This is a genomic window from Nostoc sp. JL23, from assembly GCF_017115065.1.
GTDB classification, from domain to species: domain Bacteria; phylum Cyanobacteriota; class Cyanobacteriia; order Cyanobacteriales; family Nostocaceae; genus Nostoc; species Nostoc punctiforme_A.
Genome location: NZ_JABXKN010000107.1, coordinates 1 through 47,786 on the forward strand (window position 1 = coordinate 1; position 47,786 = coordinate 47,786).

Annotated in this window: 34 protein-coding genes and 1 pseudogene; 15 read left to right on the forward strand and 20 right to left on the reverse strand. The window is 39.6% G+C overall.

Translation table 11 applies throughout. The features are described 5' to 3' along the window. Nucleotides 1-64: 64 nt before the first annotated feature. Nucleotides 65-331 (forward strand): annotated as a pseudogene (locus HWQ42_RS21415) (sensor histidine kinase); the annotation flags it as partial. A 150-nt stretch (nucleotides 332-481) separates the two neighbouring features. On the opposite strand, the gene HWQ42_RS21420 reads toward HWQ42_RS21415, so the two are convergent. Then, nucleotides 482-2,656, reverse strand: a complete 2,175-nt coding sequence (locus HWQ42_RS21420; RefSeq protein ID WP_292815939.1) for a DEAD/DEAH box helicase — start codon at nucleotides 2,654-2,656, stop codon at nucleotides 482-484. Nucleotides 2,657-2,845: 189 nt separating this feature from the next. Between HWQ42_RS21420 and HWQ42_RS21425 the strand changes: the two genes are divergently transcribed. From HWQ42_RS21425 to HWQ42_RS21445, 5 genes are all read left to right on the forward strand, one after another. After that, nucleotides 2,846-3,202 (forward strand): Spx/MgsR family RNA polymerase-binding regulatory protein, encoded by a 357-nt coding sequence (locus HWQ42_RS21425; RefSeq protein WP_292815941.1) that lies wholly within the window; start codon nucleotides 2,846-2,848, stop codon nucleotides 3,200-3,202. A gap of 308 nt (nucleotides 3,203-3,510) precedes the next feature. Then, nucleotides 3,511-3,942 carry a DoxX family protein gene (locus HWQ42_RS21430; protein ID WP_292815943.1) on the forward strand — a complete coding sequence of 144 codons (432 nt, stop codon included), beginning with the start codon at nucleotides 3,511-3,513 and terminating at the stop codon, nucleotides 3,940-3,942. 28 nt (nucleotides 3,943-3,970) lie between these two features. Beyond that, nucleotides 3,971-4,537: a DUF2808 domain-containing protein gene (locus HWQ42_RS21435; protein WP_292815945.1), complete on the forward strand. Its 567-nt coding sequence runs from the start codon at nucleotides 3,971-3,973 to the stop codon at nucleotides 4,535-4,537. Between the two features lie 412 nt (nucleotides 4,538-4,949). Beyond that, nucleotides 4,950-6,269, forward strand: coding sequence for an acetyl ornithine aminotransferase family protein (locus HWQ42_RS21440; RefSeq protein WP_292815947.1), 1,320 nt, complete (start codon nucleotides 4,950-4,952; stop codon nucleotides 6,267-6,269). Between the two features lie 94 nt (nucleotides 6,270-6,363). Continuing rightward, nucleotides 6,364-7,278, forward strand: coding sequence for a DUF1338 domain-containing protein (locus HWQ42_RS21445; protein ID WP_292815992.1), 915 nt, complete (start codon nucleotides 6,364-6,366; stop codon nucleotides 7,276-7,278). Nucleotides 7,279-7,339: 61 nt separating this feature from the next. On the opposite strand, the gene HWQ42_RS21450 is transcribed toward HWQ42_RS21445, so the two are convergent. The 3 genes from HWQ42_RS21450 to nifJ form a co-directional block, all read right to left on the reverse strand. Further along, on the reverse strand, nucleotides 7,340-10,243 hold the full coding sequence (locus tag HWQ42_RS21450; protein ID WP_292815949.1) for a hypothetical protein: 2,904 nt from the start codon (nucleotides 10,241-10,243) through the stop codon (nucleotides 7,340-7,342). A gap of 284 nt (nucleotides 10,244-10,527) precedes the next feature. Further along, nucleotides 10,528-10,662, reverse strand: coding sequence for a hypothetical protein (locus HWQ42_RS21455; RefSeq protein ID WP_292815951.1), 135 nt, complete (start codon nucleotides 10,660-10,662; stop codon nucleotides 10,528-10,530). 442 nt (nucleotides 10,663-11,104) lie between these two features. Continuing rightward, nucleotides 11,105-14,734, reverse strand: coding sequence for a pyruvate:ferredoxin (flavodoxin) oxidoreductase (gene nifJ / locus HWQ42_RS21460; RefSeq protein ID WP_292815953.1), 3,630 nt, complete (start codon nucleotides 14,732-14,734; stop codon nucleotides 11,105-11,107). Nucleotides 14,735-15,388: 654 nt separating this feature from the next. On the opposite strand from nifJ, the gene HWQ42_RS21465 reads away from it, so the two are divergent. Beyond that, nucleotides 15,389-16,540 carry an endo-1,4-beta-xylanase gene (locus HWQ42_RS21465; protein WP_292815955.1) on the forward strand — a complete coding sequence of 384 codons (1,152 nt, stop codon included), beginning with the start codon at nucleotides 15,389-15,391 and terminating at the stop codon, nucleotides 16,538-16,540. A gap of 284 nt (nucleotides 16,541-16,824) precedes the next feature. Here HWQ42_RS21465 and HWQ42_RS21470 read toward each other — a convergent pair whose 3' ends face one another. From HWQ42_RS21470 to HWQ42_RS21515, 10 genes are all read right to left on the reverse strand, one after another. Next, nucleotides 16,825-17,649 carry a WecB/TagA/CpsF family glycosyltransferase gene (locus HWQ42_RS21470; RefSeq protein WP_292815957.1) on the reverse strand — a complete coding sequence of 275 codons (825 nt, stop codon included), beginning with the start codon at nucleotides 17,647-17,649 and terminating at the stop codon, nucleotides 16,825-16,827. Nucleotides 17,650-17,778: 129 nt separating this feature from the next. Continuing rightward, a complete protein-coding gene (locus tag HWQ42_RS21475) occupies nucleotides 17,779-18,930 on the reverse strand; it encodes a glycosyltransferase family 4 protein (RefSeq protein ID WP_292815959.1) in 1,152 nt (383 codons plus the stop codon). A gap of 108 nt (nucleotides 18,931-19,038) precedes the next feature. After that, a complete protein-coding gene (locus HWQ42_RS21480) occupies nucleotides 19,039-19,932 on the reverse strand; it encodes a glycosyltransferase family 2 protein (RefSeq protein ID WP_292815961.1) in 894 nt (297 codons plus the stop codon). Between the two features lie 128 nt (nucleotides 19,933-20,060). Further along, nucleotides 20,061-21,077 (reverse strand): hypothetical protein, encoded by a 1,017-nt coding sequence (locus HWQ42_RS21485; RefSeq protein WP_292815963.1) that lies wholly within the window; start codon nucleotides 21,075-21,077, stop codon nucleotides 20,061-20,063. 24 nt (nucleotides 21,078-21,101) lie between these two features. Further along, the gene (locus HWQ42_RS21490) at nucleotides 21,102-22,373 is read right to left on the reverse strand and encodes a glycosyltransferase family 4 protein (protein WP_292733338.1); all 1,272 of its coding nucleotides are present in this window, start codon (nucleotides 22,371-22,373) and stop codon (nucleotides 21,102-21,104) included. A 48-nt stretch (nucleotides 22,374-22,421) separates the two neighbouring features. After that, on the reverse strand, nucleotides 22,422-23,651 hold the full coding sequence (locus tag HWQ42_RS21495; protein WP_292815965.1) for an O-antigen ligase: 1,230 nt from the start codon (nucleotides 23,649-23,651) through the stop codon (nucleotides 22,422-22,424). An 18-nt stretch (nucleotides 23,652-23,669) separates the two neighbouring features. Continuing rightward, complete coding sequence (locus tag HWQ42_RS21500) at nucleotides 23,670-24,596, reverse strand: glycosyltransferase family 2 protein (RefSeq protein ID WP_292815994.1); 927 nt, start codon at nucleotides 24,594-24,596, stop codon at nucleotides 23,670-23,672. A 24-nt stretch (nucleotides 24,597-24,620) separates the two neighbouring features. Then, the gene (locus HWQ42_RS21505) at nucleotides 24,621-25,943 is read right to left on the reverse strand and encodes a flippase (protein WP_292815967.1); all 1,323 of its coding nucleotides are present in this window, start codon (nucleotides 25,941-25,943) and stop codon (nucleotides 24,621-24,623) included. Between the two features lie 121 nt (nucleotides 25,944-26,064). Further along, entirely contained in the window at nucleotides 26,065-27,018 is a 954-nt protein-coding gene (locus HWQ42_RS21510; protein WP_292815969.1) for a glycosyltransferase family 2 protein, read from the reverse strand. 70 nt (nucleotides 27,019-27,088) lie between these two features. Continuing rightward, the gene (locus HWQ42_RS21515) at nucleotides 27,089-29,296 is read right to left on the reverse strand and encodes a polysaccharide biosynthesis tyrosine autokinase (RefSeq protein WP_292815970.1); all 2,208 of its coding nucleotides are present in this window, start codon (nucleotides 29,294-29,296) and stop codon (nucleotides 27,089-27,091) included. A gap of 1,145 nt (nucleotides 29,297-30,441) precedes the next feature. On the opposite strand from HWQ42_RS21515, the gene HWQ42_RS21520 reads away from it, so the two are divergent. The 6 genes from HWQ42_RS21520 (at nucleotide 30,442) to HWQ42_RS21545 (ending at nucleotide 35,147) form a co-directional block, all read left to right on the forward strand. Then, nucleotides 30,442-30,825 carry a hypothetical protein gene (locus HWQ42_RS21520; protein WP_292815972.1) on the forward strand — a complete coding sequence of 128 codons (384 nt, stop codon included), beginning with the start codon at nucleotides 30,442-30,444 and terminating at the stop codon, nucleotides 30,823-30,825. A gap of 72 nt (nucleotides 30,826-30,897) precedes the next feature. Beyond that, nucleotides 30,898-31,326, forward strand: a complete 429-nt coding sequence (locus tag HWQ42_RS21525) for a deaminase (protein WP_292815973.1) — start codon at nucleotides 30,898-30,900, stop codon at nucleotides 31,324-31,326. Between the two features lie 1,325 nt (nucleotides 31,327-32,651). Beyond that, nucleotides 32,652-33,671, forward strand: coding sequence for an RpoD/SigA family RNA polymerase sigma factor (locus HWQ42_RS21530; RefSeq protein WP_292815975.1), 1,020 nt, complete (start codon nucleotides 32,652-32,654; stop codon nucleotides 33,669-33,671). 115 nt (nucleotides 33,672-33,786) lie between these two features. Continuing rightward, the gene (locus HWQ42_RS21535; protein WP_292815977.1) at nucleotides 33,787-34,281 is read left to right on the forward strand and encodes an ureidoglycolate lyase; all 495 of its coding nucleotides are present in this window, start codon (nucleotides 33,787-33,789) and stop codon (nucleotides 34,279-34,281) included. 216 nt (nucleotides 34,282-34,497) lie between these two features. After that, entirely contained in the window at nucleotides 34,498-34,845 is a 348-nt protein-coding gene (locus tag HWQ42_RS21540; protein WP_292815979.1) for a translation initiation factor, read from the forward strand. Between the two features lie 143 nt (nucleotides 34,846-34,988). Next, nucleotides 34,989-35,147 (forward strand): YqaE/Pmp3 family membrane protein, encoded by a 159-nt coding sequence (locus HWQ42_RS21545; protein ID WP_292733303.1) that lies wholly within the window; start codon nucleotides 34,989-34,991, stop codon nucleotides 35,145-35,147. Nucleotides 35,148-35,418: 271 nt separating this feature from the next. On the opposite strand, the gene HWQ42_RS21550 is transcribed toward HWQ42_RS21545, so the two are convergent. From HWQ42_RS21550 to lpdA, 4 genes are all read right to left on the reverse strand, one after another. Next, complete coding sequence (locus HWQ42_RS21550) at nucleotides 35,419-36,081, reverse strand: carbonic anhydrase (RefSeq protein ID WP_292815980.1); 663 nt, start codon at nucleotides 36,079-36,081, stop codon at nucleotides 35,419-35,421. 586 nt (nucleotides 36,082-36,667) lie between these two features. Further along, on the reverse strand, nucleotides 36,668-36,919 hold the full coding sequence (locus HWQ42_RS21555; RefSeq protein ID WP_069072137.1) for a DUF5340 domain-containing protein: 252 nt from the start codon (nucleotides 36,917-36,919) through the stop codon (nucleotides 36,668-36,670). A 243-nt stretch (nucleotides 36,920-37,162) separates the two neighbouring features. Next, nucleotides 37,163-38,053, reverse strand: a complete 891-nt coding sequence (trpC, locus tag HWQ42_RS21560) for an indole-3-glycerol phosphate synthase TrpC (RefSeq protein WP_292815982.1) — start codon at nucleotides 38,051-38,053, stop codon at nucleotides 37,163-37,165. Nucleotides 38,054-38,150: 97 nt separating this feature from the next. Next, nucleotides 38,151-39,575, reverse strand: coding sequence for a dihydrolipoyl dehydrogenase (lpdA, locus tag HWQ42_RS21565; protein WP_292815984.1), 1,425 nt, complete (start codon nucleotides 39,573-39,575; stop codon nucleotides 38,151-38,153). Nucleotides 39,576-40,004: 429 nt separating this feature from the next. On the opposite strand from lpdA, the gene HWQ42_RS21570 reads away from it, so the two are divergent. Together HWQ42_RS21570 and HWQ42_RS21575 are read left to right on the forward strand one after the other, a co-directional pair. After that, a complete protein-coding gene (locus HWQ42_RS21570) occupies nucleotides 40,005-41,780 on the forward strand; it encodes an SWIM zinc finger domain-containing protein (RefSeq protein ID WP_292815996.1) in 1,776 nt (591 codons plus the stop codon). Between the two features lie 425 nt (nucleotides 41,781-42,205). Continuing rightward, nucleotides 42,206-43,999 (forward strand): ShlB/FhaC/HecB family hemolysin secretion/activation protein, encoded by a 1,794-nt coding sequence (locus tag HWQ42_RS21575; protein WP_292815986.1) that lies wholly within the window; start codon nucleotides 42,206-42,208, stop codon nucleotides 43,997-43,999. A gap of 433 nt (nucleotides 44,000-44,432) precedes the next feature. Here HWQ42_RS21575 and HWQ42_RS21580 read toward each other — a convergent pair whose 3' ends face one another. Next, nucleotides 44,433-45,557: a hybrid sensor histidine kinase/response regulator gene (locus HWQ42_RS21580; RefSeq protein ID WP_292815988.1), complete on the reverse strand. Its 1,125-nt coding sequence runs from the start codon at nucleotides 45,555-45,557 to the stop codon at nucleotides 44,433-44,435. 44 nt (nucleotides 45,558-45,601) lie between these two features. Beyond that, nucleotides 45,602-46,921, reverse strand: a complete 1,320-nt coding sequence (locus tag HWQ42_RS21585; protein WP_292815990.1) for an ATP-binding protein — start codon at nucleotides 46,919-46,921, stop codon at nucleotides 45,602-45,604. Nucleotides 46,922-47,786 lie beyond the last annotated feature (865 nt).

Here is a 47,786-nt window from a genome sequence, read left to right on the forward strand (position 1 = left end):
TTTTACTAAACTGGCATTTCTGTTGTTAATTTAACATATTTAGTCTGGGAGAGCCATAAAAACAAATTATAAACCGCAAATTATAATTCATACTGAAATTTTAGAGATTAAATTTGTTGTCATCCGAATTGCTGACAACGGATTAGGAATGGTAGAAGAGATTCAAAAGCGGTTATTTGATCCATTTTTCACGACAAAAGAGGTAGGAAAGGGAACAGGTCTAGGACTGTCAATTAGCTACCAAATTGTAGTAGAAAAACATGGTGGGATTTTGAATTGTCTATCAGAACCAGGAAAAGGCACAGAATTCTGGATTCAAATTCCAATTTAAAATATTCTACGTTTAAAAACACCACTATTTTACGCAAAGCTGTAATTTGACATTTCTTTAATAAAAAATATGTAAATAGCCCACTGATTTGCAAGAGTCAAAAGTCTAGAAAAATTATTGACTAAAAACTATGCAAAATTTAAGACCTTTTTATTCTTTCCACAATGCCACTTGCTCTTTCAGTTCCGTCATATCCAAATAATCGTGAGCAAAAGCTTTCCATAAAAGTGGATGAGGAATAAAATTATCATATTTTTGAATTTCTGGTGCTTCTGAGGTACTTACTAAATCTTCTGAGGTAATTCTTTGTTCACACAAAGAAGCAATTTCACGATAAAGATATTTAAATTTATCCTTGCCTAATTTAATTGTCAAATAATAGGGATTTACTCCACCAATACTTGTAATTTCCAAAGATTCCCGACAGTAGGAGTTGAGTAATTTTTCTAAGGTACGATAAGCAACCGTACCCATCCAAGGAAAAATGCAGCATTTACCTTTTTCTAATTGCAAAATATTGTACTTATCTAATCCAGCTTGCTGCGCTAATTGGCGAACTTGATGTAAACGTTGTAAAGCATTTGGTTGTAAATAACTGTACTCAATATTCTCAAATAAGACTTGCTGCATTCGTTGCAAAACTTTGCTATGTATAGTACCACCACCACCACGCCAATAAATACTAGCTTTACCCTCAGCTTGTTTAACAAAAATAGCCTTCTTTTTAAAGTCAACTTCTACGACTTCCCAAGTTCTGCCAGCTAAAGCAAATTGATTGCCAACAGGAAGCGGTGTGACAATACTGCCAATTTCTGTTGCACCTTGCTTAACAATATATTCTTGCTGTTCAGCAAATACAGCATAAAACTGAAATTTTCTCACCACCTTTTCTCCTGACAAACCCAGGATTAATTTACCTTGTTCAGTCTGCTGAATATGACCAATATCAATTAAATAGCGTAGTAATAGTTGTAAATCTTCTTTGTAAATCGCAGCAAAGGGTGGCAGACTAAAAATTTGTTTAGCTAGAGCATTAGCTGAAATTTCCCCTGTTGCTGTTAAAATACTCATTATTTGGTGATAAAGCAAACTCAAAGGATATTTAATTGGTCTAATTGGTTCAATCCATTGTTCCTCTAAATAAAGTTGAATTATCGCAATACACTGTAAAAGTTGCCAGGGGATTTGTTCTGGCAGAGAAGCTTCTGATAATAGCTTCTCTTCAGCGCAGACAAAACGCATATCAGCAGCTTCACCTCTTCTACCACTGCGTCCTAAACGCTGTAAAAAGCTAGCTACAGACAAGGGTGATTCTAACTGAATCACTCGCTCTAAATGACCGATATCTATGCCTAATTCTAGAGTCAGAGTGGCGGCAGTAACAGCTGGATTGTTAGGTTCACGCATCGCATCTTCAGCAGCTTGCCGTAAACTAGCAGATATACTCCCATGATGCACATGATATATATCTGGTAATCCTTGTTCTGTGGCAATTTGTCGCAAAGATGCAATTATAGATTCGGTACGTGTGCGATTATTAGCAAATATCAGGCATTTGCGAAACTTGCTGAGGTTGAAAATATATTGTTCATCAGCTGTTGCCTCTGATTCATCTACTTCATCAGTAATATAAAAATGTTCTACAGCTAGTTTTATCTGGCGTTTTATACTATCAATTTTTGGTGTAATTACTGGCTTATCTGTTCCCGATCGCAGCCAATTTTCTGCTATTGAGTAATCACCAAGAGTTGCCGACAAACCAATACGACGCGGTTGTTTTTGCATCAACTTTGCTAAACGTTGTAATTGGCAAATAATTTGACAACCGCGTTCTGAACCCATAAAGGCGTGAATTTCATCAATGATGACAAACCTTAAATCACCAAATAAGTGAGGTAGGTCTTTATTTTTGTTAATTAGCAAACTTTCTAGAGATTCTGGGGTAATTTGGAGAATGCCTTGAGGATTTTTTAAAAGCTTGTTTTTTCGAGTTTGCGAAACATCACCGTGCCAGTGCCAAACTGGAATATCTGCTTCTTTGAGTAAGTCGTTGAGACGCTCAAATTGATCGTTAATTAAAGCTTTGATTGGACTAATATATAATGCGCCAATTGTGGCAGCAGGGTTTTCATGTAATAGAGTCAAAACTGGTAAAAAAGCTGCTTCTGTTTTACCCGCAGCAGTTGCAGCTGTAACTAGTAAGTGAGCATCAGTATCAAATATAACTTGACAAGCAGCAATTTGAACTGGTCGTAATTCAGTCCACTGGTGATGATAAATATATTCTTGGATGAAGGGTGCAAGTCGGTTAAAGGCATCGCTCATATTTTTTATGGATAAAATTTTTAGTAAAACTACTCCCTGGTATTTCATAGAGTTCCATGCTTGGAATTACCGATCGCTAAAAGCGATCGCTACTCTTAAATTTCTGCCATAGAGATTCTAGTCCAAAAGCATTGGTAGCAGAAGTTCCACCTACTATGTCATATATAGAGATTGTTGCTTAATTATTTTATGTCTATTCAAGTCTACGGAATTCCCAATTGCAACACTTGCAAAAAAGCCATGATGTGGCTCCAACACAACAACATTGACCATGAATTTATCAACACCAAAGATACTCCGCCGACTCGTGAGATGATTCAAAACTGGGTAAAGTTTTTGGGTTTTGCTCCTATGCGAAACACCTCCGGTCAATCCTACCGTGCTTTAGGAGATGAAAAGAAGACTTGGGCTGATGAACAGTGGGTTGATGCATTCACTCACGACGCGATGCTGCTCAAACGTCCACTTTTTGTCAAAGATGGAACAGCTGTGTTGGTTGGCTTTAGAGATGAGGGAATAGTTCGAGAAAAATTAAATTCAGCTTAAAGAGTTCTAAGCGTTGAGTTTCCCGATAGTTAAAACTAGGGAAACTATATTAATTGGCAATTATGATAGCGCAATACAGTTCAGTTAAGGCTAAAACTCTTTGCCAAAGTTAATTTTTTTAACGAACCGCAAAGGAGACGCATTCGCGCAGCGTCTCGTAAGAGTTGGACGCAAAGATAAGAAAGAAGTCCTTAACTGAACGTACTTTGAAAAATTTTGTCGATTTTTACTCCTATTGACTCAATGCAGATTAACATTCGTCAGTCAAACTGAAGTAATAAGCGCAAGTATATAATCAGGCAAAAACCATGAAGAAGTATAAGGAAATATTACGTGTCATCCTTGCTATATCCATCATTGTGGTTGGAGTAACACACTTTGTTGTTCCACAAGAATATGTCAAAATTGTTCCGCCGCAACTACCTTACCCTTTAGGATTAGTTTATCTCAGTGGCTTTTATGAAATTTTGGGTGGTATCGGGTTATTAGTTCCGCCTGTAAGTCAAGCTGCTGCTTGGGGACTTCTTGCACTTTTTATTGCTGTTTACCCAGCGAATATTTACATGGCGGCTAATCTAATTAAGATTGAACATATACCAAACTCACCTTGGGTACACGTAGTTAGGCTTCCCTTTCAAGCCGTTTTAATTGCTTGGGCTTGGTGGTACACAAAATCTTCCTTTGGGGAAAAACAAGCTTCTATTATTCCTAAGTCATTAATTCCCAAGGAACTAGAATGAGAATAAGTGCGTTTTTTATATCTGAATCATGCGCCTTACAACTTTGTTTGGAATAACACTCTCGTTAGCAATAGGCATTGGAGAAGTTACGCTGCCGGTGACTCAAGCTGTGCAGCTTAGAGATGGACTAGTCTATTTCGTCCAACCGCCAACACTTGTTGAAGCGACAACTACTTACAAAGAGGTGGATGTTTTAAGCGCAACTTACTATTTCACTATCAATGTGCCGGAAAATGCTGGAGAATCTCTCCAGAAGGTAACGATCGCCCAAAAAGAGGGGTCGGAAAACATCCCCTACCGTCTTGATGATACCCGTGCATTTATCGGAACACGCGATCGCAAAGAAACGCAACTGAAACTAGGCCCAGTCACAAACGAGCGCGACACACGCACGGTTTCTGTAAACTTTGACCCACCTGTGACTCCAGGACAGACAATTACCATCGCCCTCCGCCCTGTAAGTAATCCGAGCTTTTCTGGTGTTTACTTATTGGGTGTTACTGCATTCCCTGTGGGTGAGAAATCTCACGGCCAATTTCTTGGCTTTGGACGGTTTCAGTTTTACAGCAATAGGGGAAGTTGGTGGTTCCGATAGAGGGAATAGGGAATAGGGGACTTCCAACTAAAAAAATACCCATCGCTTTGGTGAGCAGGGGGCGCAGGGGAAGCAGGGGAGGAAGAATCTAACGATCATCTTCGCTCCCAAAATTGAATAATTTAATTTCTGGAAGTTCCTAGTGAATAGGAAAGAAAGGAATATTTTATAAAAGTTGTGTTATAAAAACGGGCAAGAGTCTTAAACAATACGAAAGTGCTTACCATCAAGCTTTTTCGTTAAATACTTCTGAGAATTCAGGAAGAATTAGCTGTATTTTTCCTGAGTCACTGACGTATACTCTGATTTTTCGGTAAATGCGTAATTCTTACAGCAATGGAATCAAATGCTACTGTAAGCAATCAAGCTTTAGCGTTTAATCATCAGTAATCTTTAAAACCCGAAAAAAAATATGTTAAGTATTCCTATTAACTTAAATTTACCTCGTACACCCCATTTACTAACTTCCTTACCTGGGCCTCGCGCTCAAGCAATTGTACAACGCGATCGCGCCGTAACTTCTCCTTCTTATACCCGTGATTACCCGTTAGTTGTCTCTCGCGGCCAGGGCTGTATGGTGGAAGATGTGGATGGCAATATATTTCTAGATATGACCGCAGGTATTGCCGTTACCGCCACCGGACACGCTCACCCGGAAGTTGTCAAAGCAATTCAAGAACAGTCGGCGCGTCTGCTGCACATGTCAGGGACAGATTTTTATTATGAGCCGATGGTGGAACTAGCGGAACAATTAGCAATTCGCGCTCCCTTTCCCCAGCCACAGAGTAATGCTGTGTTTCCCGCAAAGATATTTTTCACCAATTCCGGGGCAGAATCCAACGAAGGAGCAATTAAACTAGCTCGATATTACACCAAGCGATCGCTAATTGTGGCATTCTTAGGTGCATTTCACGGACGCACTTATGGGGCAATGTCTCTCACTGGTTCCAAAGCAGTGCAACGAGCTAACTTTGGGCCTTTAGTTCCTGGGGTAACTCATATCCCTTATGGCACTCACGCTAGCTTAGATTACTTGGAACAACAGTTATTTACGACAATTTTACCACCGCAAGAAGTAGCGGCGATTGTCGTCGAAGCGATTCAAGGAGAGGGTGGATATATCGTACCCGAAGATAGTTTTTTGCAGCGGATTCGGGAGATATGCGATCGCCACGGTATTCTGATGGTAGTGGATGAAGTACAAGCGGGGATGGGGCGGACTGGCCGCTTATTTGCGATCGAGCATTGGGGTGTGATGCCTGATATCATTACCACTGCTAAAGGTATCGCCAGTGGTTTGCCATTAGGAGCGATACTAGCTAGACCTGAGTTAATGACTTGGCCTCCCGGTTCTCACGCTACTACATTTGGTGGTAATCCCGTAGCTTGTGCTGCTGGTATTGCCACACTGCGATTGCTAGAAAGTGGTTTGATGGCAAACGCTACCCAAATGGGAGAATTATTACAAGCTAGTCTTACCCAGTTGCATCAAAGATTTCCGAGAGTATCGCCGCCACGAGGTAAGGGATTGATGGTAGCGGTAGATTTATTGGATGAACAGGGTAATCTTGATTATAAATTGCGCGATCGCATTATCCAAGAAGCTTTTTTACGCGGTTTATTATTGCTAGGTTGCGGTAAAGCAGCAATTCGTTTCTGTCCTCCTCTAGTTATCGACAGCGACCAAATTAAAATCGCCCTTCAGATTATCAGCGAGATTGTAAATTCTTAAAAAATGAAGGAAATCGGGGACAAGGGAAAAATAACCCATGCCCCATGCCCAATGCCCCATACCCAATGCCCCATGCCCAATGCCCCAATACATTATGAAACCCGAAATAGCCCTTGATTTATGGAAATTACTTTGGCAAGAATATAGCGCCAGGGTAAATCATGCCCGTACCTACCAGCAAATGATTACTACTGCGGGTGGGACTATCACCAACGACCACATCGCCTTTCGGTCTTTGCGTTTATTAGTAGATACTCCGCAGGGTCAACTTAACTTAGGAATTGACTACCTCGCACAATTTGCAGAAGCTTTGGGTTATGTGGCGGCTGGAGAGTATACTTTTGCTCAAACTCATTTGTACGCTCGTCATTATCGTCATCCACAGCAAGAGGAATTTAACTTACCCAAGCTGTTTATCAGTGAGTTGATTGTCAATGAATTACCTGCTAATATTGCCGAACTCATCTCTAAAACAGTATCTTCAATCCCAAACAAACTGACCTCACCCCTTATTCTTCTACAAAAAGACGCGAATATTGAAACCATCGCCAAACAACTCCAGGAAGTCTTCAGCCGCCCTTGGCAACCTCCGCAGCGTTCTGTTGTTGAAGAGGTGAATCAGGTTACTCAATATGGGGCTTGGGTGTTGTTGCACGGATATGCTGTCAACCACTTTACAGGCTACGTTAACGGACAGAATACCCCAGAATATCCAGACATTGATACTACCGCCAATGCTTTGGCTAACCTGGGTGTACCAATGAAAGCAGAGATAGAGGGAAATGTTGCTTGTGGTTTGCGGCAAACTGCAACTCAAGCAGTAACAGAAATTGTGACGGTGTTAGATGATAACAGTGGTGCAGAAATTCAGATTCCTTGGACTTATGCCTATTATGAAATTGCCCAGCGCTATCTAATAGATGTGGAACCTGGAAAGCAGATACTTTTCGATGCTTTTTTAGGAAGTAATGCCCAGCAATTGTTTGAAATGACTCGTCTTTCTAAATAACCCAGAGTTGTTACTAAAGGATTCAATTTCAAAATTTCGAACTAGTAGTTTCGTGTTGGAACTACGCTTGCAAGATAAAATCTAATGTCGTGAGAGTTGGCGCACCAGTTAGAGTCGCAAATAGACCACCATTGCCAAAACCCGCCGCGCTGCCATTTTGGTTGTAGAACAACTGTCCACTCAGAGGATCGTACACAATTTTCGCCATGCTAGTCCCTGCTAAATTAGTGAGTTGAAAATCATTGGCGTTACTAAAACCATTTCCTGCAACAGAGGTAATGGCACTAAAGGAAGTTATATCCAGTACAATCTTGTCACCTTCAGAACTATTAAAGTCACTAATGGTATTTACTAGAAGAGTAGAAACTCTGTAAGAATCGTTTTTGTACACAAATCTATCAGCACCTGCACCGCCAACGAGAGTATCATAGTCTTCACCACCACTGAGGATATCATTACCAATGAGGGTATCATTACCAGCGTCGCCTCGTAGCAAATCGTTGCCACTCTTGCCGTCGATGATATCATCACCTCCCCGACCATTAATCACATCATTGGAATTGTAAAAACCTGTGATGTTATTGTTAAGGTCATTGAGGAATGTCACCGTGTTCTTATTAAACAAGTTAGTTTGAGTGGAGTTGGCATCGAAGACATCAAAACTGTCAACGACGCTAGTCTGATTATCAAACAGGATATTGCCGATCGCAGCTCTGCTACCTGATACTGGTAAATTATCCAATTGTTCTAGTTGAAAGTCTTGCAGGATAACTTTGGTATTGGCGACATCTTCAAAAGTGACTTCTAAATCGTTACCATTTTGAGTTAATTGCAGATTTCTAGCAGTCAATCCCAATCCTGTAAAGTTCAGGGTGTCAACTTGAGAAATCACCCCCGATGAAGGATTTGTGCCTTTGCCAATGCCGCCAAAGTCGGTGATGGTGTCGATACCATCGCCAGGGTGAAAGATAAATTTATCTTGACCACCGTTACCTGTGAGGATATCGTTACTAGCTTTTCCATCGATAATGTTGTTGTTGAGTGTGCCGATGAGGATATCTGCACTCTTAGTTCCCGTGATGAATTTCTGGACAAAACCCAAGGTGGTAGTTGCCACTACACTGGTATTACTAAAATTTTGCCCATCATTAACGACAAACTCAATTGTAGTGTTAGCAGTAGTGGCAGCAGTATTGTTGTAGGTAAGGCTGTTAAGAACTTGTCGGTAATTGGCAATGGTATCTGTGCCGCTCAGGGTGAGAGTACCCGTAGTGGGGTTGTAGGTAGAAGTGATGTTACCAATGGCAGTGGCATTAAGACTTTCGGCTGCGCCATTAAAAAGATTAGTAATGGTAATGGTGACACCAGCTAAGGTAGTATTGTTGTCATTTAGGGTGAAATTGCGATCGAGGATGGAGACGGGAGTACCGCTAAAGGTAGTGCTAAAATCAATTCCCTCTGAATTGCCGTTGAGGTCGAGTACGGGAGCGCGGTTGCCAAACACCACGTAGGTGTTCTTCTGTGAGAAATAACCTCCGCTGAAGTCGCCATCTAGTGAGCTGAGAATTAGGTCGTCGATGCCGTCACTGTTGATATCTCCCGCACTGCTGCTGACAGAGGAGCTAAAGGGGCTACCTCCGTAGCCATTGAGGGTAAAGCCATTAGTGCCGTTGAGGGTGGAGAGGTCGAGTTGGGCACGAAAACCGCCCTTGCTACCAAACACCACGTAGCTCTCCCCTGAACCTCCTCCCCCGATAATCAGGTCGTCGATGCCGTCACCGTTGATATCTCCGGCACTACTGACAGACCTACCTGAGTAGTCAACTATATCAGTGCCGTTGATAGTAAAGCCATTAGTGCCGTTGAGGGTAGAGAGGTTGAATTGAGCATCAAAACCGCCCTTGCTGCCAAACACCACGTAGCTCTGCCCTGATAATTCGCCGTTGGGGCTGGCATCTGGTGCCCCGATAATTAGGTCGTCGATGCCGTCACCGTTGATATCTCCGGCACTACTGACAGAAGTGCCTAAACTGTAACTTTCCTTGATGCCGTTGATAGTAAAGCCATTAGTGCCGTTGAGAGTGGAGAGGTTAAATTGGGCATCAAAATCGCCATTGCTGCCAAACACCACGTAACTCTGCCCTGAACGGTTGCCGTTGGGGTCGGCAAAGAATGCCCCGATAATCAGGTCGTCGATGCCGTCACCGTTGATGTCTCCTGCACTGCTGAGAGACCAGCCTGAGAAGTCACCTTCTTCGATGCCGTTGATGGCAAAGCCATTAGTGCCGTTGAGGGTGGAGAGGTTGAATTGGGCATCAAAACCGTCTTTGCTGCCAAACACCACGTAGCTCTGTCCTGAATAGGAACCGTTAGGGTCGGCAAAGCGTGCCCCGATAATTAGGTCGTCGATGCCGTCACTGTTGATGTCTCCCGCGCTGCTGAGAGACCAGCCTAAACCGTCACCTTCATTGATGCCGTTGATAGTAAAGCCATTAGTGCCGTTGAGGGTGGAAAGATTAAATTGGGCATCAAAATCGTTCTTGCTGCCAAATACCACATAGCTTTGCCCTGAATAGGAACCGTTGGGCGAGGCTCTAAATGCCCCAATAATCACATCATCGATGCCGTCACCGTTGATGTCTCCTGCATTACTGACAGAGCCTAAGAAGTCACCTTCATTGATGCCGTTGATAGTAAAGCCATTAGTGCCATTGAGGGAGGAGAGGCTAAATTCGGCATCAAAACCGCCTTTGCTGCCAAACACCACGTAGCTCTGCCCTGAATTGTATAAGTCGTTGGGGGAGGCAAGGAATGCCCCGATAATCACATCGTCGATGCCGTCGCTGTTGATGTCTCCCGCATTGCTGACAGAACTGCGCGTACTGTCGCCTCTATTGATTTCGTTAATAGCAAAGCCCTGAGTGGCGTTGAGATTTGAAAGGTTAAAAGTTGAATTTGCCATCATTTCTTTAGTGTTAGTTTTTATAAATTATTTATTGAAGGAGGCGGGATGCAGGAGGCGGGAGGTCACTGGGTATAGTCGAAGTGACTACCTGCCTTCGTCGATAATTTGTAATTCATAATTAAAAATTTAATCATGAATTACAAAGCTTTATAAGAATTCAATTTTGGGCGTTGCTGAATCAAGGGACGGGCAAGATGCCCATCCCACAAAACTAGCAAAATCATCCCGCAAATATGCAACGCCCAATTTGTTTTCCCAGCTTGGAACACCGTGTTTTGGGCATACTATGCTTGCAAGACAAAATCAGATGCGATGAAAGTTGGCGCATCAGTTAGAGTTGCAAATAAACCACCACTGCCAAAACCCGCCGCGCTGCCATTTTGGTTGTATAATAACTGCCCACTCACAGCGTCATACACAATTTTTGCTGTGCTAGCCTCAGCTGAAGAAGTTATTTCAAAATCACTGGCGTTACTAAAACCTGTTCCGGCAGTAGAAGCGATCGCATTATAAAGTAGTCTTTTGACAAATTGTATTGAAGCACGAAACCCAACATTTGCGCGTTTGTTGGCTAAAGTTTGGGTTAAACATAACTTAAACTACAGCGTTAGTAACAAAAATAACGATTTTACTAACCAAAAAGGTAATTTTGTAACAAAAATAATGATGTTTGTAACGAAAATAATGATTTTACTAACCAAAAAGGTAATTTTGTAGTGAAAATTATAATATTAGTAACAAAAAGAATTATTTTACTAACCAAAAAGGTAACTTTGTAACGAAAATTATGATGTTTGTAACGAAAATAACGACTTGAGTTACTCAAGTCGTTATTTTTATAACTAAAACTAAGGCTGATGTTCAGAAAGTATCGCGCTTTGCCAGATATTGGTACATCTGCCAACGGGCATCTACCTCAGTTTGCGCTTGTTCTAACAAGTGCTTGGCTACGTCGGGTTTGCTCTTGGTGAGCATTTTGAAGCGATTTTCTTGATACATCGAATGTTCTACAGATTGCGTAGGCGATCGCATATCTAATTGCAAAGGATTTTTACCCTGGTTAAGCAACTCTGGATTATGCCGATACAGCAACCAACGACCTGATTCTACCAGAGTTTTTTGATGATTCATCCCTGTGGTCATGTTGATGCCGTGGGCGATGCAATGACTATAAGCAATAATCAGTGACGGGCCATCATAAGCTTCTGCTTCCAAAAATGCTTTCAGGGTATGTTCATCTCTAGCACCAAGGGCTACACTCGCTACGTAGACATTTCCGTAGGTCATGGCAATCATCCCTAAGTCTTTCTTTGGTGCTGGCTTACCACTGGCGGCATATTTGGCAACTGCGGCTCGTGGCGTAGCTTTGGAAGATTGACCGCCTGTATTAGAATACACTTCTGTATCCATCACCAAGATGTTGACATTGCGACCACTAGCAATTACATGATCGATACCGCCAAAGTCAATATCATAAGCCCAACCGTCACCGCCAACAATCCAGACGCTTTTTCTCACCAAGTAATCTGCAAGGGATTTGAGAGTTTGGATTTTAGATTTTAGATTAGGATCGAAAGTTACGATTTCATCTAACTTCTGCTGCAACAGTTCTATTCTTTCGCGCTGTTCCCAAATGTCAGCTTCGGATTTTTGTTCAGCTTTGAGAATGGAGTAAACAAGGTTTTCATCTATTTCACTCCCCAACTGTTGCAACAATTCCGCCGCAAACTCGGCTTGTTTATCAAGGGAGAGGCGAAAGCCAAAACCGAATTCGGCGTTATCTTCAAATAGATTATTAGACCATGCGGGGCCGCGTCCTTGGGCGTTGGTTGTCCAAGGAGTGGTGGGAAGATTGCCACCATAAATTGAGGAACAACCTGTAGCATTGGCGATGACGGCGCGATCGCCAAACAATTGTGTTAATAATTTTAGATAAGGTGTTTCACCACACCCTGCACAAGCACCAGAGAATTCAAATAAAGGTTCTTGCAGTTGTTGTTGGCGAATCTGGTTTAATTTTAGCGATCGCCTGTCAGGATTAGGTAAACTCAAAAAGAAATCCCAGTTTTTTCGCTCTTGCTCTTGCAATGGCAACTGCCTTGCCATGTTAATTGCTTTCAGCGATGGCTCAGATTTATTTTTAGCAGGGCAAATATTTACACAAATAGTGCATCCCGTGCAATCTTCTGGGGCAACTTGAATGGTAAATTTTTGACTGGCAAAGTCTTTATCTTTTGCACCCGTTGACTTAAAGGTTTCTGGTGCATTAACTAACTCATCCACTTGATAAGCCTTGGCACGGATGGCACTGTGGGGACAAACCATGACGCACTTGCCACACTGAACGCAGACATCTGGTTCCCACACAGGTATCTCTTCGGCAACGTTACGTTTTTCCCACTTGGCAGTACCTACGGGAAAGGTGCCATCAACTGGTAGTGTGCTAACAGGTAAGTCATCACCTTCCCAAATCATAATTTTGCCTAGAACTTCTCGCACAAATTCGGGAGCGGAGTTAAGAGGAGAGTTAGGTGTTAGGAGTGAGGAGTTAGGAATGTGGATTGTTTGGGGGACATCTACTTTATGCAAGTTGTCTAGAGTGTTGTCTACAGCTTGCAGGTTCATGCGGACAACTTCTACGCCTTTTTTACCATAAGTCTTTTCAATCGCTTGTTTGATTTTAGCGATCGCTTCTTCTTGCGGCAAGACACCCGCTAAGGCAAAGAAGCATACCTGCATAATGGTGTTAATTCTGCCACCCATGCCACTTTCACGGGCAACCTGGCTAGCGTTAATTACGTATAACTTCAAATGCTTGTCGATAATTTGCTGCTGCACCTTCAGCGGCAGATATTCCCAGACGGTATCTGCATTGTATGGGCTGTTAAGCAGCAAAGTCGCTCCAGGAATAGCAGCCTTCAAAATATCTATGCGTTCCAGAAATCCCCAGTGATGACAACCAATAAAGTTGGCTTGGTCAATTAGGTAGGTGGAGCGAATTGGCTCTTTACCGAAGCGTAGGTGAGAGACGGTCATTGAGCCAGATTTTTTGGAGTCAAAAACAAAGTAGCCTTGGGCATAATTGTCGGTTTCTTCACCAATAATCTTGATGGAGTTTTTGTTAGCGCCAACAGTGCCATCAGCGCCTAATCCATAGAACATTGCCCTGACAACGTTATCCGATTCTGTAGAGAAACTAGGGTCAAAGCTCAAGGAAGTATGACTAACGTCGTCATTAATCCCAATCGTAAAGTGATTTTTTGGTTTAGCTTGGGCAAGATTATCAAAGATGCCCTTCACCATCGCCGGGGTAAATTCTTTAGAAGAAAGACCGTAACGACCACCGATGATTTTAGGCAGAGGGGCAGGGGGCAGGCGGCGGGGGAGAAGATCCTCCCCTCTGCTCCCTGCTCCCTGCTCCCCTGCATCTTCTCCCCACGCTTCATGAATAGCAGCTACGACATCTAGATACAAAGGCTCACCGGCGCTACCTGCTTCTTTGGTGCGATCGAGAACTGCGATCGCTTTTACACTAGTTGGTAATACTGCAACAAACCTTTGGACATCAAAGGGGCGGTAAAGTCGCACTTTCACCACGCCAAGTTTTTCACCACGGGCGTTCAGGTAATCTACTGTTTCATGGACGGTTTCACAGCCTGAACCCATCAGAACGATAACGCGATCGGCATCGTTAGCACCGTAATATTCATAGATTTTATAATGCCTTCCCGTGCGTTCTCCAAATTCATCCATGATCCGCTGGACAATTTCTGGACAGGCGTTGTAATAAGGGTTCGCCCCTTCACGTCCTTGGAAGTAGACATCGGGGTTTTGGGCAGTACCGCGCAAAACTGGACGGTCTGGGGTGAGGGCGCGGCTGCGGTGGGCGAGTATTAGATTATTGTGGATTAGCGATCGTAAATCATCATCTGAAAGCAGTTTGACTTTCTGCACTTCATGAGAGGTGCGGAAACCGTCAAAGAAATGCATAAACGAGACTCGCGTCTCTAGGGTAGCAGCATGAGCGATAAGAGCAAAATCTTGACTTTCCTGCACCGAAGCCGAACACAGCAGGGCGAAACCAGTCGCACGAGCTGCCATTACGTCGCTATGGTCGCCAAAAATTGATAAAGCATGAGTAGCTAGGGAACGGGCGGCAACGTGAACCACGGCACTAGTCAACTCACCAGCAATTTTGTAGAAATTGGGTATCATCAACAATAATCCCTGAGATGCCGTGAAGGTGGTACTCAAGGAACCTGTTTGCAAAGCCCCATGCACAGCACCAGCCGCTCCTCCTTCACTCTGCATCTGCACGACGCTGGGAATAGTACCCCAGAGGTTAGGACGACCTTCTGCTGACCAAGCATCTGCCCATTCACCCATCGCTGAAGAGGGGGTGATAGGATAAATGGCAATCACTTCATTTAATTTGTAAGCAACACGGGCGACAGCTTCATTCCCATCGATAGTTGCAAAGGTTTTGTTCATAACTTGATTTTTGTCCCCGCCTCTAAACTGCATTATCAGAACACGTGAATATAAGAATCAGAAATAGCCAGAATTAGAAAGTGATAATTAAAGTTTGTAGTAAGGACTTTAGTCCTGATAATCTTTGCTCTGAGCGATAAATCGCTCACTACAAACTAAGAATTTTTTTATATTTAATTATGTCTACCTACTTATTCTCTGCATTGAAGATTTAACCATAGGATTTACTCCGCATTAAAAGAATAGTTTATTGATGGACTTGTAGCTCCTAAGTTAACTTTCAACCAATACTGCATCTATTAATATCTCATCTGTAATCCTGCATCTATTAATATGTATTAATAATGTACTCAGCAATCAAAATCTCTGTTTGATAAGACTTTAAGGCAATTTATTATATTTTGTGGGGTATAGGGTCGGGAATCTCTGATGTATTTTACTTAACCGTCAGAGGTCATTTATAAAGTCAAAATAAAATTATTTTAGGACAAACAGAATGAGAGGTAGCTTATCGCTAGATGTAATACTCATCAACGAAAATCGGCGTGAATTCCAAAACCCAGTATATTCTAGGTTAACTAGGGTACAATAATAACCAGTATTATTTTTATACAGTAAAATAATAATAAATGTATTTTTTATTAAGTGTAATTTATGCCTAATCGGAGAAAATTTTTAACAAGAGCAGGATATACTACCCTTTCTGCTTTATTCACTATGGGGTTTTTACAAAAGGATAACCAAAAAGAAGACCATAGCAGGAATTCTCTTGCAGCAAATTATACAAATGCAAATTCTCCCCTTCGGCAATTAGCTGCCGCCAAAGGGAAGCGTTATGGCGCAGCAATTGCTAGTGATATTCTGCTAAAAGAGAAGGATTATGCTAATCTGATTGCTCGTGAATGTTCGATTGTGACACCGAATGGTGAATTAAAATGGAACGCTACTGAACCACAACCAGGAAAATTTACCTTTGAATCAGCAGATGCGATCGCCAATTTCTGCCAAAAACATAAGATAGACTTGCACGGGCATACCCTTTTCTGGCACATGGGAAGACCAGACTGGGCAATATACCCCCCTACACTTAAGATGATCGAACGCCATGTTAAAGGAGTCATGGGGCATTATCGCAATAGTCCCGTTTTAAAATCTTGGGATATTGCCAATGAAATCATCGCTGATAGTGAAAATGAAACCGACAATGCTACCTACGGTTTGCGTAAAGGGGTAAAACCAGAATTAATTCGAGACTTGTTTTTAATTGCTGCTTCAGTTGATAACAGCAAGAAATTTTACCTAAACGATTTCGGCATCGAAGGCGCTACATGGAAATCAGAGCGTTTCTTAAAAATGGTCGAATATCTGAAGAATAGTGGCGTTAAAATTGACGGGGCAGGTATCCAATCGCATCTATGGTTTTCTACTGCCTATGGTTTTGACGAGAAAGGATTTAATTCCGTCTTAAAACGGCTTAACGATCTTGAAGTTAAACCAATAATCACAGAATTAGATATTATTATTGATACCCCACTACCCGATAGTATTAAAAAGCTAGACCAAATGGTAGCCGATAGTTACAAGCGATATCTTGATCTGTGCTTTGCGGCTAAAGTCGATACTGTCATTACATGGGGACTTAGCGATCGTCATACCTGGATACGTCATCCCGAGTGGATGCCAAAAAAAACTTTTAGAAACAATCCAAGTCTCTGGAAATTTCTGCGTCCGCTTCCCTTCGATGAGAACCTACAATCTAAACCAGCCCGCAATGCTATAGCCCAGGCTTTTCAGGAATCAACTTAATAACTCCACCCAGACATAAATATAGCATTTCCTCAGCAACTGGGGTACACCCAAATCTTGTTTACCAAGCTTAGTAGCTTTGAAAATGTACCTCACTATGCCGGGAACTGCTACATCATTTTTAAATATTATTTTAAGCAAAATAGATGGAGATATTTTTAGTTATTCACTATTATGAAAGTTGAATAAGACTTACTGACTAATTAATTATTAAATCTTAAGACAACATTTCATAAATTCGTGACGAATTGAGCAACCTGCAGGTAAGAGTGTGAGAGACTCGATCAAGCTACGAACTTTTGAAATTTCGTACTTAGAAATACCAGCAGGTTATTTTTTTTTCGTTTACTTGAGATACTCCAAATTTCTCGTAAAAATAATGTGCCAACAAACCAAGGCTCAAGTAAGTAACGTCTCCAAAGTCTTTTCGGTTCAGATAACAAGCGATACAACCATTCCAACCCCACTTTTCCCATCCAGCGAGGAGGAGTAGGTATTGCTCCTGCTATATAGTCCATACAGGCTCCACTAGTCAAAATAGTGTTGGTATGAAGATGTTCAAGATTTTCGTAAATCCAATACTCTTGGCGTGGCATACCCATTCCCACCATTAATACATGGGGTTTGTAAGCATTAATTGCAGCCACAGTGGCGAGATTTTCTTGACTATCTTTATCTATATCAATATAGCCATGAGCGCAAGCAATCTGTAAACCAGGAAATTTCTGGCATAAAATATTTGCTGCTTTTTCAGCAACTCCTGGCTTTGAACCTAAATAGAATACACGCCAGCCTTTACTAGCAGCTTCTGCCATCAGAGGCCATACCCAATCAGCATAGGTTACTCTTTGTTCCCGTTTAATTGGAAAACCCAACAGCTTTCCAAGAAACACTAGAGGCATACTATCAATATGGGTATATTCTGCCTTCGCATAAAAAGCTTGCATTTTTGGATCGTTATGGAAGAGATAAAGACTATGTAAGTTGTGATTAGCAATAATCCATTTTTCATCCTGCTTAATAGATTCTTCAATCAATAAATTTAAGTCAAGGATAGAGAGTGCATCCACTTGAGCACCAATAATTTTATAAGAAAATCGCTTTTTCATATCTTTTTTTTATTTTGATAAATATGAGATGTTATTTCAAGATCAAAGTGAGTGTTGGAAAATTAGTTAGGAATATTTCAATACTGAAATACCTAAGTTTTTTAGTTAAAAATTATTATCTAAATATAACTAAAAAGCACTTATTTTCATGAGGATGTCTGCGATATTCTGTGATCTTGCATTCCAGGAATACTTTTCTGTAATTAAAGTATATGCTGTATCTACAAGTGATTGATATTTATCAGTATTTGAAGCAGCATCAAGTATTGTATTAGCGACTTCCTCGCTAGAGTATCCTGTTACTAACAGATGTTCTAAATTGCGAAATTCTTCTAAACCTCGCAAGCCTTCTGGTGTTGATACAACTAATTTTCTACTAGCGAAATAATCTAATGCTTTATTGCGAGCGCCACCTGCTACTGCTTGTTTTGAAAATGGCAACAAAGCAATATCTGCATATTTGAGATGGGCGATAAAGTCTTCCCTTTTAGGTAAAAATCCTAAAAAAGAAATGTTAGAGGGTATTGCTTCTGAAATATCACTACTATCCCTACCAATGACAACAAAATGTACTTTTTCTTGATGACTTTCAAGGCATTTAGCGACCTCAATAGCCATTGATACAGACATATCATTAGTTGGAAATTGAAATGTTTTGGGAGCAATAATAACTACTATTTTAGCTGGTCTCAATGCTTGATAAGGATCTTTATCTGGAAAAACTTCAGTATTGAGTAAGTCTTCAGTAACTCCATTCCCGATAGAATAAATTTGCTGTGGAGTTTTTCCATACCATTGGGAAATTAGTTTAGGAATTGATTCACCTGCTGCAATAATTGGACTACCAGAGAATATTAAAATTCCCTGAGCAATATATGTCTTAATACATTGTGCAAACTCTTTAAAAGGATTGGCAACTGAAAACAAGCGCATCCAGTATTCATAAGGCGAAAATGTATGAAAATCCAACACAAGAGAGGAACTACTGTGTTTTCTAAGCTTTAGTGAAATTAAAGCAGCCAATCCAGGTAATGTTTCTTGAGCATACACAATGTCTGGACAAAACTCGTCGATGCATTTTTCTATGGATTGAATATATGACTTCAAGCTTCTTGATCCAATAGAAAGAGAAGGTGCATAATCCACAGATGAACAATCTAAACCTAGCTGAAAAACATCAAAATGTTTAGTAAGATATTGTCCTAGATAAAAAGGTCTAGTAAATGCACCAAATGGCTGACTAGAATCGAGAGTTGAGACAATTAGTAAGCGTTTACCCATAAAATGATTGCTGATTATTATTTGATAAATTGAAATTACATTTGTCAAATTATTAAGATAAGTTATAAATTATCAAAATATCATCTACCAATGACTCTTGTGCAAGTATTAAACTTCTGAGCCAGTTTGATTAATATCCTCAGAAAAGGTAGGAGAGGTAGCCAAATCTTTGTAACCAATAATTGCTCTGATATAAGGTAAGAACCAGTAAAATATCCAAAATGGCCCAGAGTGTCTGCTACAAAATATAGTCCATGATTTCAACGGAAATGCTTTAATTTGTAGTACTTTTTTCAAGCGTTCTAATAGATTTAAATTAGTATCTGCCCAACTATTACGGATAGAATTTTTAGTACAAGTACCAATATACCCAGGAGCTACCCATATTTGAAAACCCAATTTATGCGCTCTCAGGGCATAATCTAAATCTCCTAAACTATGAACAAAAGCTGTATCAATATTGCCAACTTTGGCGGCAACACTTTTAGGAATTAGCACGCAGTTACCATACATAGCATCGCATTTTTGGATAACAGAACTTGGTTCTAAAAATTCAAACTTATTAGAGTACCACTTTTTAGATTTTACCGCTCCTCCATAAGTTGCTTTTCCTGTAATTGAGTCTTTAGTTGAACCAACTACAATTGAGTCTGGATAAGCAAGTTCCGTCAAATTTTGATGAACCTGTAATAGTTTACTCACAGCATTGCCTTCCAAAAATGTGTCATCATTCAACCACAGATAATAATCATATTGATATTTTATTGCTTCACCAAAAGCGAGATGCATTCCTCCCACCCAAAATAAATTGCCATTACCTTGAAGAATTTGTACTTCCGGATATTCTGCTTTAACAGCCTCTGTAGTCCCATCAGAACTACCATCATCGGTTAAATAAACATCACAATAATTTTTTTGCTGATATAAAGCACTTAGACAGGCAAGAGTTGTATCCCGTCTATTATAACATGTCATAATTACAGCTAGATTCGCTTTTTTCATCCCATTTATCTCCTAATAATATATACAAAAATAGTTAATACAAATAATAAATTAAGATACCTTTTTGATGGATTTTATTCATAATCTCAATTATCAAATTTTTACCTTTTATCTATCGTGATGTCAGTTTAAAACTTAACCCTGCTTTCTATCCAACCACTGAAATTAATATCTAAATTAAAGCTTTTTAGCTTTTGTTCCATTCTTCTGACTCTCAACAGATATCGATGCCAAACTGATACACGAGGCATATTAAGTCTGATAACCTCTTCACATAACCATTGATATTTATCTGAATTGACATTAAACTTTTTCAATCTTTTTATTTGCCCATGCCAATCGTTATAAAAAAATAAGTTGAAATAATGAATGGATATAATATCATCCCAATGTTTAATTTGTATTTCTTTTGATAAACGGTTATGTAAAGGTAATGGGTAACTATAATTAGGAGGAAGATGTTCAACGTTTTCTTCCAAGGCACATAAAGTTACAGACAAAACAGACTGCTCAACAAAATAAATACCTTGAGGAGGAGTAATATCCAAGCGCATTACTTTTTCAAAGTTCTCTTTCCAAGTTGTAAATATACCTGCACTCCTTCTTACAGCAACCAAACCAGAATTCCAGTAGGCTCTGATTCTTTTATTACCAATTGGTGTGTCAACAAATACCTCACGCTTTACTCCCAGTATTTCATATAGTTTTTGCCAATACCATTCTTGAGGATCTTGCAGACCTGTAGAACCAATTCCTTGACCATACTCAGGACGCATCCGTACATTACAATCTACGGGCAATAAAAATTCTTTTGGTTCAGAAAAAAAGCATTTGTCACTGTCTAAAAAAACCAATATTTCTGCATCGATATTTTGTTCGGCATAGGCACAAACTAGGGGCTTATTGGCTAAATAATATTCATGAAATTCTCGATTTATTGGAATTTGTTGATGAGTCACCTGCAATGCTTCAAAGGCTTGTTGGGTTTGTTTTAATATTGGTTCACCTACTCTAGGATGGAAACTATATATAGGTGTATTTTTCAATTCGCCGCAGAACTTACGAATACTTTCTGCAAGCATCAAAGATTGACCTTCTAAACGGCCAGGTTCTGTACAAATTATAAAAGCTATAGGTATTGACATATTATGAAGTATTGATTTACTAAGTTAATTACTCAATGAAGATTTCTTGGCTATCATCAATATTTCCTGAAACAAGGCTGAATAACGACCTGCTTGAAGTTCTAGAGTGAATTCTTTCTCTGCTTTATCACGAGCATAAAATGATAGTTTTTGCAACCTCTGTTCATTTTCAAGTACCCAGGTGATTCCTTTGGCAAAATCCTCAACTTCATAAGGTTTAGCCAAATAGCCATTCTGCTGATGATCGACAATATCTTTTAAGCCAGTAGCATTAAACGCCACAACTGGAGTACCACAAGCGAATGATTCCGAAGCTGTCTGTCCAAAAGATTCTTGAAGAGATGGTACAAGCATTACATCAGCAGCTGAGTAAACAGTCGCTAAAGATATATCATCATGTAAGTGTCCCAAATAGTGGGTTTTGAAGCCTAAATCAGGTGGATTTTCGGGTTGAGATGCTCCAAAAATCACAACTTCCAAGTCATCCTTCCAGCCAGATTTACTCAATTCTTGTAGAGCTGGTTGCAATAAATGAAATCCTTTATTTCTATCGCTTGTTGCTTCTATCGCTCCAAAAAGTATCAGCTTCTTATCCTGGGGTAGATTGAGTGCTTCGCGGGCAAAATGTTGATTAATCGGTCGATATTTTTGAGTATCCAGTCCGTGGGGAATTACCTCGATTCGCAAATTCTGAAACAAAGAACTGGAACGAGCGCACTGCGCTAACCAAGAACTTGGTGAAACCAGAGTTAAATTTAAATTTTTCCAGGCTTTTACTTTGCGCTGCCATACCCAACGAGATAGATCCCACTCATTACCACTGCTGAGTTGAGGACAAGCCCCACAGGATACTTTGTAGCGATCGCATTCTCCAGTAACGTGACACCCTCCAGTAAACCCCCACATATCATGGAGAGTCCAAACTAGAGGACGCTTCAGTTTAGCAAATGTTTCTATTTGCATAAAACCTCCGCTAATCCAATGAAGATTGATTATATCTGGATTAATCTGAGCAACTTTAGGAATAACTCTATCTGGCAACCATTGAGTAAAAAATGGAGTATTTTTCTTTTGACGATAAAGCTTTAATGGCAAACTTTCAACTGTCAACTTTGCCTTAGCAATGCCTTGAAACAGTCTAATTTTAGGTGCAATTACTGTTTTATCATTACTATATTTTTCCTGAACTAACATTTGTGACTGTAGTCCTATATCCTGTAAACCTGCGTGTAAGCGATATGCAGCCCTCGCTGCACCGCCATTAATATCATGGGTACTAATATGTAAAATTTTCATTTTTATTAACTTAATAATCACTAAAACTATTTCTGACTGGCATAAAAACTAATTGACTAAAATATTTTTACGATTTCGTTGATATTCAACAGTCAAAGATAATGACATGGTGATATACATTAACCAATTCCAGCTAGGAGTTAATAATCTGGCTTCTGAAAAATTAACTATGACTATAATAATTAGCATCTGCATTGGCCAATAATCTTCCGGCTTTTTAGCGACAGAAATAATTCGAGTCAATGCCATTACGAAAAACCGGACAAACCCTGCTGCAAAAGTCAAAAATCCTACAAATCCCAATTCTAACAATAATTCTAAAAAACCATTATGGGCGTTACTTGCCCAATCGTAAGTAGCTCTTAATTTGGATGCAGCATTACTAGTCCAAAATCCCGAAAATCCATAACCTAACCAAGGTCTTTCCAAAATCTTAGAAATTACTAGCTCCCAGAGGTCAGAGCGTCCATTGAAGGTAAGGTCTTTACCAGAAGTACCAACTACAGTTTCGGCATTATTGAGAAGTAATATTGAAGAAATCATTAGTAACATCAAAGTTGAAGTGATCGTAATAACTTGTAATTTATAATTAGTTTTCTTCAGGGATCTATAGAAAGGTAAAAGTAATATCATTGTCAATAAAATCGTTAAAGACGTTGTTGAGCGTGAAAGGATAATTAGACATATAGATATCCCACATAGTGCCCACATCAACCAGCGATATCGATGGCCACTAAGAGCTAGGTGCAAAAAAACTCCTGCACTCCAAGCCATCATGTAACCTAATTCATTTTTATGACCATAAATTCCACTCCACATACCTAGTAATTCAGGTGATTCGTGAATATAACCTGGTACGAATGCAGAAAATAGCATAGATAATGATGCAGCTACCCCAAGTGCCCAAGCTATCAGCTTAATTTGTTCCTTAAGGGAATAACGCATTGCTAAATAGATGGCAAGAAAATATATTCGGATTAGACCTCTTAAATAAGTAAGACTAGAACTTAGGTCTTCTGACCATAAAAGAGAAAATATAACTATTCCTAGTAACAAAAACTGTAGTGGACTTCTAATAATTACATAAATAAAACCTTTCCAGTATAAAATTAGGAAATAAAATAGGATTAAATATGAAACTATATTGAAGATAGTATCTAGCTTATCACCTCCAAGTGTAGACATGGAAACTTCTTGTGCGGGGTGTATTGTTAATGCCCCTACAGCAATGAGTAATAGCAAGATAGTTAATATTTTTTCTGTTAATTTTACTTTCATTTGGGATATTTAATTAATCTATTTTTTTATCGATGAGTAATTCAACCTTTTCTTCACTTCCTCTTTAAAAATGTCCAACGCAGTTGCTTTATAGACTGTTTTCTGTGTAAAATTATCTGCTTCTACATTCCTGACAATAAATGGTGGATGCTTTAAGGGAAATTCCATTGCTTGCATCGGCATATTGATGAAGGAAAATTCTTGATTTGAAGTGAAATGAGTTGCGTCTGCACCAACACCGACATTAGAGATTAAATTGACATTGGGAATAATACTTAAGCTTCTCTGCATCCAACAAGCAAATGTCCATTGGTAATCCCAGGTTATACCTGTAGGATTATCATAAACAGATTGAAATATTCGTTGCCAATAATTTACCGCTTTTTGATCTATAAGAATGTCATGTAAAAGGTTTTCTGCTTGCACCTCTTTCCAGAGTTTGATAGTCAAATCATAATGTTGCCAAGCACGTCTCCAACTTGCCCAACCCCAGCAGTGGTTGTAGCGAGAAAAATAGTAACTGTAATTTGTACGTTTTTGTCCAAGTTGAAGATTTTGAGCAGAGATTGTAGCGATTCTGGTATCATTTCTATATTTTTCTAGCAGTTCTTGGCTAAACCTGAAAAAAGTTGGGTGAGGAATACAATCATCTTCTAAAATAATTGTCTCCTCAACATTATTAAAGACCCAATCTAAACCACTTGATACCCGTTTTGCACAACCTAAGTTGATATCAGAATAATTTTTTATTACTTCACAATCCCAATCAACTCTCTCAATAATTGCCCTAGTCGCTTCGCATTTTTCTGCCTCATCTTCGCGGTTAGTGCGGGGGCCATCTGCAATTACAAAAAGTTTTGTTGGCTTGGCTTGGCGAATAGCCTCAAAAACTTTTTCTGTTATTTGGGGGCGTTTAAAAATGATAAAAGTTACTGGCGTTTGCATCATATAAAATTTAAATAATAACGATCAGTATTTGTAAAAATGAATAAGCGTTCGCACCTGAATTTTAAATAGCTTTTGTGTTCTTGAATCAAATGCGTTACATATAAAAGCAGCAGCAGCTTGAGATATTATTGTTGCGATCGCAGCCCCAAGTCCTGCATATTTAGGAATAAGTAATAAATTGAGAATAATGTTTAGTATCGCTCCAAATAAAGTCTTACCTAAAGAAACGTGGTTCAAACCTTCAGCAATAAACCAAGGTGATGTTGCAAGACCCATAAATACAAACAAAGAAGTCCAAATATGAACTGCTAATATTGGTCCTGCCTCTGCATATCCACTTCCAAACATCACCATAATTATCTTGTCAGATAAAAAGGACATTGGAAGAGCAATTGCTAAAGATATACATGTCATGAGACTGAGTAATTGTCCTATTCGCTGATAGTAAAGACTTTCTGATTTTTCCTTGGCGGCATAAATTGCTGGAGCAACAGAAGAAACAATAGCCCCCGGAATAAAATACCAAATTTCAGAAACACGTACAGCCGCAGAATAAATACCAACCTCACTATCTCCGATCATTTGACCTAACATCACCTGATCTATTCTCATAAAAATCATGATGGCGAACCCCGAAAAAATTAGAGGTAAACTCTCTTTCAGAAGAGTTTTGGCAGCCGCAATGCTCCAACTCCATAACCACAATGAAGACCCTTTGACTTGGTAAACAATTAGTAAGCCAATTGCACTCATTGCAAATTCTGCTAATGTTACCAAAGCAAAAGCTAGCAACGGTGCTTTTGTTAAAATTAGTGCGATTTTGATGAGAGTATTTAGCAGAAACGCCGTGTTTTTAGCGATTACAGTATATTTTGACTGCACCTGTGATTGAAACCACAGTTCAATAGTATCAGATGCCCTAAAAACTCCTGCTATTCCTAAAATTGCAACTAGCCATATCTTTAGTGTTTCATGCTCACCTAAGAAAAAGATGGTACTAACTGCCAATAAAACAGAAGCAATTCCACCCAAAAATTTTAGCCAAAAAGTAGTTCCTAAAATTTCCTCTTTGTTTGATGATTGACGAACAAGATGGCGAACTACTACGTCATCTAGTCCAAGAGTAAAAATTGGGCTGAATAAGGCAACAAAAGCTAAAGCATAGTTAAATAGACCATACTGTTTTACTCCTAAATAACGTGCTACCCATACTCCTACAACCAAGCTTGCACCCATACGTAGAATGCGATCGGCAAATAACCAACCTGTATTAGCAACAATTGCACGCAGCCCAGAACGAGATTTAAATTTCGAGAAGTTTTTAATTTTTAATTTGCTTAACATTATTTTTGTGAATTAATCACATACAATTATTTATATTTATCAATCTTGCTCATGCAACTTTTTCCATTTTCTCAAATACAAAATAAAGTGTATTTATTCAGTAACTTACATTAGTGAGCGCTTACAAGGTTTTTAATTTACCACTAATCAAAATTTTCAAAAAATAGCTAAATAAGAAAATAATACCCTTGATTTTCCAATAGAAATTATGCTCAAATAAAAATATTATTTTCAAATAAGTAACAAAATCCTGATATTTTGGGCATGGTATTGTTTGTAACTCCCTGATAGATGTAAAAGCTAAGAGTAATGGGGAGCTAAAATTGTTTTTTTGCAGAATGTAATTAAACAAGGAATTGCGTTTCCAGAATCTTTTGTATTCATAGTTTTTGTCTACATCTAAAAAGTTCTTATTATGATACTGATTATTTTCATGTATTCTATACATGACTAAAGGTTTAGACATATAAAACTTTTTAGCTCCCACCAAAGAAGCTCCCCATACCAAACAGTCATCAGCCCTTACACGCCAATCTTCTAAATTTGGAATAGGTAAAAATTTTCTGACTATTTCTCTACGTATTGATAATGTTGAAGTTATGGAACCAATCCATTCACCATTATATAAAGTTCTAATTACTGAATAACCCAAATCTAAATCAACTGCATCGTCTTGAAATGTCCCTTCTACTGCTCCAAATTTTTTATACGCACAAAATACAAAATCACATTCACTGCGTCTAGTGTAAAAGTTTAGGGCATTTTCTAAATACTGAGGTTCATAAATATCATCAGCATCTAAAAAAAATATAATGTCACCATTAGCAGCTAAAAAACCTTCATTAAAAGATGATAATTGTCCTTGATTTTGTTCTTTCAAGATAGATTTAACGTTAGCTAATTGAGTAAAATTATTGATAATTTCCGCCGAATTATCTGTGGATGCGTCATCAACAATGATAATCTCATCAAATTTAACTGTCTGATTTAAAGCGCTATCAATTGCTTCAGAGAGAAATGGAGCATAATTGTAATTATTAATTAAACAAGAAGTTCTGATTTTAGTTTTATCCATTATTCCTACAGTCACAAAATTGGGTTCAGATGGTTGTAGTGATGGTAGCTTTTACATTTTCTAAGAGAACTTAACACTCTTTGCGAAATTTAGTTAAACTGCTAGAAGATACTAAATCTTGTTCAATTTGTCGTTTTTTATTGTCATAAAAATAATTATTAGGTTCATTTTTAGTGTTCACACCATTGATGACTATCCCTAATACCTTCTGACCTGACTGAGTTAAAAACTCTTTAGCTGCATTTGCACTGTTCAAGTCAACCACTCCAGGACGAACGACTAATAAGATACCGTCAGTCAAGGTACTTAAAACAGCAGCATCTGCTATTCCTGACAGTGGAGGAGTATCGAATATTACAAGATCGTAATCTCTCCCCAAGTTACTAATTAATGCCGCCATACGTTGAGAATCTAGCATTGCCACTGGATTTGGAGGCAAAACTCCAGAAGTAAGAACTTCCAAATTAGGCATTACTTCCTGAACAACTGTATCTAAAGAAGCTTGGTTAATTATGATATTACTTAGTCCCATTGTATTTGTTAGCCCCCAGATATGATGCTGTATGGGATGACGCATATCTGCATCCACCAACAACACCCTACGCCCCGCCTGAGCCATAGTCACAGCTAAATTTGCAGATACGTCAGACTTTCCTTCTTTGGCAACGGAACTTGTAATTACAATGCTTTTGAGCGGTTTATCAGAACAGAGGAACTTCAAGTTCACTTGTAGTATTTGATATGCATTACCAACAGGGAAGTAAGGAATATCTCTGCCAATAATTTTGGGAATAGGTCTATCAAGTCCTGGTATAGAAGAATGATCTTTACCATTTCTACCTTGTGTAGGAATCACTCCCAAAACACTGTATCTCAAGACTTCTTTGGCTTCTTTGACGGTCTTCACCGAGCGGTCTATCAAGTCTAAAGTAAAGGCGACAATGATACCTAAGAAAAAACCAACTCCTGCTCCACCAATAATAAACAGCATTTTTCGAGGACCTTCTGCTTTATCAGGGGTTAAAGCATAGGAAATAACACGAGCATTAGGAATCTTTTGATTCTGTGCAATATCAATCTCTTGGCGTTTCTTTAAGAGTGTTTCGTAAGTCGTTTGAGCTGCTTGCAGTTTCCGTTCTAGCTCTCGTTGACTTTGTTCTAGCCTTGGCAAATTATTTGCTCGTTTGATATAGGCATTTTGCTGTTGTTTGAGTGTGGCAATTTGTCTCTCCAGTCCAACACGTTCTGCCTGAGCACGAGTAATATCTGCAATTAGGCTTTGCCGCAGTTGTCCAACCTGTAAACTTCCCTGTGTTATCTGCGCTCCACCAGCTACTTGTCCTGTCCGCTCTTTTAACAAGTTCTTAAGAGCTAAAACTTTTTCTTCTAAGTTAGTAATTGTAGGGTGTTCAGGTGAAAAACGGGTACGCTCTAGTGCAAGTTGGCTTTCTGTTTCTTGAAGTTGGGCTAGCACTTTCTGAACTCCAGGTGCTTGACTCAATTCAGATTCGATTACACCTTGCCGTGAATCTACCTGAGCTTCACTGCTTAACTGTTCTAGACGACCTTTCACATCATCTAGTTGAGCTAAAGCTTGAGAAATTTGGTTTCCTAACTTAGAAATGGTATCGACTGCTGCGGCTGCTTCTTGTTCTAGGACAACAACTTTATTTGTTTCTTTAAATAGCCGCAGTTTTGATTCGGCTCTTCTGACAACTTCCTCAGCTTTAGGTACTTCCGTTACAAGAACTTGTTTGGCTGTCCGCGCTTCATTCTGATTAGCCTTGATATTTAGATCGATATAACTGTCAATAACTTCATTAACGATTTTGGCAGCTAGTTCTGGATCGCTACCTTTATAAGAAAGTTGTACAACATCAGTGCCTTTAATTCCTTCTATTTTTAGTTGTTTTGCCAAATCGGGAATCGAGAGCAGTTTGCCTTGACTATCTTTAAGGTTGAGGGAATTAATCGTTTTCTCAATTACTGGATTTGATCCAATAACTCTCACCTGAGTTTCCAGGGGATTGTCGTTCACATTCAAAGCTTCTAGGCGTCCTATGTCATCCGGTAAGCCCGTGAGTGAGGAAGAGCGATTTGTTTTAATCATCAAACTTCCTTCTGCCTTGTATGAAGGTTTTAGTGAAAATGCATACAAGCATCCAAGGCTAACAGATATGGCGAAAATTCCAACTAGAGGTAGCCAACGCCGTTGAAAAACTTCTAAGTATTTCTGAATATTTACTTCTTCAAAATTTGGTAAAGATTCCATCGTCATAATATATGTAAACTTTTATAAAAAAAGACTATTTACTTACAGCAGATTGTTCTCACAATTTGGAATACAGTAACACTGTAGTCTACCTTGTGATATTAATATTTGGGTTGATTGTTAGCTAATACCTTATTGCTAAGGTTCTTCAATATCTGAAGTTAACTAATAGTTTAGATTGATATTCTACTGACAGCAAAGCCAGGATAACTCACAATTTTATCCCTGATTTAGTTGCTTTCCATTTTTGGGGCTTAATTTTTGTTAACTTAGTTTTGTGTTACTACTAACGCAAGTATTGATTAGTAACCTAACAATCACTATCATATTATGTAAGAACACTGATTTTAATAACTTTACAAAAAATTTATACAAAATACTAATATATTCACTCTCGGTTTGCTGATTTTGAAAAGACAAGAGGAGTCAATTCCTTCAGGTAAGGAATAGTTCAATTGTGCTAGTCTATAAGCAATGTAAGCACTTCGGAGATAGGCTTTGGACAGTCAAAAGAGATACCTAAAAAGACTATATGGATATTTCCTTAAGCTACTTCAAAACTTTAACTAACAATGAATTCTTGCTCTGAACAATAGTCAATGGGAATAATACGGGACTGGCAATCATAAAATTGCATGATTTGAGTATTGAACCTATAAGGACTCACAATCAGTTTAATTTTTACTGCTCCCTCCTGTCTGATCGCTCGCTACGATAAGACAAATTTTTGCGCTGACCGACTTAGTACAGGTAATTAAGTCGGTACGATTAGAACACAAGTAGTAAGACAAAATTAATTTACACAAAATTTAATCTTCAACCCTATCCAGCTTGAATTTAACGTAGCCTAACAAAGAAGTATCAAATGACAGCGTGGTTAGAGCAATAAATTAGTTTACATCAGACTAGTACAAGACAGCAGAAATCCAGCTACTATCTAAATTAACCAGACAAATAGCTCAAGCAAATTGTTCAAGGTTGCCAAACTTCAGTCATATTTTACTAGATTGCACTATCTTTTTCATGAAGTTTGGCTATATTTATTATTACCTGTGTTAATCTGAAGTACTCAAGCTAGCCTCCTATTTCTTTGTTTTTGATCTAGGCAATTGTAATTATTAAACTGACATTAAATGTTGAGAGATTGAATTATGAAATCCTCTTCTATTATCTTAGCCGTTGTGATTAGCGCACTCACTCTCAGTCAGAGAGCCGATGCTAACCAAGAGAATGTTCCTATAACAATAGGCGATCGCGATCGGGTTGGAGTTTTATTGACAGAACCAGCTACGATTAATGCTACATGGAGCAATTTTATCGGACAGAGAAATAATCCAAAACAAACTGCTGAATCAATTTCGCTAATGCAGGAGCGAGGATGCCAAAAAATTAACCCGCTTGAGTTCATCAATAACCCAAGCGCTTTTTTTAAGCAATGTCAGGAGCCAACCAAGACTCAAAGTACTGAACCAATTGAGTATCTCAAGGTTCCTAAACTGGATTCTGGTATTCGTGTGACAGTTACTAAATTTTGATATAGGAACTTTTTGAACAATAGATAGCTAATTCTTGGTAGTGTGATTTATCTAGATAATTTATGCTCAAATATGGATGAAATATTTATGCTGGCTGCTTTAGCTCAAAGCAGAAAAGCTTTGCCGGAATGTTTGCCGAACCCACCAGTAGGCTGTGCGATCGCATCTGGCCAAGAGATCGTAGCTCAAGGATACACGCAAGCACCAGGAAAAGACCATGCTGAAGCTGATGCACTTAAACAGATTCAAGGCAAAGCTTTCAACTTGTTGAAAATGTATGTAACTCTTGAACCTTGTTCTTTTTATGGACGCACACCTGCATGTGCTTTAGCGATCGCTGAAGATTGTCGGATAGATGAAATATATGTATCTATACTTGATCCCGACCCGCGCAATAATGGTAAAGGATTAGATATTCTCAAGAATGCAGGAAAAATAGTTAATGTTGGATTATGCGCCAATGAGGTGAATGCTTTTCTTAACCAATATCTACTAAAGTGATGGTTGAAGAGTTAGATTAAAACTTCAATATAGTACCATTTTCCCAAAAATCTTTGCAATAAGCCAACCATCTATGTAGACACATAACTGTGCTTTTGTGTCAACTAAAAGTTGAAACTAGTAAGCCAGAAAGCTGTGAGATGTTCCTTCATTAGGAATTTTAGACTATTTTCGACTTCTCCACAAAGTGGGAATGTTGTTGTTCAAGCTATGCTGCACAACAATCAACTAGATATCCTTATACAAAAATCTTTTTGCTTTAAGAGGATATTAGGGCGATCGCGGGTGTTGCTGTCTTGCCAAGTATCATCCTTGATGTTAGTGTTACCACTGTTAGTACTTTTATTCCATAAAATTTCTCTAGGAGTAATCAAGTTGATGATACCGCATCCAATGCAGATGTCTGCATACAATTATGACACAAGTGCAATTGTCACAGATATCTGCGTCTTCTTGATTATCCTAAATCCCAGGAAAGAGATATGAGTCAGAATGAATGTACAGATGTAGCACTGGTACGTCTATGCAAGTGTTCTGAATACTACATAATTAATTTCACCAGATGCCTAATCACTAAGTATTTGACCAGATTCTTAAAGGAAGGCTGTTATTAAAGAAAAGTAGCAGAAGAAGTTCTTTCTTTCATGTTTAACGAACGCCCATACCTGGCTTGATATGCTTAGATTGTATTACAAAAAAAATGAGGTGATAAAGGGATATTTTATATTTAATGAGTTTTCATTTAATGAGATTACATTTATTGATAAGCAGACTATGAATACTTCAATAAATGAACTTTTTGTGATATTTTAAGACTTGCTATTAATAATTGACTCTTAGATAATGGAATCGTTGCTTAGTATTTTTTACTTTTTCCAATAACCGCATTGGACAACTAGACGAAATTTAATTGTTAATTGTATTTTAGAATATGCAAAAATCAATGATAAAGGAATGTAATTACTTCAAAGGATATGCTAATGATACTTTAGGTAATTGATTTGTGACTGGTGATGATGTTATTATTAATGGGTGGGTTGATTTTGGGTTTATTATCTCCAACAATTAACTTGTAATGTATCATAGACCAGAATTCATCAGTGTTGCAAATTGATTAGACCTCTTGCATAAAATACAAATTAAGAACCCCACCCCGCCAAAGCGTAGCTTTGTCTGCCCTCCCCGAAAGCGGGAAGGAAATTAAGGGATGGGGTGTTAAGTACTTTTGCAAGATATCTATTGATTAGCAGTGTGAAATGGCTGTGGGTCTGAATATCTAGACTTGATACCAATAAATTGATGAGGTTACAGAGGAGCAAATAACCATGAGCAACTTAACATCTCCACATACCGAAGTTCAAAAAACGAAGAAAAAAAGTTTAGCCGCAGATAAAAAACATCGAGCTACAGATGATATTGTGCGTAGTTATCTGCAAGAGATCGGGCGTGTAGATTTGTTGACTCGCGAACAAGAGGTTATTTTTGCCCAACAAGTGCAGCAGATGATGAATTTATTAGCTGCTAAGGAAGAATTAGCTGTGAAATTAAACCACGAACCCACACTGCAAGAATGGGCAGATCGGGTGGAGTTAAGTGTGGAGGTGCTAGAGCAACAGCTCAATTTAGGACATCAGTCCAAGCAGAAAATGATTCAGGCTAATCTGCGGTTAGTGGTAGCTGTGGCAAAGAAATACCAGCACCGCAACCTGGAATTTATGGATTTAATTCAAGAAGGTACTTTAGGTTTAGAACGAGGGGTAGATAAATTTGATCCTGCCCTTGGTTACAAGTTTTCTACTTATGCTTACTGGTGGATTCGTCAAGGAATTACACGGGCGATCGCTCAACAAGGACGTACAATTCGTTTACCGATCCACGTCTTTGAGAAACTGAACAAAATTAAACGGGTGCAGCGAGAATTATCTCAACAGTTGGGTCGCGTTCCCACTACTGCTGAAATTGCCACTGCTTTATCTTTGACACCTAGCCAAGTTCGAGAGTGTTTGTACTTAGCCCGTCAACCCTTCTCTCTAGAGGCGCGAGTTGGTGAACAGCAAGATACTGAATTACAAGACATATTGGAGGATGATGGTCCTTCTCCTGAAGATTATGCCGTTGAAGAATCTCTCCACCAAGACTTACAAGACTTATTGGCAAAGCTGTCGCCCCAGCAGCGAGAAATATTAACCCTGCGCTTTGGTCTAACTGATGGGTATGAACTTTCTTTAGCACAGATTGGCGATCGCATGGGTATTAGTCGAGAACGGGTGCGTCAGATAGAACAAAAAGCTCTCAGTCTCCTCCGCCGCCAAAAGGAACAAGTACGTAGTTATCTAGCTAGCTAAGGTTATTTTTTCATAATTGAAGGCATTGAAACTCAGGAAGTCACCATAATGGTTGTATAAAATTCAGTCATTCTGGGGGAAAATAAACCTAAATAATCTCTCTTAAAGATTTGATATGAGTACACCAAAGACAGTGCAACAATTGCAGGTACAATGGGTGACTTCTGAAAACTTTCGGCGTTATGGACAGGTAATTTTTGCAAGTCTTGATGGGAAAACTTATGATGGGGAAGATGCCCAGTTAAGCCTGCAAAACGGGATTCCACGATTTTATATTATGCGGTTGGAGAAAAGAGGGCGAAAGTTCCACAAAATTACTCGCCATGTGCAATGCACTCAATGTCTGGGTTCTTTGGAAGGAAAGGATTGGTTAATTGCAGTTTGTCCTCCTCATAATGATGTGAATGAACCAGCATTAGCAGAGATTGCTGCTTTCCACATTCCGGGGAATTGTTTTATCAAGCTACATGAGGGGACTTGGCACGCTGGCCCCCATTTTGACCATGAAGCTGTAGATTTTTATAATTTGGAACTAGCTGATACAAATGTGGTGGATCATTTTACCCATGATTTTCTCAAGAGTCATCAATTAGAGTTTGAGATGGTTTAGGTAAGATTAGGTTTAATTATAGATATAGACAAGCCATTTTCCTGAATAGTTCAACCATTTGAATCTATTTTCCATAGAAGGAAGGATTAGTTAAAGTATTACGTCAGTTTGGTTATGATGTATGGATGTGTAATGTTAGCCTAGAAATTGTATACCAGCAGAATGGTTGCGTAGAAGTTTCCACTGCCTTTGAAATTTTTCTTAAACATTCATTTTATGTCTTCTTCCAATTCTCAATCTTCTGACAAAGGCTTTGTCTACCGCGAATTTGGCAACGACAACTCCGCCGCCATAGAAAGACCAATTCCAGAACTACCCCCACAACAACAAAATCTGAAAGTACAAGCTTCCCGCAAAGGACGCAAAGGCAAAACCGTCACAGTAATTAGTGGGTTTCAAGCCAAACCAGAAACCTTAGCAGATTTGGTGAAGCAGTTGAAAACCCAGTGTGGGACAGGTGGGACACTTAAAGATAACGAAATTGAAATTCAGGGCGAACACAAACAGAAAATTGTCGAGATTTTGACCAAGCTAGGTTACAAAGCCAAAATTAGCGGTGGCTAATGTGTTGAGTGCGGTTTACCGTATCTTAACCGCGATCTAGATTAAGAGAGGAAATGTTATCTTTGAGAGGTACAAATAGGCTTGAACAGTGGTAAATTAGTTTGCCAACAAGCTGTCTTTTCTGAGATTAACAGGAGGTTTAAATGGATTTAGTTCGGATTCTGTGTGCCATTTTCCTGCCGCCTTTGGGAGTTTTTTTACAAGTAGGTTTTGGTATAGACTTTTGGATTAATATACTTTTGACGCTGTTTGGTTACATTCCTGGGATTATTCATGCAGTATGGATAATTTCTAAGAAATAATTTTTTGTAGAAGTAGGTTAAACCTACCAATCTCTGTATTAGTGATTCTTATAGAGGCAATTCATGAATTGCCTCTATAAAAAAGTTTATAAACTTAACTATTTTGTATTCGGAAACTTAATTGAACGAAAATCTTTAAAAATACTACTTTATTTTTGAAATATACATAGACACTGCCCAATAAAACCCATATCTAAATAAAAGTTGTAAAAACAATATTTATCAAGTCTCTAATGTCAGCTTACCTGTGGCGGGAAATACCGAATTAACTCTAATTTTTTAACATAGCATAGAGTCTAAACTCTAGAAGCAAGGGGCAGATGTGCAATTGCCATTGCACAGTTGATACGTTCAAATCTTTGATTAACCCAGTGCGTATATCTAGTACCCAGCCATGAACCATAGGCGCTTTTCGTTCATGGAGTACTTGACGCATGACGGAAGTTTGGTAAAGATTTTTCACTTGCGCCACAACATTGATTTCTGCCAAACGATTCAGACGTTCTTCTCTTATTGGCAAAGCATCAATTTCTTCTTGTTTCTCTAAATACAATTCCCGAATCGGATTTACCCAGTTATCAAGAATTCCGATAGTTCTCCCCTCTAAAGCTGCCTTAATTCCTCCGCAATCGTAGTGACCACAAACAATAATGTGTTCCACTTTTAGGTGTAAAATTGCGTATTCTAAAACGGCTAAAAAGTTTATATCCGTTAGAGAAACTTGATTGGCAATATTACGATGTACAAATAACTCTCCTGGTTCAGTACGGGTAAACTTTGTTAATGCCAGACGACTATCAGAACACCCAATGTATAGAAAAGGTGGTGTTTGTCCATTAGATAATTCTTGAAAGTAAGTTGGATCTAGAGCTAGCTTTTCGGCAACCCAAGCCTGATTATTTCTGAGGAGTTCATCAATACTGTTGTATTTCATCTTTCGTTAAATTCGAGAGAGAATCTCATCAATATTTTAACTGATCTACAGTTTTGTCTAAATCAAGATGAACTTTTTCAGAACTAAAATCTTATAAAGATGACAATTTTTATCTACAGTATTAATAGTATTTTTGTATAAATTGTCGAAAGCCATAGCGATTCTCGCTTGAGTGAGTTGCAAGAACCCGAATCCCTCCCTGCAAGCAAATAGGGGACTATGAATGTACCTGATATTATTAGGAAATGCTATAAGCTAGTAGTTATCGAAAAAATAACTATGTATAACTTGAGGAGAGTAGCTCAAGAAATTAAGATTTATATTAATTAAAGTCTGAGCATTGAGACTGCCGATTTAAAATCTTCATCTACCATTTCTAGATATTTTTGCAAAGTAGAGAAAGTTTTGTCAGCAGAATCTATGTAAATTCTTTGAAATCACACTCTAAACCGCGCATTTGAGTTAACTAAGTGCAGTGGAATTTTTAAACACTGACCACTTGAATAAACAGAGACACTTTCTGATGATGGGAAGCTAACTTAACAAAGATGCCAAATTTGAGGTTGAGATATTTAGGTTATCAGCTTCAATCGGGGGCAACAACTTTGCTATCGTTATGATGGTTGATTGACCAACGGTGATCGATAGTTACAGAGGAAAACTCGCAAATTTCTTCTAGTCGCTTTTGCTGTACAGCAGCTTTACGGAGAGTAATAATGAGCTGATTCACTTGATGCCGTAAATCTGGGTTATCATTGACCGCTAACATAGTTTGTCTTTCTAAGAGTTGAAGTATAAGTTCGTAGTGAATAGGTGAAGGTAGAGGAATTTGCTCCATGAAGTTAAATTTTGATTTCATATTTGGAATTTTGTATGAGTCACAGTTTGTTTCTTATTAATAAATTGTTACATAATAAATAACTAGTTGCTTATGGCTTTGATTTGATTAGCAATGAAGATTTGGCAAAGATATTGATGGTATTTGATGGCAAAGTGCTGCGTGTATACGCATAGTGTGCCCAATTGTTCAACTATTGTGTGCAATCGTGCTGCTGTTTTTTGGGCAGGTGAGGTGTTTCTTTCAAAAATTCCTCGGTAATATACGAGCGATCGCAGCGCCGGGATCTGGTTGTTTTACCAAAGATTCTCCAATGAGTACAGCAGATGCACCTGCTGTCAGCACTAAACTCAAATCTTCTGGGTTGTGTAGTCCTGACTCACTAACAACAAGGATATTTTTCTCTTGCAATTGTCTACCCCTTGCAGCCAAAAGTTGGCAAGTAGTTTGCACATCAACAGAGAAATCTTCCAAATTACGATTATTGATTCCTACCAAGGAGACTCCATCTAAAGCTAACACACGGTCAAGTTCTGCCAAACTATGGACTTCAACCAAGGTTGCCATTTTCAGGTTGTTAGCAATTTTCAAGAAGTATTTCAAATCTTGATCGCTCAAAATAGCCGCAATCAACAAAATAGCATCTGCACCCTGAACCCGCGCCAAGTATATCTGATAAGCATAAACGACAAACTCTTTGCACAGTAGGGGCAAATCTACGGCAGCCCGAACCTTGGCTAAGTTTTCAAAACTACCTTGAAAGAACTTGACATCTGTCAGCACAGAAAGACAACTAGCGCCACCTTGCTGATAAGACAGGGCGATCGCTACTGGGTCAAAATCTGCTCGTAAAACACCTTTACTCGGTGAAGCTTTTTTAACTTCGGCAATCAATGCTGGCTTAGTCTTACCTTGGCGCAAGGCGGCGACAAAATCACGGGTTGGCGGCGCAGTCACTACCTGTTTCAGCAATTGTTGCAAAGGAACTTTTTCTCGCATTTGGTCATATTCTACTTCTTTCTGCCAGACAATTTCTTCCAAGATGTGGTTTGGCGCTGCATCAGGTACGACAGCCTGATAACGCAATATCGATACATCAATAGCTGGGTTAGGTGAACGGCGACGGATTTGCATAATTAGTCATTGGGCATTGGGCATTGGGCATTGGGCATTAGTCATTGGTCATTTGTCCTTGTTTATTGACAAAGGACAAATGACAGAGGACGAATGACTAAATGGCTCGTTTATAAGCTTCGTCTAGGACTTCCGAAAGTGTTGGGTGGGCGTGAACTAGATGTGCAAGATTGCGGACAGATTGACGGTTGGCGATCGCAGCTGACGCTTCATGAATTAAGTCTGAGGCGTGTAGCCCAAAAATGTGAACACCTAAGACTTCTCCGGTGTCTTTGCGATATATCACCTTGGCAATACCGTCGGCTTCATTTTCTGCCAACGCTTTGGAATTTCCTTTGAAGTAACTCCTACTTGTGGCGATTTCAAACCCTTCGGCTTGTCCCAACTCTTTAGCTGCTGTTTCAGTTAAGCCTACATAGCTGACCTCTGGGTGGGTAAACGCCGCTGCTGGGATGCTGCGATAGTCTACTATTCTTTCCCTCCCAACGATATTTTCTACCGCGATGATGCCTTGAGCAGAAGCCGCATGTGCTAACATCATCTTCCCATTAGCGTCGCCAATTGCCCACAAATGCGGCACGACTTCACCTGCTGAGAGTACTGCCATGCGATCGTCTACTGGAATAAAATTCCGCCGATCGACTTCCACACCCACAGACTCTAAACCAAGATTTTTGGTCGCCGGGATGCGTCCCGTAGCCACCAAACAAGCATCTACTTCGATGACATCTACATCTTCTTTGGTTTTGAAATCTGCTAACTCAATTACCACAGGTGAACCTGGGATAACTTTTTTGGCGTATATCCCAACTTTCGTTTCAATATCGCGGGGAGTAATTAGCACCCGTTCGGCAAGTTTGGCAATATCGCGGTCAAATCCTGGCATTAACTGATCTAGGGCTTCAATCAAGGTGATTTCACAACCCAAAGCTGAGTAAATATCAGAAAATTCCAAACCGATATAACCACTGCCAATAATTGCTACCCAGTCTGGTAAAGACTCTAATTTGACACCTTGATCGCTGGTAAAGACAGTTTTGCCGTCTACTTCAATCCCTGGAGGTACAAAAGGAATTGAACCGGGGGAAAGGATAATGTCTTTGGCTGTGATGGTTTTTTCACCACCGTCTCCGACGATCGAGACTTTTTGCGCCCCAGCGATTTTTCCCCAACCTCTGATGATATCGACTTTTAGACGTTTGAGGCTGTTGGTTAAGTCGCCTTGAATTTTCGAGACGAGATCGTTAGCATGATTAGCGATCGCTTGGCGATCGAATTCTACGCTACCAATTTGAATTCCCAGTGACTTGAGGTGGTGGGCATTGCGTAACTCCCGCACACGTCCAGATGCTGCCAGCAGCGCTTTAGAAGGAATACAGCCCCGATTAACACAGGTTCCTCCCATATCAGCAGCTTCAATAATTGCTGTTTTCAAACCACAACTTACGGCGTGTAAGGCTGCGCCATGTCCGCCTACACCAGCGCCGATAATTACTAAATCGTAATCATATCCTTGACTCACGTTAGTTTCCCCGTGTGCTTCGCCTATTTATTCTCAACTTGACCGACAATCAGCGCAACCCTTTTAACAGTTATCAGTTATCAGTTTTATCGCTGAACTCTAAATCCCTTACCTTACATTACCCTGACTGTTTACTGTTAACTGTTCACTGATTTCAGGTTCGGGTATTGCTAACTCAAATTATGATTCACTCACTTCTGGCGAAAATATGGATATTTTCATTATATGGGTTGGTTTTCCCAGAAAAGCGACAAGAAATTAACTGAGTATTTGCAGGGCAATGAAACTGATTTCCAGTTCTGAGCTAGTTAATGAATAGAAATTGCAGTCTCATTCAGAATCTCCACACCTTTTATCTTTACAGCGCGTTAGCGTAACACTAAGCTGGATTTAGGATTGATCCAGAAGATTTACGCAGGCGATCGCTCGATGTCTATTCCCCCAATTAGTGAATTTACTATCCGCCGTCATGCCAACGCCAAATCTTTCCAGCGGGGCGAGGCATATTATAACGCTGGTGCTGTTAATGCGGTTATCCAACGTGGTCATCTGCTTCAGGCAGATGTTCTAGGCACCGAAGCTAGACCTTATCATGTCAGCCTGAATTTCCATAGCAGTGGGTTAACCTCAGTAAAATGCACCTGTGCCTACGACTATGAAGGGTGGTGCAAACACATTGTCGCCACGATGCTCGTTTGTGTGCGTAACTCAGAAAATATTGAGCAGCGCCCTACCCTTGAAGAACTACTAAATCGCCTGGATTATATCGAAACTCAAAGGCTGCTGCAAGAGTTGGTAGCAGAATACCCCCCCCTAATTGAAGCAATTGACCGTCATGTAAGTTGGATGACAAATCCTGCTGACAACCAAACAGCCATAAAATTCGTGCGCCGCAATACTCTCGATCCTGCTCCCTTTCGGCGGCAAGTACGGCAGATTCTCAAGGATACCGTGCGCTACTTTGAGGAGGGATACGAAGAAGATCCGATTGGCGAAGATTTGCTGAGTGTAGTGCAAACTGCGGTAGATTTTAGCGAACGGGGAGAAGGTGAAAATGCGATCGCTATTTTGTCAGCGATTACCTCTACCTGTGCGGAAAATTGGGATGATGTTGCCGAATACGGCGCTGAAAATGATGAAGTTGTCAGCGAATTAAATAATGCTTGGTGTGAAGCAATTCTGATCGCCGAACTTACTCCAGAAGAAAAAGTTGATATTCAAATAAATTTGGAAGCTTGGCAGGATGAGTGGAATGCTGATTTTGGTTTAGTCATGGAGGCTTTACGCCAAGGTTGGGATTATCCGCCGCTGGTACAAGTTCTCCAAGGTAACATTACTGAAAGGGGAGCATGGGAAGAAGACGTACCAGATTATGCTGATGATTTGGCATTAATTCGCCTGAAAATTCTCGAACGTCAAGAACGTTATCAAGAATACCTGTATTTAGCAGAAGCGGAAGGGCAAACCCAGCAATATCTGACAATGTTGGGGCGTTTAGGCAGGGTGGAAGAAGCAATTGATGCTGCTCAAACCCAGATGAACTCAATGGAAGAAGCCTTTGCCCTAGCGAAAACACTCAGCGTTCAGGGGGCGTTACAGCAAGCATTAGATATAGCCCAGAGTGGATTAAATTTACCGGGTAATTGTCAGTATGAATTGGGAATTTGGACAAGTGATTTAGCTATTGAGTTGGGTAATAGTGAAGCTGCCTTATTAGCAATCAAGGCAGCCTTTCAAATGAAGCCCTCCTTTGTGGATTACCAAAGGATGGCAGAATTGGCTGGGCAAAACTGGGAAAGTGTCAAAACAGACCTACTGAGAATTGTCCGTACTTATAGTGGTTGGGCAACAGAATCAGCCAAGGTGGATATATTCTTGCATGAGGGGCTAATTGATGATGCAATTGCGATCGCTAGTGAACTAAGTTCCGATCGTTCAGAGTTAATTCACCGAGTTATGGATGCTGCTATGTCTCATAATCCTGGTTGGGTGATTGCTAATGCTCGTCGCCGTGCCGAAAAGATTATGGATGCAGGTAAAGCCGAATACTACTATTACGCGGTTGAATGGTTGAAAAAGGCGCGTAATGCCTACCTGGAATCTGGGAAGAAAGCTGACTGGTTAAGCTATCGGGAAAACTTGATGCAAACCCACGCTCGTAAACGTAAATTGATGGGAATGTTTCAGCAAAGCGGTATGGAGTGAAGAAGGCAGGGCAATACGGTTCGGATAAGTTTTCATATCCGTTGTGGTTTGGGAAAAGGAGAAAGGGTAATACCAATTCAAAATTCAAAATTCAAAATTAAGAAAGCCTGACAGAACAAAGATTTGGGAGTATGTATCTGTCGCATGATTTTTTCAAATTGGTATAAGGGGTAAAGATTTGAATTCACCTTTTTCCCTTTTCCCTTTAACCGAACCGTATTATCCTACCCCCTGTCTCAAAACCCATAGCTTTGTACCTCATACAAAAGAAAACTGCTGTAAGTCTGCAATAACCAGATGATTTAGCTTTTAAATTGAGATTTGCTCAAGATATCAACTTTAGCGACAAAAGATGAAGTAAGATTCACATCTGAAGCAGTCCCCGTATAATCCCATAGTTACTGCCAAAAAAATAGTCCGGTGCGATGATTGATAAATACCCTCAGAATCTTATAGTGTCGTGCTTACCGCTGAGTATGTTTCTATTACTTAGCAGTACATCTTTAAGTCCACTGAAAGCTCAGGTTGTTGATACTACACAATTACCAACTAGTGATTTCATCCAATCACAACAAATTCCCCCACCACAGGATATCCAACCACCCACACCTTCACCACTTCCCTCACCTGAAGTACCACAGCCACTCCCTCCACCAGCAGAACTACTTCCACCCTCTGCCCCAACTCCCACACCTGATGCACCACTCCCTGGTAACTTTCCTCAAACTATTGTTGTTGAACGCTTTGAAGTTGTTGGTAGCACAGTTTTCAGTGCCCAAGAATTAGCTGAAGCCACTGCTGAATTTACCAAACGACCGATCTCACTGACTGAAGTGTATCAAGCACGTTCTAAAATAACTGATCTATATGTCAAAAATGGTTATATTACTTCTGGTGCCTATATTCCACCTCAAACAATCCAATCTGGTGTTCTCAAAATTCAGGTGGTGGAAGGTAAATTAGAAGATATTCAGGTAACTGGGACTCGGCGGCTGAATCCGAATTATGTCCGTAGCCGATTAGCAATAGCGACATCACCGCCTCTGAATCGTCAGCGTCTATTAGAAGCACTGCAACTGCTGCAACTGAATCCTTTGATTCAAAACGTGACTGCTGAACTCTCGGCAGGATCGCGGACGGGTACGAGTCTTTTGGAAGTTAAAATCAGTGAGGCAAAAACCTTTAGTGGCCAAATAGTTCTTGATAATGGGCGATCGCCTAGTGTTGGCAGTTTTCGGCGCGGCTTACGGTTGAATGAAGCCAACTTACTCGGATTGGGGGATGGTCTGAGTGTAGGCTACACCAATACTGATGGTAGCAACTCCTTTGACGCTAGTTACACATTGCCTCTTAATCCCCGCAACGGAACGCTTACCTTGAACTATGGCACTACGTCGAGCAATGTCATTGAGCCTCCTTTCGACTTCCTAGATATCGAATCGGCTTCTCGCTACTATGAACTGACATTTAGGCAGCCTATAATCCAAACTCCTACACAAGAATTCGCTCTGGGGTTAACAGCTTCCCGACGCGAAAGTGATATCTCATCCTTTTTACAGAGAGAAGGGGTTCCCGCCTCTGAACTTTCGCCTGGTGCTGATGATGAGGGACGCACTAGGGTATCTGCGTTGCGATTTTTTCAAGAATGGACGAGTCGTAACAGTCGTGAAGTCATCGCCCTACGCTCTCAATTCAGTTTGGGCATAGATGTGTTGAATGCCACAGTTAATCAAGATGCTCCCGATAGCCGTTTTTTTGCTTGGCAAGGGCAAGCACAGTGGGCACGCCTTTTAGCTCCTCAAACCTTATTATTATTACGTTTAAATACGCAACTAGCATCTACAAAACTTCTGCCGATAGAGCAATTTGGCATAGGTGGGCAGGATAGTATTCGGGGCTACCGTCAAGATTACCTGCTCACAGATAATGGCACTTTTGTTTCTGCGGAAGTTCAAGTACCGATTTTGCGCTTACCCCAGATAGATAGCACCTTACAGGTTATCCCCTTTGTGGATTTTGGTGTTGGCTGGAATACTTCTGGTACAGACAATCCCGACCATAATACTTTAGCTGCTGTTGGTCTGGGGTTGCGTTGGGCACAGGGCGATCGCTTCACCGTTCGTCTTGACTGGGGTATTCCTTTGGTATCTGTTAACTCAAATGAAAGAACATTACAAGAAAACGGTCTGTATTTTAGTTTACTCTATAATCCTTTTTAACCGCTGTTCATGTCCACCCTCAACTCTGAATAGGGTGAATATGGACAGTAGTCAATGATGAAAATATAAACATTATTTCAGTTTTTATAAAAAAAACCCTGGGTTATGATTCCAGGGTGAATACACGTTTTTCAGGCATTAATAGATTGAATAATAACTTTGTAAAATAGTTATTTCTACTATCTATAGAATGATACAACAGTAGATTTAGTTATTTTAGTTTATGGATACATCTGCCATTGGGAGTATACAAATATTGGAAGAGGCAAGTTATCCGGCAATATTCTAATTGGATTAACCTTCAAATGGTGCTGTAATTAATCCGTATAATTTAAGCTAATTTAATTTTTTGAGGAGCATAAAAATACATCAAAAATTAAATGTAATTTCTTGGGAGATATCCACAAAATAATCTGTGGTCAAGGAAAATAACTTAAGTGTTTTTAGGTAGTTGCACGGTAAATAAACTCCCTTTCCCTAGTTCAGAAGCTACCTGGATAGTTCCTGCGTGCCCTTCTATAATGCGGTGGGATAGATGTAATCCTAAGCCACTACCTGAGCGTTTATTTCTGCCTTGGCGAAATCGCTCGAAAATTGTTGCCTGATCTTCTGGCGCAATCCCATATCCTGTATCTTGTACCTCAATTATTACCGAATCTGGATCTCCTGGATTAGATGATGTTTCATAAATGCGGATTGTTATGCCTCCCGTATCTGTAAATTTGATGGCATTTGCAATCAGGTTGTTTAACACTCGCCGTAATTCCAAACGATCGCCCATGATAATACCAGCGTTTTGACTCAGTGGATCTAATTCACGGGTATCGATTTCCAGAGTCAAGCCTTTTTCATTAGTTAGAGGACTTAGTTCGCTGACTACTTCTTGAGATATCTCACATAAATCGCATTCCTCCCAATTCAACGTTTTTTTACCTGCCTCGAAGCGATAGACTTCTAACAGGGTGTTTACCATTTCCATCAAATTTTGGTTACTGCGAATCATGACTGCGATCGCCTGTTTCATTTCCGGCGAAATTTTGCAGAATGTTTCCATTTCAAACAAATTCAACATCCGATCGGCGGCTACTAGCGGAGTTCGCAAATCATGAGTCAGACGGGAAACAAAATCTTCCCGTTGGCGGGCCATTTTTTGTTGTTCGTCCAGACTGTGCTTGAGACGTAATAGCGATCGCACTCTTGCCAGTAGTTCATCAGTATCAAATGGTTTACGAATAAAATCGTCAGCACCAGCATCCAAACCTTCGACAACGCTGGATTGATGAAAGGCAGTAATTAACAGAATTGGAATGTAAGAGATTGCAGGGTTCTTCCGAATCCGACGTGTGACTTCATAGCCATCTATCCCCGGCATCATTACATCTAACAGAATCAGATCGGGTGGAGATTGCTCAATTTTCCGTAAAGCCTTTATGCCATCTGAAGCCAAATCAATTTCATACCCCTCACTTTCTAAAATTGCTTGAACCAAAATGAGATTATCTTGAGTGTCGTCAACTGCTAAGATACGATAAATTTTATTATTTTCAACTACAGACATGATTTATAAATTTTTATCAGTTTTTTTGGAAGTAATTTTTAAATTTAGGATATTCTATTGGCTTTCCTGAATTGAGAAGATGACTGATGAGGATTTTGTACAGGACAGAAAAAATCGTCGTTATCTAACTGTGAACTTGGAGCATTGCCTGCTCCAGTCCGTAATGTAATTTTGCGTGGCAATTCAATTTTAAACATTGAACCAACCCCCAATTTGCTCTCCAGAAAGATTTTACCGCCCATCATTCGTACTAGCGAATCTATAATTGCCAAACCCAGACCTGTACCTGGATATTTGCGAGTGATAGTTTGATCGACTTGCCGAAATGCTTCAAAAATATGCTTAAAATCTTTGGAGGCTATACCAATACCTGTATCTTGAACGATAATTACCACTCGATTTCCCGGCAGTTCCTTAACCTCAACCCAAATTTCACCAGACTCTGTGAATTTAATGGCGTTGGAAAGCAGGTTAATCAAAATCTGTTTGACACGAAGCGGATCGTTAAATACCAAAGGATTTTGCAAATCGGTTTGTACTAACAATAAAAGATTTTTCGCCTCAGCTAGGGAACGCATTTCACTGACAACGATATTAATTACTTTTGATACATCAAATCTTTCCGGCTTTAAATCTAATCCTCCTCCCTCCAGCTTGGAAAAGTCGAGAACTTCATTGAGTAGCATCAATAAATGCTTGCCATTATTCAAAATGCGCTCAACCATATCTGCTTGCTGGCGCGTTAGTTGACCGAACTTCGGACGCAGCAGGATTTGCGAAAAACCAATAATCGCATTCATCGGCGTTCTAAGCTCATGGGAAATGGTTGCCAAAAAAAGCGATTTTAGACGTGATGCCTCCAATAGCTTGAAGTTTTGCATTTGAATCTGTTGCTGTTGTCTCTCCAATTCTTGGTTCTTATAAATGAGTTGTTCATTACTTTCTCTGAGTTGCTGGTTTGCCAAATCTGCCTGTATTTCCGCCCGATAAATCCGAATCGCACTCCGCAAAACCTGCGACAAAGTTTCTGGGGATATTCTGGACTTAGAAAGATAGTCTGTAGCACCAGCTTTCAATAATTGCAGAGTAATTTGTTCATCTCCTTGACCAGTTAGGACTACTAAAGGAACTTTAATTTTTGAAGAACCTAGCTGTTGAATCAAGGTTAGTGCATCCTGGTCTGGTAAGCGATAGTCGAGAAAAACACAATCGTAAGTATTAATGCTTAAGAGAGAGAGCGCATCATTACCACAGCCTACTTCAGACAGTTCTATCTGAACACCTGGTATACTCAGGGCAGAACAGATTGCTATCCGGTCTACTTCGTCATCGTCTACAACCAAAATTTTCAGCGTCTCTTCCATCGGTTTTAATTTTCGCCGCCAAACATAGGTTGATGTATAATATTTCTCTTTTCAGATTATCCAACTAAAGAATATAAGATTTTCGGACATCTAAAACCTGTAATTTGATTGATTAAGATATTTTGCATAATATCTAGTTTAATACTTGCTTGATATTAATCACATCAACTTCGTTATCCTCCATTAGTAGTATGTTAATCACTCTTTCGGGCGTTTCCTTGGGTGGAATTGAGTCTGTTGTATCTTCAATCTGGTTAATTTCCCAGATGGTAACTAAACTCCTAGCAAATGACCAATGCCATGCAAAAAATTAGTAATTAACAAGCAGACACTGCTGATATAAAGTAAAATAAAATACTTTACCAAGCTTAAAACAATTCTAGATGAGTGAGCAAGCCACCGTCGTCAGTCATTGGTGAGAGTTGCATACTATTATCGTGTACCATAAGCTTGAACAGTTTTATCTATCAGGTTAGTTAGAGCAGATAAATAAAAAAGTACTATCTATACCTATTTGTGAATGTGAAGTAATCCTAGCTCTTGAAATTTCGACAATTTTCTTAGCGATCGCCATATTTGTGTTAGTATTTACCCAGAGATATCTATTTTATAGATGTTCGAAAACTTACCAATCATTGCCGAAGAAAGGCTCCTGACAAAAGTTAGGCAAAAATTCAAAACCTAAAAGGGGAGAGATTCGCACAGAGGGTTTGTATTATATCGTGTTAAGAGTTCAGACAAATCAAGTTCGCCACCAAGAACTACGAATTACTTTGCTGTTGGTGATTACACCAAATTTTAACGCTACCTGGTTGAGTCGATGGGGGATATTATTCCCCGCACCTCTCAGTTAAATCTGGGCGTG

What these genes read in the sequence shown, in the direction of transcription:
- HWQ42_RS21420 (WP_292815939.1), bottom strand. Translation starts at nt 2,656, where the DNA reads ATGAGCGATGCCTTTAACCGACTTGCACCCTTCATCCAAGAATATATT.
- HWQ42_RS21425 (WP_292815941.1), top strand. Translation starts at nt 2,846, where the DNA reads ATGTCTATTCAAGTCTACGGAATTCCCAATTGCAACACTTGCAAAAAA.
- HWQ42_RS21430 (WP_292815943.1), top strand. Translation starts at nt 3,511, where the DNA reads ATGAAGAAGTATAAGGAAATATTACGTGTCATCCTTGCTATATCCATC.
- HWQ42_RS21435 (WP_292815945.1), top strand. Translation starts at nt 3,971, where the DNA reads ATGCGCCTTACAACTTTGTTTGGAATAACACTCTCGTTAGCAATAGGC.
- HWQ42_RS21440 (WP_292815947.1), top strand. Translation starts at nt 4,950, where the DNA reads ATGTTAAGTATTCCTATTAACTTAAATTTACCTCGTACACCCCATTTA.
- HWQ42_RS21445 (WP_292815992.1), top strand. Translation starts at nt 6,364, where the DNA reads ATGAAACCCGAAATAGCCCTTGATTTATGGAAATTACTTTGGCAAGAA.
- HWQ42_RS21450 (WP_292815949.1), bottom strand. Translation starts at nt 10,243, where the DNA reads ATGATGGCAAATTCAACTTTTAACCTTTCAAATCTCAACGCCACTCAG.
- nifJ (WP_292815953.1), bottom strand. Translation starts at nt 14,734, where the DNA reads ATGAACAAAACCTTTGCAACTATCGATGGGAATGAAGCTGTCGCCCGT.
- HWQ42_RS21465 (WP_292815955.1), top strand. Translation starts at nt 15,389, where the DNA reads ATGCCTAATCGGAGAAAATTTTTAACAAGAGCAGGATATACTACCCTT.
- HWQ42_RS21470 (WP_292815957.1), bottom strand. Translation starts at nt 17,649, where the DNA reads ATGAAAAAGCGATTTTCTTATAAAATTATTGGTGCTCAAGTGGATGCA.
- HWQ42_RS21475 (WP_292815959.1), bottom strand. Translation starts at nt 18,930, where the DNA reads ATGGGTAAACGCTTACTAATTGTCTCAACTCTCGATTCTAGTCAGCCA.
- HWQ42_RS21480 (WP_292815961.1), bottom strand. Translation starts at nt 19,932, where the DNA reads ATGAAAAAAGCGAATCTAGCTGTAATTATGACATGTTATAATAGACGG.
- HWQ42_RS21485 (WP_292815963.1), bottom strand. Translation starts at nt 21,077, where the DNA reads ATGTCAATACCTATAGCTTTTATAATTTGTACAGAACCTGGCCGTTTA.
- HWQ42_RS21490 (WP_292733338.1), bottom strand. Translation starts at nt 22,373, where the DNA reads ATGAAAATTTTACATATTAGTACCCATGATATTAATGGCGGTGCAGCG.
- HWQ42_RS21495 (WP_292815965.1), bottom strand. Translation starts at nt 23,651, where the DNA reads ATGAAAGTAAAATTAACAGAAAAAATATTAACTATCTTGCTATTACTC.
- HWQ42_RS21500 (WP_292815994.1), bottom strand. Translation starts at nt 24,596, where the DNA reads ATGCAAACGCCAGTAACTTTTATCATTTTTAAACGCCCCCAAATAACA.
- HWQ42_RS21505 (WP_292815967.1), bottom strand. Translation starts at nt 25,943, where the DNA reads ATGTTAAGCAAATTAAAAATTAAAAACTTCTCGAAATTTAAATCTCGT.
- HWQ42_RS21510 (WP_292815969.1), bottom strand. Translation starts at nt 27,018, where the DNA reads ATGGATAAAACTAAAATCAGAACTTCTTGTTTAATTAATAATTACAAT.
- HWQ42_RS21515 (WP_292815970.1), bottom strand. Translation starts at nt 29,296, where the DNA reads ATGACGATGGAATCTTTACCAAATTTTGAAGAAGTAAATATTCAGAAA.
- HWQ42_RS21520 (WP_292815972.1), top strand. Translation starts at nt 30,442, where the DNA reads ATGAAATCCTCTTCTATTATCTTAGCCGTTGTGATTAGCGCACTCACT.
- HWQ42_RS21525 (WP_292815973.1), top strand. Translation starts at nt 30,898, where the DNA reads ATGGATGAAATATTTATGCTGGCTGCTTTAGCTCAAAGCAGAAAAGCT.
- HWQ42_RS21530 (WP_292815975.1), top strand. Translation starts at nt 32,652, where the DNA reads ATGAGCAACTTAACATCTCCACATACCGAAGTTCAAAAAACGAAGAAA.
- HWQ42_RS21535 (WP_292815977.1), top strand. Translation starts at nt 33,787, where the DNA reads ATGAGTACACCAAAGACAGTGCAACAATTGCAGGTACAATGGGTGACT.
- HWQ42_RS21540 (WP_292815979.1), top strand. Translation starts at nt 34,498, where the DNA reads ATGTCTTCTTCCAATTCTCAATCTTCTGACAAAGGCTTTGTCTACCGC.
- HWQ42_RS21545 (WP_292733303.1), top strand. Translation starts at nt 34,989, where the DNA reads ATGGATTTAGTTCGGATTCTGTGTGCCATTTTCCTGCCGCCTTTGGGA.
- HWQ42_RS21550 (WP_292815980.1), bottom strand. Translation starts at nt 36,081, where the DNA reads ATGAAATACAACAGTATTGATGAACTCCTCAGAAATAATCAGGCTTGG.
- HWQ42_RS21555 (WP_069072137.1), bottom strand. Translation starts at nt 36,919, where the DNA reads ATGGAGCAAATTCCTCTACCTTCACCTATTCACTACGAACTTATACTT.
- trpC (WP_292815982.1), bottom strand. Translation starts at nt 38,053, where the DNA reads ATGCAAATCCGTCGCCGTTCACCTAACCCAGCTATTGATGTATCGATA.
- HWQ42_RS21570 (WP_292815996.1), top strand. Translation starts at nt 40,005, where the DNA reads ATGTCTATTCCCCCAATTAGTGAATTTACTATCCGCCGTCATGCCAAC.
- HWQ42_RS21575 (WP_292815986.1), top strand. Translation starts at nt 42,206, where the DNA reads ATGATTGATAAATACCCTCAGAATCTTATAGTGTCGTGCTTACCGCTG.
- HWQ42_RS21580 (WP_292815988.1), bottom strand. Translation starts at nt 45,557, where the DNA reads ATGTCTGTAGTTGAAAATAATAAAATTTATCGTATCTTAGCAGTTGAC.
- HWQ42_RS21585 (WP_292815990.1), bottom strand. Translation starts at nt 46,921, where the DNA reads ATGGAAGAGACGCTGAAAATTTTGGTTGTAGACGATGACGAAGTAGAC.